Raw genomic sequence first — 57,671 nt, forward strand, 5'->3', positions numbered from 1 at the left:
TTTTTTATTGAATTTTCTAGAATTTAGTTTCTAGGTGATTTTCTTTTCTCAGATTTAGCACCTACTCTAGACATTGCACATCTAAATCCGATGTAATCAGTTGCCATATCCTGAGGGAAATATCTTCTTTGACCCGGATCCAACCAATAAGCTCTGTCTCTCCATGAACCACCTTTGTAAACTCTTACATTATCATCGATTAATGTTGTACGTTTACTTGAGTTATCATATTTCTTAACCATCTGACCTAAACTATCTGTTGTGATATTGTGTTTAGGTGAGTTGTACATCGTCTGATCTGCTTTTGATCCTGATTCAGAATCTCCGAAATCAAAATATTTAGAAGATTGCTTGTCTCCGTCTCTGTAGTTGATGTTATTACTTGTATCGAAGTTAGTTCTTAAGTAAGTTTCATTTTCATCAACAGGAACCTGAGCAATTTCTCCAGGTAAATTTGTTGCTACTTTTTTACCGTTACTTAATGTTTTGTATTGAATATTATCTTTAGTAATAATTTCAATTTTACCATCTTTCCCGATTTTGTTTTTAGCATATTGATTTCCTCTAAAGTAGTTGAAATCATTTGCTTCGTTATCGATAATAGGTCTGTAAACGTCAGCAACCCATTCGGCAACGTTTCCTGCCATATCATACAATCCAAAATCGTTAGGGGCGTAACTTTTTACAGAGTTTGTAATATCTGCACCATCATCAGACCAACCTGCAATTCCACCGTAATCACCGTTTCCTTGTTTGAAGTTAGCCAATTGATCTCCTTTGTTTTTACGTTTTGAAGAACGTGTGTAATCACCAGACCAAGGATATTTCTTTTGTCCTTTATAGATATTGTATTCTCTTTGTCCAACATCGGCAGCAGCAGCATATTCCCACTCCGCTTCGGTAGGAAGTCTGTATTCCGGCAAAATAAGCCCTGAAGAACGTTGTGCATATACATTTTTCTCTTCCTGAACAACACCGTCTTTACCTGCTTTAGGTTTTTTTCTTCCGCTAGGGTTTTTCTTCAATACAAGCTCTTCATTACCTCCGTAAGTTGTACTTGGAGAAGCAACATAACCTTCTGTATTAAATAAACTTTCAGCGCTAACATCCTGAGTTTTTGCTCCTCTTTTAAGGTAACCGTTTTTCTCTAAAACTGCTTCGTTCACACGATCAGTTCTCCATTTAGCAAATTCAACAGCCTGAATCCAATTTACACCTACTACCGGGTAGTTTGCGTAAGATGGGTGTCTTAAGTAGTTGTTTGTCATCGTTTCGTTGTATCCTAAACGATTTCTCCATACTAAAGTATCAGGAGATGCTCCTTCGTAAATATTCTTGTAATTTTCTTCTGTTGGTGGGAAAACTTTCTTTAACCATTCCAGGTACTCTAAGTACATACCGTTCGTAACTTCAGTTTCATCCATATAGAATGACTGAACGTGTTGTTGAGTTGGTGTGTTATTCCAATCGTGCATAACATCATCTTGTACTTTACCCATCGTAAATGTACCTCCCTCAACAAAAACTAAACCAGGACCAGCCTGTTGTTTTTTTCCTGCATTTCTGGCAGCAGTTCCATTCTGACTGTCTACGTCCCAACCAGTTGCCCTGGAGGCATGACTGGAACTCGATTTTTTGCTACAACTAGCCGTGCCTAACATCAATACCATTGACATCATTAATTGCAAGACTACAATTTTGTTTACTTTCATACTCATTCTTAGGTGATAAATTTAGGTGCTGCAATATAATAATTAACATTTAATTGGCAACATCTGTTCTAATAATTTTATTTCGCTGTTTTTTACCAGAAAATAACCTATTGTTACGAACGCAAAAATATACTTTTTATTATTTACTGTAACATGAAATACTATATTTTTACCTACTAAAATATTTTTAATTAAAAACCGTTTTATTCGCTAATGAAACAAGTCCTCATCTTATATCTTTTTCTCCTTCCATTTATCTCATTTTCCCAGATAAATGGTGACTTTACGTTAGATTGGCAAAACAAAAAGGAGATGAGTTTTGGCGACTCAAAATTAAAAATACCGTATTTTTCCGGAAACAGTTTTCGGTATGATACTACTAAAAAAAGCATAATATTACTGCTCAATCTGACCGAATCCGGTTATTCAAACTACAATTCGATTCAAATTTTCAATGTAGTTTACGAATCCGTTTCAACTGCCGATCTGGGTGACCTTTCGCTCGAGAATATCCCTGAAAAACCAAATGAGACTCTTAAAACAACTACCTCAAGAGACCTAAAGCAGGTATTTTTATCATTATCTCCTATTGTAAAAGAAGGAAACAGCTTCAAACGAATCCGTTCTTTTTCTTACAAAAAAACGACTGATAGCGCTGCAAAAAACAACAACACTTCTTCCTTTCAAAAAGCAAATACGATTTACAGTTCTGTATTAGCCACGGGAGACTGGTATCGTTTTTACATTGAAAAATCGGGCGTCTACAAAATCTCGAGATCTTTCCTTCAAAGCCTGGGATTTGACCCCGGAAAAACAGACCCGAGGAGAATCAAAATTTATGGAAATGGAGGAAAAATGCTTCCTCTTGCCAACAACACGTATTATCCGGAAGATCTGGCAGAAAATGCGATTCAGATCGTTGGCGAAACAGACGGCGTATTCAACAACGAAGATTATATTCTTTTTTATGGTGAAGGCGTTGAAAACTGGAGCACAGAAAGCCAGACTAACCTGAACTTGTACGACACCAAATCCTATTATTACATTACCACTACAGGTGGTGATGGAAAACGAATCGCTCCTCTAAACCAACCCACCGGCAACAGCACTTTAGAGCTCAATACTTTCGACGATTATCAATTTCATGAAATCGACAAAATAAACATTGCCCATCTGGGGCGTCAGTGGTGCGGAGAATCTTTTGACATTACTCAGGAACAGGAATTCAGCTTTAACTTTCCCAACATCGACACTTCAGTACCTGTAAAAATAGAACTCAAAGCAGCCTCAGCAGCCTATACTCCTACCTCGTTTACCATTTCTGCCAACGGACAAAATATAGGCAATCTTAATTTTCAAGCCTTGGCACTAAATTCTGATATCAAATATCACAATCAGGAATTACCATCCAACGCAGCCTTTACCGGAGCCGAAAATGTAAAAATAAAACTCACCTACAACAACAATGGAGTTCCGGGATCAAAAGGATATCTTGACTTCATAAATCTGACTGCCAAAAGAAAACTCCTGGGCATCGGTAAACAATTCAGATTTCAATACAATTTAGCAGGTTCAACTCCCGGAATAGCCAATTACACCATCGGAAATGCTGCGGCTATTTCTCAAATTTGGGACGTTACAGACCCCACTAACACCTTAAAAATAGAAAATAACAACCAGGCTAACTTAAGCTTTAAGGCATCATTGGGTGAAATCAGAACATACATCGCCCTTGACCCTGCCGATTATTACGCTCCTTTAAAAGAAAGCCAACCTAAAGTCGCGAACCAAAATTTAAAAGGAACACTTTTCAGGAATGCTCAAAACAGTTTTCAAGATATCGACTATATAATTGTGACGCCAAAAAACCTTGTTTCTCAAGCTGAAAAACTAGCCACTTTCCACCGGATAAATTCTAATTTAAATGTAAAGGTAATTCCGCTGGAAAACATCTATCAGGAATTCTCTTCAGGAAAGCAAGACGTGGCTGCCATTAGAAACTGCATTCGATACCTCTACAATAATGCCTCAGCTTCCGAGAAAAGACTCAAATATGTGAATCTGTTCGGAGACGCCTCATTTGATTACAAAGACCGAATTACAAACAACACCAACATTGTACCAGTATATCAGTCCGTCATCAGCAACTCTACCGGAGAAGCCTCATTTGCCTCAGATGATTTTTACGGACTTATGGATGCCAATGAAGGTGTTGTCGTTTTCCCTTTTGGAGGAATTGATATCGCAGTAGGCAGAATGTTAATTTCAGACAATGCTCAGGCAGCAGAAATGGTTAACAAAGTTTTAGAATACCACGACCAAAAATCATTTGGAAACTGGCGCAACAATATTGTCATGGTAAGCGATGACTCTGACCGAAGCTCAGACGCAAGCTTACAATCACGCCAGAATACCCTGGCCGATGCAATCTCTACCCAAAAACCATTTTTAAACGTAGAAAAGATTTTCCTCGACGCCTACACCCAGGAAGCTTCCGCAGGAGGATCGAGATACCCGAAGGCAAGAACCGATATATTTAATGCTTTTGAAAAAGGCGCTTTAGTCTTTAACTATCTTGGACATGGTGGCGAAGACGGTCTCGCAGCCGAAAGAATCTGGGAAAAATCAGACGGTCAAAACCTGAACAATCAATACAAATACCCCTTATTCATTACGATAACCTGCGAGTTTTCGAGATTTGATGACCCAACAAGACCAACCGCAGGAGAATATACTTTTTGGAATCCAAAAGGAGGCGCCATCTCCATGTTAACCACCATTCGCGCCATAGGACAATACAATGCAGAAAACTTCAATGACAACCTGAACAAAAACCTGTTTTCATACGGATCTAACCAATACACGAGCATCGCCGAAGCGCTTCGAATTTCTAAAAATGAAAATCCAAGCTCATCCAGTAATGTCATTTTTTACATTGGCGACCCTGCTTTGATGCTTGCCATTCCGAAACCAAAAATTAATTTAACCAAAATAAATGACATTGCGATTTCTCAGCCTATTCCAGATTTCAAATCTTTGTCAAAAATTAAAATCACAGGAGAAATAACAGACGAAAACAACACGCTGTTAAGCAATTACAATGGCGAACTGGCAACTGCCATCTTTGACAAGCTAATCACTACCAGCACCCTAAATAATGATGGATATAGCCCTGCAATGTCATTCAAAATACTGGGAGAAACTATTTTTAGAGGAAATGCTTCGGTAACCAACGGTCAGTTTGAATTCAGCTTTGTTGTACCCCGAGACATCCGTATTCCTGTTGATTATGGCCGAATCAGTTTTTACGCCAGAAAAAACCAAACACTTGAAAATCAATCAGGTTACAACACCAATATAAAAATTGGAGGAATAAATGAAAATGCTCCACAGGACAATATAAGTCCAAAAGTGAAGTTATATATGAACGATGAAACTTTTGTATCGGGAGGAATTACAAATGAATCGCCCTTTTTACTGGCGTTTCTTGAAGATGAAAATGGAATCAATACAGCAAGCGGAATCGGGCATGATATTACAGCAGTACTGGACGGCGATGTAAGCAATCCTTTTGTTCTAAATGATTATTATCAGACAAAACTTGACGATTACACCAATGGAAATTTACGTTTTCCGTTGCGAAATCTTGCTGCCGGAATGCACACGATAACATTTACAGCATGGGACGTTTACAACAATCCTGTAACTAGTGAAATACAATTTATAGTTGTTGGAAATGAATCGCTGACCCTAACACACGTTCTTAATTATCCTAACCCATTTTCAACCTATACGCAATTTTGGTTTTCACACAACAGACCTTATGAACCTCTGGATGTGCAAGTTCAGGTCATGACTATAACAGGAAAAGTAGTCTGGACAAAAAACCAAATCGTCACCACAGAAGGTTTCTTATCGAGAGATATAACCTGGGACGGGAAAGATGATTTTGGCGATCGAATCGGGAAAGGCGTATACATTTACAAACTCACTGTCAAATCTAATTTAACAAATAAAAAAGCAGAAAAATACGAAAAGCTTGTCATTTTATAATATTCTATATATTTGTATCACCAACACCATACCTAACATAAATGAAAAAAATATCGCTTCTATTAATTTGCCTTTTAATTATTCCGTACGCAAAAGCTCAAAACATTGAACGCCCTATTACTACAGGAGTACCTTTTTTACTAGTCGCAGCCGACGCAAGAGCTGCAGGTTTAGCCGATCAGGGGGTCGCTACATCAGCCGACGCTTATTCACAACAATGGAACCCTGCGAAATATGCTTTCTCAGTAGACAAGCAAGGATTCTCTATCAGCTACACCCCTTATTTGACAGACTTAGCCAATGATATTTCATTAGGCCAGGCAACCTATTACAACAAAATTAACGAACGAAGTGCCTTTGCAGGAAGCTTCCGTTATTTTGGCTTTGGGGATATTGAACTAAGAACAACCGGAGACCCAAATGAAGCCGCAAGAATCGTTTCTCCAAATGAGTTTGCCTTAGACGGTTCTTACTCTTTGAAATTAAGCGAGAAATTCTCAATGGCAGTAGCTGCAAGATACATTCGTTCTAATCTGAAAATTGCTTCTGAAGAAATCGATGCATCAGCTTCAAGCTCTTTTGCCATAGACGTTGCCGGATTCTACCAATCAGAAGAAATTGCTTATGCTGATTTTAACGGAAGATGGAGAGGTGGTTTTAACCTGCAAAATCTTGGACCAAAAATAAGCTACGATAACGACAATATCAGCTCCAACTTTTTACCTGCCAACCTTAGATTAGGAGGAGGTTTTGATTTCATCTTAGACGATTACAACAAACTAGGCCTTAGCGTTGAATTTACCAAACTTTTAGTTCCAACACCTCCGGGACCGGGAACTCCTGTAGATGCAAATGGTGACGGTGATTTTACAGATCCGGGAGACATTTCTCAGTCGCAAGCTGACGCAGCAAAATACAAAACCTACAAAGACATTGGCTGGGTATCCGGAATTTTTAAATCTTTCGGAGATGCTCCGGGTGGTTTCAGTGAAGAATTAAAAGAAATCACTTATAGTGTAGGTGCAGAATATATGTATCAGGATGCTTTTGCCATACGAGCAGGATATTTTCATGAAAGTCCTGTAAAAGGAGCCAGACAATTCTTCTCTTTAGGAGCAGGATTCAAATACAATGTAGTAAAAGTTGACGTTTCGTATTTATTTTCAACATCAAAAGTTAAAAATCCGTTAGAAAATACACTTCGTTTTTCTTTAACCTTTAACTTTGGCGACAAATACGAAGTATATTAAAACCAGAAAATAAAAAATTAATAACAATCCAAATTCCTGTTTCTTCAGGAATTTGGATTTTTTTTCCCTTAAACAGAAATGAAAGAAATAAGCATTACATCATCCTTCAACATTTATAACAACCTTGAAGAACTCCCAAAAGACATTCAGGAGTTAATGAGTCAGGCGGTCGAAGTTCGCAAAAAAGCCTATGCGCCCTATTCTCAATTTCGGGTTGGAGCTGCTTTACTTTTAGACAATGGAAAAATAGTGGTAGGATCTAATCAGGAAAATGCAGCATATCCTTCAGGATTATGTGCTGAACGCGTTGCCATTTATCATGCCGGAAGTGTATATCCGGAAGCCAAAATTCTAAAAATGGCTATTACAGCAGCTTCAGACACTAATCAGACTACAGCACCGATTCCACCTTGTGGATCTTGTCGTCAATCTATTGCAGAGTATGAGATCAGACAGGACACCCCTATTGAAATCTTTTTTATGGGAGAAATCGGCGAAGTTTACAAATCGGCATCTCTAAAAAATTTACTCCCGTTTATGTTTGATAAAAAGTTCTTGTAAAAAAAAGCCAAAAAGTAGCTTTTAAATTTTACTTCTTACTAGGAATGTCTTATTTTTGCATCCCGACCTTTCGGGCGCAAATTTGTGGGAGGAAACTATTTTGCGTTACAGGCAACAATTGATAACACAAACAAACTTTAGCAAAAGAAAGAATTCAGATGAAAGAAGTTACAAAAGAGGTATATTTAAAGTGGTACGAAGACATGCTACTTTGGAGGAAGTTTGAAGATAAACTTGCAGCATTATACATTCAACAAAAAGTTAGAGGTTTTCTACACCTATATAATGGTCAGGAAGCTGTATTAGCAGGAGCTTTACACGCTATGGACCTGACCAAAGACAAAATGATTACTGCTTACAGAAACCACGTACAGCCAATTGGTATGGGAGTTGATCCTAGAAACGTAATGGCAGAACTTTTAGGAAAAGCAACCGGTACCTCTAAAGGTATGGGAGGTTCTATGCACATTTTCTCTAAAGAACACCGTTTTTACGGAGGACACGGAATCGTAGGTGGACAAATTCCTGTTGGAGCTGGTTTAGCTTTTGCTGATAAATATTTCAACACTGGCGGAGTTACTATGACCTATTTTGGTGATGGAGCTGCGAGACAAGGTTCTTTACACGAAGCTTTCAACATGGCAATGTTATGGAAATTACCGGTTGTATTTATCGTTGAAAACAACGGTTATGCGATGGGAACTTCTGTTGAAAGAACAGCAAACCACACCGACATCTGGAAACTTGGTTTAGGATACGAAATGCCTTGCGGACCTGTTGACGGAATGAACCCGGTAAAAGTTGCCGAAGCAATGACAGAAGCAATCGACAGAGCACGTCGTGGTGACGGACCAACTTTCCTTGAAATGAAAACGTACCGTTACAGAGGACACTCTATGTCTGACGCACAATTGTACCGTTCTAAAGAAGAGGTAGAAGAATACAAAAAAATTGACCCTATTACTCAGGTTTTAGATGTAATTATGGATCAAAAATACGCTACAGAAGAAGAAATCGAAGTAATCGACCAAAGAGTAAAAGACCTGGTTGAAGAATGTGTGAAATTCGCTGAAGAATCTCCATATCCTGAATTACAACAATTGTACGATGTAGTATACGCACAAGAAGACTATCCATTCACACCTCATAAACTATAAATCAATGGCAACAATTATTACAATGCCTCGTTTGAGCGATACTATGACGGAAGGAACGGTAGCGACTTGGCTTAAAAAAGTAGGCGACAAAATTAGCGAAGGAGATATCTTAGCTGAGATTGAAACAGACAAAGCAACAATGGAATTTGAGTCTTTCAACGAAGGAACTCTTTTACATATCGGAATACCAGCGGGAGAAACTGCTCCTGTCGACTCTTTATTAGCCATCATTGGAAACGAAGGAGAAGATATTTCTGCTCTTTTAGCCGGTGGTGCTGCTCCTGCTGCAGAAGCACCAAAAGCGGAAGCTACCCCTGCTGCAGAAACTAAAACAGAAACTGCTACTCCTGCAAAAGCAGCCACTGAATTACCAAAAGGTGTTGTAGTGGTTACTATGCCACGTTTGAGCGACACAATGACTGAAGGAACAGTAGCTTCCTGGTTGAAAAAAGTAGGTGATGCTGTTGCTGAAGGAGATATCTTAGCAGAAATTGAAACAGACAAAGCTACTATGGAGTTTGAGTCTTTCAATGCTGGTACCTTATTATATATTGGAATTCAGGAAGGAAATACAGCTCCTGTTGACAGCTTATTAGCGATCATCGGACCTGCCGGAACTGATGTTTCAGGAATTTCCGCAAACTACACTGCCGGAGGTGCTGTAAGCGCTCCTGCAACTGAAGAAACTAAAGCTGCTCCTGCTGCTGAAAAAGCAACAGAAACGGTAGCCGAAACTTCAAACGGAGGAAGAATTCTAGCTTCGCCATTAGCGAAGAAAATTGCTTCTGACAAAGGAATTTCATTAAATCAGGTTAAAGGTTCGGGAGAAAACGGACGTATCGTGAAAAGCGATATCGAGAACTTTACTCCTGCTGCACAAACACCTGCTGCAGCTACTGCAACTACAACTTCTGCTGCTAAACCACAAGAAGCTGCACCTGCTGCACCAAAAGTATTTGTTCCTGCCGGAGAAGTTTTCACAGAAGAGATCAAAAACTCTCAAATGCGTAAAATTATCGCAAAACGTTTGGCAGAATCTTTATTTACAGCACCTCACTACAACTTAGTGATCGAAGTAAGCATGGACGAAGCTATGGGAGCAAGAGCAACAATCAATACGGTTCCGGATACAAAAGTATCTTTTAACGATATGGTAATTAAAGCTTGTGCTTTAGCCTTGAAAAAACATCCAAAAATTAACTCTCAGTGGAAAGAAGATGCAATCATCATCAACCACCACGTAAACATTGGTGTTGCTGTAGCAGTTGAAGACGGATTAGTAGTTCCTGTATTGAAATTTACAGACGCTATGAGTTTATCTCAAATTGGCGCAAGCGTAAGAGATCTTGCCGGAAGAGCGAAAAACAAAAAACTGGGACCACAGGAAATGGAAGGAAGTACTTTTACCGTTTCTAACCTTGGAATGTTTGGTATCACTGAATTCAATTCAATCATCAACCAGCCAAACTCTGCAATCCTTTCTGTAGGAGCAATTGTAGAAAAACCGGTAGTGAAAAATGGTCAGATTGTAGTTGGAAACACCATGATGCTTTCATTAGCATGTGACCACAGAACAATCGACGGCGCAACCGGAGCTCAGTTTTTACAAACATTAAAACAATACATCGAAAGCCCGGTGACCATGTTAGCATAATTTTTATGCCCATGTCCGCCTAAGCAAAGTCGAACATTTGTCTGAGTAAAATCGAAGACCTCGTCTAAGCAAATCCAAATGTCCGTCTGAGCGAAGTCGAATGTCCGTCTGAGCAAAGCCGAATGTCCGTCTGAGCGAAGTCGAAGACACCCTCATAATAAAATCCCGTCCCGAAGTTTTTCGGGACGGGATTTTTTGTTTAATTTTCATCCTCAAATCCAAAACATATAAAAATGAAGAAAATAACTCTTGTAGCTTTATTCTTAGCAGCTCTTGCCTGCCAGAAAAAAGAACAAACTGAAAAAAATACAGCCGTCATTGACGAACACAGCTATTCTAAGCCGGAATTAGCCGTCGTTAAACATCTTGATCTCGATATCAAAGTAGATTTTGACACACAAACCATTACCGGAAAAGCGTCGTGGCAAATTGACAACATTAGCAAAGGAAACGAAATCATCTTCGACGAAAACACCCTTAACATTACCAAAGTAACCTTAGGAGACGAAGAAAAAGAAACAAAATTCAAACTTGGTACCGACGTAGAATTTCACGGAAAACCACTTCACATTACCATCGAACCCAACACTACTAAAGTTAACATTTACTACAGCACTACCAAAGACGCAGTGGCACTACAATGGTTAACTCCGGAACAAACAGCAGACAAAAAGAAACCATTTCTTTTCTCTCAGGGCGAAAGTGTTTGGTCCCGTACCTGGATTCCATGCCAGGACTCACCGGGCATTCGTTTTACATACAATGCAAAAGTTACGGTTCCAAAAGATTTAATAGCCTTAATGAGCGCTGTTAATCCGCAAAAGAAAAATGACACCGGAATTTACACCTTCAAACAAGACAAAGCAATTCCTTCTTATCTAATGGCTATCGCTGTTGGAGATCTTGAATTTCAATCTATCGACAAAAGAACCGGAGTTTATGCAGAACCTTCTTTGCTGAAAAAAGCAGCATGGGAATTTGCCGAATTAGGCAACATGGTTGGCGCTGCCGAAAAACTATACGGACCATACCGTTGGGGACGTTACGACGTACTGGTTTTACCTCCAAGCTTTCCTTATGGCGGAATGGAAAACCCAAACTTAACTTTCCTTACTCCGGGCGTTATTGCCGGAGATCGCTCTCTAACAAGTCTTTTAGCACATGAATTAGGACATAGCTGGAGCGGAAATTTAGTAACCAACGCCACCTGGGATGATATTTGGTTAAACGAAGGATTTACGACTTATGTAGAACACAGAATTGGAGAAGCTATCTTTGGAAAGAAAGAATTTGAAATGCAAAACGTTATCACAAACAAAGAATTAGTCGATAATGTAGCTGAATACGGAGACACCAATCCGGATACGAGATTGAAAGTTAGTCTTACCGGAAGAAATCCGGACGATGGTATCAGCATGATTCCTTACGTAAAAGGGTATGCCTTTTTAAGAGTTATCGAGAATGCTGTTGGTCGTGAAAAATTCGATCCGTTTATTAAAAACTATTTCGACTCACATGCTTTCCAATCGATCACAACGGAAGACTTCGTAAAATACATTAACGAAAACCTTATTAAAGGCGACAAGGCTCTGGCAGATAAAATAAAACTGGACGAATGGATTTACAAACCGGGAATTCCGTCAAACATCCTTCCGGTAAGTTCTCCTGACTTTGATGCGATTGATAAAATCCAAAAAACATGGAGAGAAACAGGTGTGACAGGTCTAAGCAAAAAAATTACAACAACTGCCGAAAAACAGCATTTTATAGATCATCTTCCAGCTGACATTACAGTAAAAGAGATGGAAGCTATCGACAAAGAATTCAACTTTACAAAAGGCGGTAATTTCATCATCAAACGTCAGTGGTTTGTTCAGGCCATTGAACATCAATACAAAGCAGCCAATCCTGCTATTGAGCAATTTCTAATCGGAATAAGCCGAACCGGATCGGTAATGATGTTATACAAAGAAATGGTTAAAACTCCTGAAGGAAAAGTGTGGGCTAAACAGATTTTCGAAAAAGCAAAATCAGGTTACCATGCGACAACTATTCAGGCTGTTGAAGGCATTTTGAAATAGTATCCAGTATTCAGTTTGCAGTCTCAGTTTTCAGTCCCGGTTACTGAAAACTGAGACTGAGAGCTGTAAACTGCGACTAAATACTTACTTATTCTTCGCTTCAATCCACTTTGACATGTACATGGTACTTTTATAAGCATGATGCTGCAATAAACTGCCCATAAAATTATGCAGACGATGACTTGTAGAATCCATTAACAACGAATTTACCACAGACATAAATCCATCTGAGTATTTATCTTTCAAATAACACTCGTTGATAATTACAATTCCCTTTTTCTGAGCCTCGTACCAAAGATTCTCATCCTGATAAAGTCTAATTGCTTTCTTAGCAAATTCAGCTGCATCATCTTCTATAAAACCATTCCAGGGCAAATTAGCATGCATCGCTTCAGAACCAATTGCAGTAGTCACACTTGGCGTTCCGCATTGCATAGCTTCCAACAATTTCCCTTTTAAACCTGCTCCAAAACGAATTGGCGCCAGTACAACTCTTGCATTTTTCACGATTTCGACAGCATCCACTGCCCTTCCCATGATATAAAATCCATTCTTAGGCTGATGTATTTGCAATACTTTTTGCGACGGATAAGCGCCGTAAATTTCCAAAACAGCTGTAGGGAAATCTTTTTTGATCAAAGGCCAAATTACTTCTCTTAAGTACTGAACCGTATTCCAATTAGGCTCATGAAAGAAATTCCCAATAAAAACAAACTTACTCCTTTCTTCAAATGATGGCAATTTCAAAAGACCATCTTCAGACATCGAATCTGTCAAAAAAGGAAGATACAAAAGCAAATCGGTACTGATTCTGAACTTGTCTTTTAAAACATCCATTTCAAATGTCGAAATAATCAAAGACAAATCACATCTTAAAATACTGGCAATTTCTCGTTTTGCTACTTCTTCAGAAAAAAGATCTGTCACTTCAAACTTTCGGTTTTCTTTAAAAGCCTTTTGTCTGGCAGCGCGTAAACAATGCAAGTCTTCGGTATCGAGAATCCGAATCGCTTCAGGACAGTTTTCCGCCACTCTCCATCCAAATTGCTCTTCGATCATAAAACGATCAAAAAGGACAACTTGTGGATTTAGTTCCTTTACAAAATCATCAAAACTAGCCGAATTGAGCTCAATGCTTTTTTTTGCTACTCCAAACTCAGACAAATCCACCATAAAATCACTGTCTAATGCCGCACTAACAAATGTGATATCAAATTTATTTTGTTTAAAAATAGAAATTAACTGCATCATTCTTCCTCCGGCAGCAGACGAATTCGGTTCGGGCCAGACAGAACCGATAATTAAAAGTTTTTTCACTTGATTCATTTACATTCCATTCAAGCTACAAAATAATGCTTTTTTGAGCGTATTCACATGGAATTTCCTGTTTTTTGGTCATAAAAATGAGTAATTTTGCACAATACAAATTTCGGAATCAATTATGTTAGGATTAAAATTAGCCACAGACCCACGCTGGGTAAATATAGTAGAATCAAATATCGAAGAGATTTTGACGGATCATGCGTGGTGCGAGCAAAAAGCAGCTTCAAATGCCATCAGCTTAGTGACTTACAATTCTGAACTGGAAGAATTGGTTACCGAAATGCTTGTAATCGCCAGAGAAGAGCTCGAGCACTTACAAATGGTGCACGATATTATCAAAAAAAGAGGCTTGACATTGGGGCGTGAACGAAAAGATCACTATGTAAATGAGCTTTTTAAATTCATGAAAAAAGACGGAAGCCGCAGAGACGCTCTTTGCGACCGCCTATTGTTTTCGGCTATGATTGAAGCCAGAAGCTGTGAGCGTTTTAAAGTACTTTCTGAAAACATAAAAGACGAAGAACTGGCTAAATTCTATCGTGATTTAATGATTTCTGAAGCCGGACATTATACTACATTTTTAGGTTTTGCACGAAAATATACCGACAATATCGATATTGATAAACGCTGGAAAGAATGGATTGAATTTGAAGGTTCAATTATTACCAACTACGGAAAAAGCGAAACCGTACACGGATAATATTCTTTTAAACTCGATTTTCATTTTTTACCTATAAATACCACAACTTGTTATGTCTACAAATAAAATAAAGACCATTTTACTAAAAACGGCCAAATACCTTGGGATTACCTTTGTTGTCATTATAGGACTACTATTCCTTACTCCCATTATTTTTGAAGATCAAATCAAGGAACAAATTAAAAAAACCGCTAACGAAAAACTGAGCGCAGAATTAAATTACTCTGATGTTTCGGTTTCGTTTTTTCAACATTTCCCCTCGCTTACTTTAACCTTAAGCGATTTACACCTTAACGGATCGGCACCTTATACAAAAGAAAAATTCATCACTGCGAAAGAAGTTTCGTTTGGGATCAATGTAGCCAGTCTGGTTTTCAGCAAAGAGGTAAAAATCGATCAGATTTATTTATCAGATTCCTTTATTAATGTAAAAGTAAACGAAGAAGGAGAAGCCAATTACAATATTTACAAGTCAAATTCTCAGACCGAAACTCCTAAAGACAGTACCGAAACCGCTTTAAAACTGGAACGAATTGAAATTTTAAACAGTAAAATTGTTTACGATGACAAATCAACCAAAATCCATTTTGATGCATTCGGATTTGATTATTTAGGAAAAGGCGATCTAAACAAAGCTGTTTTTGATTTGTATTCGAAAGCGAAAATTGAAAAATTGAATATTGTTTATGAAAATGAACCTTATTTAATGAATAAAAAAGTGAACGCTGATTTGATTACAAAAGTCAACGTCAACTCCCTGTCCTTTTATTTCCAACAGAATAACCTTAAAATAAATGATCTTGTGGTCGACTTTATAGGGAAATTCGACTTCCTGAAAGACGGTTATAATATGGATTTTGTGATCAAATCAGACAACAGTGATTTACACGATGTTTTTACCGCCTTCCCTCCAAAATACATTACCTGGCTGTCGAAAACAGAATTAAAAGGAAATACCAACCTGCTTTTAACTTTAAAAGGAGACTATATTGCCGCACAGAACATTGCACCGGATCTTAATCTGGATGTGAAAATAGACAGCGGATTTGTCAATTATAACAAAAGCGCCTTTCCGGTTTCCAATTTAAATTTAGAGATCAAAACAAAAGTACCGTCTTTAAATCCGGATCTGCTAATTGTCGATGCCAAAAATCTGTCTTTAAACATCAAGCAGGATTATCTGAAATCAAAATTTTACGTAAAAGGCATAAAAACCCCGGATATTAACGCCGATTTTAAGGCCAAAATTGATCTTGGAAAATTAATGCAGGCACTTGGAATTCCGAATATCGTTTTAAAAGGAAATCTGGCTGGTGACGTAAAAGCTAACGGAAAATTTGACTTAAAAAACAAACTTCTTCCCGTTACCAACGGAACTATTGACTTGGTAAACGGTTACCTAAAAACACCTTATTACCCAAATCCGATCACAGACATCACCATCAAATCTAAGATTGAGAACCCTAAAGGGACTTTTGGTGATTTAAAAATAAACCTAAAACCTGCTCAGTTTACTTTTGAAGGAAAACCTGTTTTCGTAGAAGCCGATCTTAGCAATTTTAATGATTTGGCTTACAACATCAAAGCCAAAGGAGAACTGGACGTAAACAAAATCTACAAAGTTTTTTCTCAGCAAGGACTTGACCTGGACGGTTTCGTAAAAGCCGATTTGGTTTTAAAAGGAAAACAAAGCGATGCCGAGAAAGGAAATTACCGCAAGCTGTACAACAAAGGAACACTTGAACTTAGAAATATTGGAATAACTTCTGAATATCTTCCGAAGAAATTCATCATCAAAGAAGGTATTTTCAAAATCAATCAAGATAAAATGTCCTTCAATAACTTTTTGGCTGCCTACGGTCAATCTGATTTCAGGTTAAATGGTTACCTGCAGAACGTTTTCAACTATGCTACTACCAATACCGGTGTTTTAAAAGGCTCTTTTAAATCGACTTCAAGATATATCAATGTGGACGAATTTATGTCGAGTACCACAACAAATACTGCTGCTACAGCAACTACAACAGAGACCAAGCCTAAGGCTCAGCCAGCTCAAACCGGTGTAATTATTATTCCAACCAATTTGAATCTGCAGTTTACAGCCAACGCTCAAAAAGTAAATTTTGACAAATTGAATCTTTTAAATGCTGTTGGAAATCTAAGCATGAACAAAGGTAAACTGAACATGCAGAATACCGGTTTCAATCTAATTGGCTGTGATGTTAGCATGAATGCCAATTATCAGGCGATAACTCCTAAAAAAGCCAATTTCGACTATGCGATTAAAGCCTCTGACTTTGACATCAAAAAGGCCTACAACGAAATCGAAGTTTTTAGAAAAATGGCAAGCGCTGCCGAAAAAGCACAAGGAATTGTTTCTTTAGACTACCAATTAAAAGGACGTTTAAACAGCAATATGTCTCCGGTTTATCCATCGCTTGCAGGCGGAGGAACACTTTCGATAAAAGATGTAAAAGTTCGCGGATTGAAAATGTTTAGCGCGGTAAGCAAACAAACCAATACAGAGTCAATTAAAAATCCGGATCTTTCGAAGGTAGATATTAAAACCACCATCAAAAACAACATCATGACGGTAGAACGTTTTAAGTTTAAGTTTGCAGGCTTCCGACCAAGAATCGAAGGTACCACAAGTCTGGACGGAAAACTAAACCTGAAAATGCGTCTAGGCCTTCCTCCGTTAGGAATTTTTGGAATTCCGTTAACCATTACCGGAACTCAGGATAATCCAAAAATAAAAGTGGGAAGAAAATCTCAAAATTTAGAAGAAACAAAAGATACTGAAGAATAAAATCAGAAAACCTGTTCATTATGAGCAGGTTTTTTGTTTTAAATCAAATTATATTTATAGTTTTGAATAGCAATGCAACGCACTCATGAAACAATCTAAAAAAGGAGAGTTTTACGGCCAGACCAACAAAACGATTTCTCTTGAAGGAATAACGTTGACTGATACCGTATACACACACCCTACAGTTGACTGGCATTATCATGAGCATGCTTACTTTACTTTTATCCTGCAGGGCAATGTAATTGAAGGAAACAAAAAAGAGGTTTACAATTGCGCTCCTGGAAGCCTCTTGTTTCATAACTGGCAAGAACCACACTACAACATTAAACCGGAAGGCTTTACCAGAGGTTTTCATCTTGAAATTGAGAAAAAATGGTTTGACGACCTCTCCTTAAACAGCAACAACCTGCAAGGAAGCACAACTGTCCTGAACCCCGACATCAAACTTTTGATGTATAAAATTTTCAGGGCAACCAAAATTGACGATTTTCATTTTGACCTTTCCACACAAACTCTGTTAATTGAAATCTTATCCAAACTAAATGGTGATTTTGAATCCATCAAACATAAAAATCCGAAATGGGTTACAATGATTGATGAAATCCTTCACGATCAGCTTACCGAAACCATTACACTTGATTATTTATCTAAAACACTAGGCATCCACCCTATTCATCTTTCAAGAGATTTTTCAAAGTATTTTCATTGCAATCTGGGAGAGTACATACGAAAATTAAAAGTCGAAAAAGCACTCTCGCTCATCGCCCTTCAAAGCAAATCCTTAACCGAAATCGCATACGAATGCGGCTTCTCTGACCAGAGCCACCTAACCAGATCCTTTAGAGAAATAAACGGCCTGAATCCTTCCGAACACAAAAAAATACTGTTCCAAAAATAAGTCAGATGTTAATCCTGTACAATTTTTAGAATTTATTGCAGACTAACTTTGCCTTTCAATCTTACAATCAATCAAATGACAAAACACTTTCTCTTACTTGCCTTACTATTTTGCAATGGCATAATTTCGGCACAAAACAATGATCTGTTCAAACCCGATGAGATTACAACCGAACTGCATAAAAACAACATTGGTAAAGTTACTTTTATGAAGGGCAACATTCCTCTGGAGCAGTATAAAGAATCTGATATTCTGAAATCTTTTGAGCTAACCTACAAATCCGATTTGAATATCAGAGTTTTCATGAACAACTCTGTCATCAATTACCTGCACCAATTGAATCCTGAATTATCCGCAGATCAACTTCTAACAACCGGAAATCTTCAGTTTGCCTTTTACATCGACAATAAACTGCTCTACACCGAAAATCTTAACTACGGATGCCGTTTTGGATCAGCAGGCAGTAAAAACACTTCAACAACCTTTAGAGTTCCTTTAACCAGTACAAAAAAAGAAGATTGGTGGTCTATTTATTTGTGGGAAAGATTCAAACTTAATGGCGGAGAAAAAGCCCTAACCAACGGCAAGCACAAACTAAAAATAGAAATTCGTCCTTACCTTAAATCCGATAAAAATAATGAGATTAAAACTGGCGATTTAATTGCAAAAGGAGAAGTTCAGCTTATCTTAAAAGCTCCGAAACTAACCGCCAAACAAATCGAAGTTCAACCTATCCAACCTAACAGTGACTGGGAAGTTTCGAATTTTGCTTTTGATAAGAAGAAAATTAAAAAACTCAATGCTGCTATTGCCAGCTACAATTTGAAGGAAATCACAAGTATCGTTGTCGTCTACGATAAAAAACTACTGCTTGAAGAATATTTTAATGAATCTAACAGAAACACTTTGCACGACACCCGATCGGCAGGAAAATCTTTTGCATCAACCTTGGCCGGAATCGCCATAAACGATGGCTATCTTAAAAACGAAAATCAGACATTAGACCAATTCTATGATTTAAAGAGTTTTGCAAATTACAACTCCAAAAAAGACAACGTAAAAATAAAAGACTTACTCACCATGAGTGCTGCTTTTGAAGGATCCGATCAAAATAGCGATTCTCCCGGGAACGAAGAAAACATGTACCCTAGCGATAATTGGGTGAAATTTACTTTAGACTTACCTATGGACAAATCCAAAACCAATGGCGGTCAATGGGATTATTTTACAGCCGGAGTTGTTTTATTAGGCGACATCATTCACAAATCCGTTCCCGGAGGATTAGACAAATATGCCGATGAAAAACTTTTTAAGCCTTTAAACATCACCCACTATCAATGGCAATATACCCCTCAAAAAGTAGCAAATACTGCAGGAAGCCTTCAAATGACTTCTCTGGATTATGCAAAATATGCACAGTTGTATCAAAATAACGGTCTTTGGAAGGACAAACAAATCTTAACTGCCGATTGGGTTCAAAAAACCCTTACGCACCAAATTCAGATTCCGGAAAGACAAAGTGAATTCTATGGTTACTTATTTTGGAACAAAACTTTCACTTTTAAAAACACTCCTTACGAAACCTATTATTGCGCCGGTAATGGAGGGAATGAGTTTATGATTTTCAAAAATCTTCCGCTTGTAGTAATCATTACCTCAAAAGCCTACAACAAACCTTATGGGCACGCACAAGCTGACACCATTGTACAAGATTATATTTTACCAGCAATACTAGCAAACAAACAAAAGTAGTTGCTCTAAAAAACAGATCCAAGTCCGGCTGAGCAAGGGCTTCGACTTCGCTCAGCCGGACATCGTGATTCAATTACAGATCTTAGTTTTAAACTTAAATATCAAAACGTGAAACTTTAAACTTGAAACTTTGAACTTGAAACCTGAAACTTTAAACTTAACCTTTCATCATCCCACAAAAAAACCCGTTCACCAAAGATGAACGGGTTTTTGTAATAAGTAATCTAATGATTATGCTTCGAATGGAAGGATAGATACATAAGATTTGTTATCTTTTTTCTTTTGGAACTTAACAACTCCTGCTACTCTTGCGTGTAGTGTGTGATCTTTACTGATGTAAACATTTTCACCTGGATTGTGTTTTGAACCTCTTTGTCTAACGATGATGTTCCCAGCAATAGCAGCTTGACCACCAAAAATCTTAACGCCTAGACGTTTTGATTCTGATTCTCTACCATTCTTCGAACTACCGACACCTTTCTTGTGAGCCATGACGTATGAGTTTAAATATTGTTATTATTCTTTAGTAGCTTCTTTTTTTTGCTTTTGGAGCTGCTTTTTTTTGCTTTTGGAGCTTCTGCTTCAGCAGATACTTCTTCAGCTACAACCGCTTTTTTAGCTGCTGCTTTTTTAGTTCCACCAGCTGCAGTAATACCTTCAATTACAATTTGAGTAAGATATTGTCTGTGACCATTTCTCTTTTTGTATCCTTTTCTTCTTTTCTTTTTGAAAACGATAACTTTGTCTCCTTTTAAGTGTTGTAACACTTTAGCTTCTACTGAAGCACCTTCTATAGCTGGGGCGCCTAAAGTTACATTTCCGTTATCGTCTAATAAAAGAACTTTGTCAAAAGAAACTTTTGAACCTTCTTCGTTAGCCAAACGGTGAACATAAACCTTTAAGTCTTTGCTTACTTTAAATTGTTGCCCTGCTATCTCTACGATTGCATACATACCAAATTGATTTATTGATTTTTAAGGTTGCAAATATACAACTAATAATTTACTGTGCAATCCCTTATTCTAAAAATATTTATTTCTGCTTTATAACTGTTTTTCAAGACGTTTCTTCATTCCAAAAAAGCTATTTAGAAGTAAAATACTGTTAAAATTCAATCATTTCATCCCTATTTCCCTAAATGCTAATTAAAAAAAACTATTTTTGGTGTAACGATAATCAACTCTTGACTACCTATTTATTAGGTAAATATAAATTTATTAATCTTTATGAAAAATTCAATCATTATGTTAAGTGCGGCACTAATGCTCGGCGGAGTGGCTCATGCTCAAAAGGTAGCTTTTGAAGAATACAATTTAGACAACGGAATGCACGTAATTTTGCATAATGATCCTTCTGCTCCGGTTGTGATTACCTCGGTTATGTACCATGTAGGATCAAAAGACGAACGTCCGGACCGAACGGGTTTTGCACATTTCTTTGAACATTTATTATTTGAAGGAACTAAAAATATCAAACGCGGCGAATGGATGAAGATCGTTACGGCAAATGGAGGTGTAAACAACGCCAACACTACTGACGACAGAACCTATTACTACGAAGTTTTACCTTCAAACAACTTAGAACTTGGCTTATGGATGGAATCGGAAAGATTAATGCATCCGATTATCAATAAAATTGGAGTTGACACTCAAAATGAAGTAGTTAAAGAAGAAAAAAGACTGCGTTATGACAATCAGCCTTACGGAAACATCTTGCCGGTTGTAAAAGAAAACATGTTCAAAAAACATCCGTACCGCTGGACCACTATTGGTTCCATGAAGGATCTGGATGCTGCAACTCTTGAAGAATTTCAGGCTTTTAATAAAAAATTCTACACCCCAAACAATGCTGTTTTAGTGGTGGCAGGTGACTTTGACAAAGCCAAAACAAAAGAATGGATTCAGAAATATTTTGCTCCAATTCCAAAAGGAGAAGAATTAAAAAAACAAACTTACGTAGAAGAGCCAATCAATCAGACCATAAAAGCCACTTACGAAGATCCGAACATTCAGATTCCAATGGTAGTTGCTTCGTACAGAACACCATCTATGAAAACCAGAGATGCAAGAGTTTTGGATTTGATTTCTTCTTATTTAAGTGATGGAAAAAGCTCTAAATTGTACAAAAAAATTGTAGACGACAAAAAAATGGCGCTTCAGATTGGAGCAGTAGGATTTAGTCAGGAAGATTATGGAATGTACATATTATACGGCTTACCCATGGCTCCTAACACAACAGCCGACATCTTAAAAGAAATGGACGAAGAAATTGTAAAAATTCAAACGGACTTAATTTCTGAAAAAGATTATCAAAAATTACAAAACAAATTCGATAATAATTTTGTGAATGCCAATTCAACAGTAGAGGGAATCGCAGAAAATCTGGCTTCTTTCTATCTGCTTTACGGAGATGTTAATTTGATAAATACCGAGATCGACCTTTATCACTCTATCACCAGAGAAGAGATCAGAGAAGTAGCAAAAAAATACCTAAACCCTAACCAGCGTTTAATTTTAGACTATATCCCTTCAACTAAAGCTCAAAACTAAGTCATCGAATCATGAAAAAAATACATACATTTTTAATCTTTTTATTCCTAACTGGAATTATGCAAGCACAAGACCGTCCACAACCAAAACCAGGCAATTCTCCTGTAGTCAACATCAAAAAGCCACAAACTTTTGTTTTGGCGAACGGGATGAAAGTTTTGGTCGTTGAAAATCATAAATTACCAAGAGTAAGCTTTACTCTAACCCTTGATAACGCTCCTTTTGCAGAAGGAAACAAAAAAGGGGTTGACGAATTAACAAGCGCCTTAATTGGTAACGGAACTAAAAAAATAACGAAAGAAGCTTTTAACGAAGAAATCGACTTTTACGGAGCAAATATTAATTTTTCTTCATCAGGAGCTTCCGGAAGTTCACTTTCTAAATATTCTGGACGTGTTCTGGAGCTTTTAGCAGAAGGAGCTTTACAGCCAAACTTCACGCAATCAGAATTTGATAAAGAAAAAGCAAAATTAATCGAAGGACTTAAAGCCGACGAAAAAAGTGTTCCGGCAATTGCCAGCAGAGTTGTTGACGTTTTAGCGTTTGGAAAAAACCATCCATCCGGAGAATATCTTTCAGAGGCAACAGTAAAAAATGTGACTCTTGCTGATGTTCAGTCTAATTATGCGACCTATTTTGTTCCTGAAAATGCTTATTTGGTAATCATAGGTGATGTTAAATTTAAAGAAACGAAAGCTGCTGTAGAAAAACTTTTTAGCGGATGGAAAAAACAGGCTACGCCAAAAAACACCTATCCGGCTCCTGAAAATGCTGCTAAACTTCAAATTGATTTTGTTGACGTTCCAAATGCCGTTCAATCTGAAATCTCATTGGTGAATACGGTGAATTTGAGAATGAGCGATCCTGATTTCTTCCCTGCTGTGATTGCAAATCAAATTTTAGGTGGTGATTTCAACAGTTACCTGAACATGAATTTACGTGAAAAACACGGTTGGACGTATGGCGCAAGATCAAGTATCGACGGAGGAAAATATGTAACTAAATTCAAAGCTTCTTCTGCCGTTAGAAATACGGTTACGGATAGTGCAGTGGTAGAATTTGTAAAAGAAATCAAAAGAATCAGAACTGAAAAAGTTTCTGAAGATATTTTGAAAAATGTAAAAGCGGGATATATTGGACGTTTTGTAATGCAGGTTGAAAAACCACAAACTGTTGCACGATATGCTTTAAACATTGAAACAGAAAAACTTCCTGCCGATTTCTACGAAAAATACATTCAAACCATCAACAGTGTTACTGCCGATGATGTTTATCGTGTTGCCAACAAATATTTCATGCTGGACAATATGCGAATCGTAATTGCCGGAAAAGGATCTGATGTGCTAACAGGTTTAGAGAAACTTCAAATTCCGATTTTCTACTTCGATAAATACGGAAATCCTGTTGAAAAACCAGTAACTAAAAAAGAAGTTCCAGCCGGAATTACTGCCAAAACTGTTTTCGAAAACTACCTTAAAGCAATTGGTGGAGAAAAAGTAGTTGCTACTGTAAAAACACTTTCGATGACAGGATCTACTACTATTCCTCAAGCTCCTTCCCCATTGACTTTTACTTCTAAATTAGATTCAAAAGGAAAAATGATGGTATCTCTTGCGATGGGACCAATGAATTTAATGAAACAGGTTGTAAATGATAAAGGCGCTTATATCGAGCAACAAGGACAACGCAAAAACCTTGAAGGAAATGATCTTGCCGAAATGAAAGCCAGCGCTGCTCCGTTTGAAGAACTTCAACTTGTAAAAAGAACCGACTTAAAAGTAGAAAGTATCGAACCAATAAACGGTAAAGATGCCTACGCTATCAAAGACGGTAAAACAACTTATTTCTATGACGTTGCATCAGGATTGAAACTTGCCGAAGCAAAAGTTCGTGAACAAGGCGGAAAATCAGCAACGCAAATTACCAACTTCAACGATTATAAAGACGTAAAGGGAGTTAAAATTCCTTTCAATATCGTTCAGAATGTAGGTTTTGAATTAGATATCAAAATGTCTGACATTAAGATTAACGAAGGAGTTTCTGAAGCAGATTTCTTGTAAGATACTGAGATGCTAAGATACTAAGGTGCTGAGGCGCTAAGATTTTTTTGAGGCTTAGTCAGAGTTTAAAACTTTGACTAAGCCTTTTCTTTTTTTGCCAAACAGAGCGAAATCGAAGCTTTGTCAAACTGACCCAAAACAAAGCTTTGTCAGACCAAACGAAGTCAAAGCTTTGTCCGGCTGAGCGAAGTCGAAGCCCCCATTCCAATTGGTGCGCCCTTCGACTCCGCTTCCTTCGACTCCGCTCAGGGCGACAAAACAAAAAGAAGGCTGTCAGTTACGACAGCCTTTCTAATTTTAATCATTCAGTTTCCAGATATGGATTTAAAATTTCTGCTAATTCATTCAGCCAGTAAAAGCCATTTTCAAGGCTTGTTTTGTCTGTCTCAAATGTTTCACATTCTCTCATCATACTTAAGGCAAGAAGATAATTTACTTTTCGAATGGTCTTTGCCATAAATTCAGGATCTACTGACTTGTTGAAGAAATCAATCAACTTCAATTCTGTTTCTTTCGAAAGGGTGTTTGTACTCATAATCTTAACTTTTAGGGAAATATAAAACCCGCATAGCTAAGGTGTCCTACGCTGTTAAGAAAGCGTTACGGTCGTTTCCAATCCCGCCACCATACTACACGGGCAATTTTTTTTTCTAAATTCATAATCTTAACTATTAGGACCATAAAGATACCTAAAAATTTTAAATGAGTAAGAATTTTCAGTCAAAATTAAACAAAAAACATCGCGTGTCATTTCGACGAAGGAGAAATCACACCAGAACCCCATCCCAATTATCGTCAATCTTTGTCGAATTACGAGTGTGATTTCTCCTTCGTCGAAATGACAACTTCGCGATAAATCAATGTCAGGCTGAGCGAAGTCGAAGCCCCGTTCCAATTGGCACCCTTCGACTTCGCTCAGGATGACATTTGCATAAAATCACATCTAACCTTTTACAAACAACATTTCACAACCAAACTTACTTCTTAGCCGATAAATACACACCTATTAAAATTATAAAAGCACCAAAAAACTGAATTGGCGTAAGCATTTCATTATCCAAAAGCCCCCAGAAAAATGCCACAATCGGAATTAAATACGTTACCGAAGTTGCAAATACAGGTGATGAAATTTGGATTAATTTAAAAAACAAAACATTTGCAATTCCGGTTCCAAGAACCCCTAAAATCATAACAAACAAAATAGAATGCTGTGTAACTTCAAGGTTCATTCTTTGCGGAAAATCGGTCGTACTCAGAATAAGCAAAGCCGGAATAAGTAATACCGCAAAATTTCCTGTTGTAATGCTGAGCGAATTTAAATCGGATAAGTATTTTTTAATCAGATTGACATTTATTGCATAACTAAGCGTTGCGATAACCACCAGAATCACATAATAGTAATTTTGCCCCGGATGCGAAGATGCTCCGCTTAAAACCAGCAATAAACACCCCACCAAACCAATAAAAACACCTAATACCTGTCTTTTTTGAAATTGAATTCCGAAGATAAGTATTCCTAAAACCAAGGTGTTTAAAGGGGTAAGCGAGTTCATAATGGCTACGATTGAACTGTCAACTTCAGTTTCGGCAATGGCAAAAAGAAAAGCCGGTATAAAAGTTCCGAAGAAAGACGTTATGGCGACAAATTTCCACTGACGGCGGGAGATCTTCTTCAAACTTCTGAACCCGACAATCAATAAAAATAAAGCTGCAAAAATAATCCGGAACGAACCTACCTGAACTGCTGTGAGTCCAACCAAACCTCTTTTGATGAGGATAAAAGAACTTCCCCAGATTAGTGAAAGCACCAATAAATAGGCCCACTTTAATTGTTTTGCATCCATAAAACATATTTTAGTGCAAATTTGTAATAATTTTACGAATTGACCTCTTCCTTTTTACTAATTTTGCAAAGAACATTTTTTCGCAAATTAAAATCTTAAAAATATGAAATTTACAAGAATCATAGCTTCGATTGCTATTGCAGGTTTAGTACTGGTAAGCTGCAAAAAAGAAGAAGATAAAAACCTGGCTAACATAAAAAATATAGAATCAGCTCCAAAAGAACACAAAGCAATTGCTGCTGAAAATGTACAGACTTCAAGTTTTAAAATCGAAGGAATGACTTGCGCAATGGGATGTGCCAAAACAATCGAAAAAGAATTATCGAATCTTGACGGTGTAGAAAAAGCAACGGTTGATTTTGAGAAAAAAACAGCTACTGTTGTATTTGACAAAACGGTTCAAAACCAGGAAAATTTAACAAAGACAGTTCAGGCAACCGGAGATGGCAAAACCTATAAAGTTTTAGATATTAAATCGTAATTTGACGATGGTTCAGTTCTAAAAAGACTGACAAAAAAATAAATCTTTAAACAGTAGTAAACTCAGGCTTGCTACTGTTTTTTTTTTATAAATCATCTTTCAATACAGCCCTAAAAAACAATGGAACTTAAATTTAGCCACATAGACATTTTAGTTAACGACCTGCAATCGGCATGCGACTATTACGCGAAAATCCTTGGAGCAGAGATCTCAAAAAAATTCACCTGGGAGAGAGATGAATTACACGTTGTATATGCCGTTGTAAAAATTGGTCAGGAACGATTTATGCTGGTACAGCCTTTTTCCGGAAATCTAAAAAAATTATTGGAGACAAAAGGCGAAGGAACAATTTATCGCCACTGCTATTCCACTCCCGACATCGAAGCAGCTTTTGATGAATTGGTAAATTCAGGTGTGCAGCCGGAGGACGAGAACGGAAATGCACTGTCACGAGAAAGTCTTAATACTCCAAGTGGTGTTAGAATTATATGGCTTCCGAAACGTTTTGGAGAATTCTCGATTGAGATCCTTGAAGAAAAAGGGCTTCAACAATTTATGAATGATGCTTTTTCTGCTTCCTGAGTTTGTGGAAAATAAAATTCGGGATCCATATCGTGTAAATCTGCTTTTGCCCCTTCAGGGCAATACTTACCTTTAATTTATTTCATAGCGCGTTGCGCCATGCTATTGCTGAGGCTCTTTCAGAGCGATGGCCTTCAATATTTACGCTTAATACTTATCCCTAACAGGTTCTTTCGGATTGATGCAAATTTTAATTCTTTAAAAACCTTAAAAATAAAATGCCCCCAAATAGTATTTAACTTTTTGAGGGCAGTATAAAATTGAGTGTATCTTTTATTTCCACTTTAATGTTTCCATCAGTCTTTGCATATCATTTCTGATGTAACTCGCGGCCGGCATAACCGAATCAAAGTTAGGCTTCGCATAAAAATAAACCGACCCTGTTATAAAGTGTTTTGTACTGTCTGTAACGTAAAATTGTGAGTTTGTAGCGGCATTTCCGTCTACGCGGTAAAACATTCCGTAAACCTTTTTTTGAGGGTTTAAATAGGGCTGTTCTAAAATATCGTCTGCCTTAATAACATGCTCGTAGGTTAACTTTTGAGCATCTTTGAGCAATTTCACTATATCTCCCTGTACCGGCTTATAAGTGAGGTAAATCGTAGCTTTCATTTTTGGATAGGTAATTGCAAATCCGCAATTTTTCTCTCCTTTGATTACGGCCGCTTCATTCATTTCAAAAGTAAAAGGGCAATTGTTTTCAAAACCTACATATTTGGCTTCAGGATAGTCCAAACGAAGGAAACCGGCAGGTTTTGGCACTACATCATCTTTACAACTTAAAACAGTCAATGCCAGTAAAATTGTTGCTAGTGAAATGGTCTTTTTTAGCATTCTTAATCTATTGTTACTTTTATTTGTTTTACACGTTTCTTATCAACTGTTTCTATAGTAAAAACACAGTTTTCGAACGCTATTTTTTGATCTTTTTTAGGGAAATTACCCAAAATCTCTAAAATGAATCCGGCCAATGTCTCGGCTTCACCTTTATGCGATTCAAAGATTTCTTCATTAACCGCTACAATTCTGTAAAAATCCTTGAGATTAATTTTTCCTTCAAAAAGAAAATTCTTTTCATCTATCTGAGAGAAATTCAGATTCTCGTCGTCAAACTCATCACTAATATCCCCTACAATCTCCTCAATAACGTCTTCCAGAGAAACTAATCCTGACGTTCCGCCATATTCATCCACCACTATCGCCAAATGGCTTTTAAGGCTCTGAAAATCCTTTAATAAATTATCCAGCTTCTTGTTCTCCGGAACAAAAAATGCTTTTCTGATTAAAGAGGTCCAGTCAAATTCTTCCTTATCAATATGCGGTAACAAATCCTTGACAAACAAAACGCCTTCTATCTGGTCTATATTGTCACGATACACCGGAATTCTCGAAAAACCTTTTTCTATTATTTTAGGACAAATCCCGGAAAAAGGTTCTGACATTTCTAAAGCAAAAATATCAATTCTCGGGCTCATTACCTGCTTGGTATCAGTATTACCAAAAGACACGATCCCTTCCAGTATTTTTTGCTCTTCTGTTGACGTACCTTCTGAATCTGTTAATTCCAAGGCTTGTGAAAGTTGATTTACAGAGAAATTATTCTTCTGCTTCCCTAATTTATGATGCAAATATAGCGTAACACTTCGCATCGGCAAACTGATTGGCGTGAGTAATTTATCTAATACAGCCAATGGATAGGCGGTACGTTTAGCAAATTTTACATTGTTACGGCTGGCATAAACTTTAGGGAGTACTTCTCCGAACAACAAAATTAGCGAAGTAACCAGAATAATCTCGAGAATAAACTTAAGAGCCGGAGACTCTATGGCTTCAAAAATATTCTGGCCTATAAAAGAAAACAGAATAACTGTTGCGATATTAAAAAGATTATTGGCAACTAATAAGGTTGCGAGAAGTTTCTTAGGCCTGTCTAAAAGTCTGGAGATAATTTTTCCTTTTGAATGATTCTCCTGCAAAGTATCGTCGATATCTTTTTGAGACAAAGAGAAAAGTGCCACTTCGGCACCTGACACTATCGCTGATAAAAACAGCAAAATAAATATTCCGACAAAGCCAATTATCAAATTGATGTCTACTGTCGTATTAAGAAACAAACTGGGCTCCGGGTCCAAATTAAAAAGAATTAGTTATACATTCAAAAAGGCAGATCGTTTATAGGTAAGCCTTCATTTGCTGCGTCAAAGTTAGTGTTTTTTGGCGACTCACTGTCCTGATTAGGTTTATGATTTCCGGTTTCTTTTTTGGTATTCAAGAAAGTAAACTCAGTCACCTGAATTTCTGTAGTATATTTTGTAGTACCGTCTTCAGCTTGCCATTGACGTGATTTTATACGTCCTTCAATAAATATCTTGTCTCCTTTCGACAAATATTTTTCGCAAATTTCGGCCGCTTTATTGCGCACAACTAAATTGTGCCATTCGGTTGAAGTAATTTTTTCATTGGTCGTTTTATTGATATACACTTCGTTTGTAGCCAATTGAAAACGCCCGATGCAGTTTCCTCCCTCAAAATAATGCATTTTTACATCATCGCCTAGATGGCCGATTAACATCACTTTATTTAATGTTCCGTTCATAGTTTGTTAGTGGTATTTATCCCAAAGATACATTATTTTAGCAAATTATTTCCTGCTTTTCCAGAAAATTATGAATCACAATTGGAAAAGGAAAAACATTTAATTCACTGGCTTTCAAGCCATTTTCTATTAAACCCTCAATTTTAACCTTCCAAAACTGTATGTGCAGATGTTGGTGCGAAAGTTTATGAATAACAGTACTTTCTGCATAATCTTCTATACCTATAATTGTATACGATGTAAAAACAGTGTCTGTTACTGCTTTCGAAACTACATCAAAGTCTACGATTTTATCTGTTTCCAAAAGCGGAAACTCATACAGATTATGCCAGATTCCTTTTGCCGTTCTTTTCTGAAGTATGGTATTTCCTAAAGCGTCTTCTACAATGAGATAATTAAAGAAACGATTGGTCACCTTAACTTTCTTAGACTTAACCGGCAAAACGGCTACCTTTTTCTTCTGTAATGCTGCACAGCTATCATTAAAGTCACAAACCGCACAATCAGGACTTTTAGGCACACATTGCAAAGCTCCGAACTCCATTATCGCCTGATTAAAAATAGCAGGATTATCCTTTGGCATTAATTCGTAAGCCAGTTCTGTAAACTCTTTTTTAGTTGCAGGCGAAGCAATATCAGATTCAATATCAAAATAACGAGAAAGTACTCTGAATACATTTCCATCCACTACAGGAACAGTCTCATTATAAGAAAAGGAAGCAATTGCTGCAGCCGTGTATTCTCCAACACCCTTTAATTTTAAAAGTTCTTTATAGTTAGGAGGAAAAACACCGTTGAGCTCATTGGCAACATATTGAGCTGTTTTATGCAAATTTCGGGCACGTGAATAATAGCCTAATCCCTGCCAAAGTTTCAAAACCTGTTCTTCTGAAGCATTTGCCAAATCAAATACAGTAGGAAATTCCTTCGTAAAAGCAAAAAAGTAGGGTGTTCCTTGCGCAACTCGAGTCTGTTGCAACATAATTTCTGAGAGCCAAATATGGTATGGATTGGTCGTTTTACGCCATGGCAAATCACGTTTGTTTTGTAAATACCATTTTATCAACACGTTAGAAAAATTCATTGCAAAATACTTAGAATACAAAAGTAAATGTTTATGTAATTAAAATTTAACGATTTAGCTTGATTAATTATTTTTTTAATTCTTATATTTGCAAACTCAAAAAAATAGTACACCATTTATAAAATAAAATAGGAAAGAAAATGACGAAAGCAGATATCGTAGCGAAAATTTCGGAGAAACTAGGTCTTGAAAAAGGAGATGTTCAAGCAACAGTTGAAACTTTTATGGAAGAAGTTAAAACTTCACTAGAAACTGGAGACAATGTTTACCTAAGAGGTTTTGGAAGTTTTATTGTAAAAACAAGAGCTGAAAAAACTGGTAGAAACATTTCTAAAAACACTACTATCAAAATTCCAGCACACAATATTCCTGCGTTTAAACCTGCAAAAGTTTTTGTAGAAGGAGTAAAAACAAATAACGAAGCAAAGTAATACTATTAATTAATTATAAAATCGACACGATATGCCAAGTGGTAAAAAAAGAAAGAGACATAAGGTAGCTACTCACAAACGTAAAAAAAGAGCGAGAGCTAACCGTCACAAGAAGAAAAAGTAGTTTTAAACTACTTTTTTCTTTTTAAACGTTCATTGAAATTGAAAAAAGACGAAAGAGAAAAGAAAATAGAATATAGACGTAAAAATCTATCTTCTGTACTCTGTTCTCTATTAATCTTCTTTTCCCCGGGTTCAATACCTGTTAAAAATATTGTTTAATCCATCCTTACAATTAGGCCTTAAGCTATAAGCTTTAAGCTTTAAGCAATTTATTTTGCTTACTGCCTACTGCCTACTGCCTATTGCTAGAAAGTTCGGATAAAAATTTACAGTGTGAATAAAGAATTAATCATTAGATCTAGTTCTGAAGCCGTAGATTTTGCCTTATTAAAAGATGGAAAACTAATTGAATTACACAAAGAAGAAGAGAAAAGCAACTTTCAGGTTGGTGATATTTTTATTGCTAAAATCCGAAAACCAGTTGCCGGACTTAATGCTGCTTTTGTAAATGTAGGCTTCGAAAAAGACGCTTTTTTACATTATCATGACTTAGGTCCAAACTTAGCTTCCCAACTGAAATTCATAAAACTTGTAAGCGCAGGTAAAATAAAAGATTTCTCCCTAAAAACCTTTCAGTTTGAAAAAGAGATTGACAAAGATGGCATCATTACTGATATTTTAAGTGCCAATCAATCTGTTTTAGTTCAAGTTGTAAAAGAACCTATATCGACCAAAGGCCCAAGGATAAGCGCTGAGCTTTCACTGGCAGGAAGATTTATTGTTCTCGTTCCGTTTTCTGACCGTGTTTCTATTTCTCAAAAAATAGAAGACAAAAAGGAAAAGGATCGTCTAAAAAAACTTGTTCTATCGATCAAACCTAAAGGATTTGGTGTTATTGTTCGCACAGTAGCCGAAGGCAAAAACGTAGCCGAATTAGAAAAAGATTTGCAGAACCTGCTTGGCAGATGGACTGCAATGTGTAAAAAATTACCAACTGCTCATCATCCCTCAAAAGTATTAGGAGAACTCAACAGAGCTTCTTCAATATTAAGAGACGTTTTCAACGATACCTTTAGTGGTATTCAAATAGATGATGAAGAGTTGTACCATCAAACGAAGGAATATCTGCAAGAAATTGCCCCTTCAAAACAATCGATTGTTAAGTTTTATCAATCAAATGACACTCCAATTTTTGAGAAATACAATATAGAGAGACAAATCAAAACTTCTTTTGGAAGAACCGTCTCCATGAGTAAAGGTGCTTATCTTATTATCGAACATACTGAAGCTCTTCATGTTATAGACGTAAATAGCGGAAATCGTTCGAATAAAGCAACCAACCAGGAAGACACTGCCATGGAAGTGAATATGATTGCCGCCGCCGAAATTGCCAGACAACTTCGTTTGCGTGATATGGGCGGAATAATCGTAGTAGATTTTATCGATATGTCTAATCCAGAAAACAGGAAGGTTTTGTTCGACTTCTTGCGAGAAGAAATGAGCGACGATAAAGCAAAGCATAAAATCTTACCACCTAGTAAATTTGGTTTAGTTCAGATTACCAGACAACGCGTAAGACCAGAAGTTAATATTAAAACCAGAGAAGAAGATCCAAACAATGAACATGGCGAAATCGAAGCGCCAATTTTAATCATTGATAAAATCTCATCTGATTTAGATAGAATTCTAAAAACCCACAAAAAAGTTGTGCTTAATGTACATCCATTTGTGGCTGCATACCTCAGTAAAGGTTTTCCATCATTACGTTCAAAATGGTTTTTTGAACATAAGAAATGGGTGAAAATCATACCTCGTGACGCTTACACGTACTTAGAATACCATTTCTATGATAAAAAAGGAAATGTTATTTCAGAATAAAAAAACAAAAACCGCCTTTCGAAAGACTGGCGGTTTTTTTGTGCGCTTTTTTACGTATTCCCCAAAAAAAACATTTTGGATACGACAGTCAGCCTCAGCGGAGTCGAAGGCTTTCTCATTAAAGAAGGGCTTCGACTTCACTCAGCCGGACACGTATACGCAATAATCTTGTAAAAATTTAGTAACGCTTAGATTTTAGCCTACTTAATGTTTCTTGTGAAATATTAAGGTAAGTTGCTACTATTCGATTGGATAAACGCTGAATAATTTGGGGATTTATGCTCATTAGCTGTTTGTATCTTTCTGTTGCATCAAGAGTAAGGAAAGACATAAGTCTGTTGGTATTATTTACATATGCTTTTTCTAAATAATAACGATAGAACTTCTCCCAGGCCGGAATAACTTCCAATAGATAATAAAAATCGCTACTCGAAATGTATAGCAGTTCCGTTGACTCTAACGCCTGAATAAATTCTAAAGACGGCTCGTTTGAAATAAAGCTGCACAATGCTGTTGCAAAATTATTTTCGAACGCTAAATATCGTGTTGCTTCCTGACCATCTTCAGTAATAAAATAGATTCGCAAACAACCGGAACCAACAAAAAAACTTCGTTGGTTGGTTTGCCCATGAACCACTAATAGTTCATTCTTTTCTGCAGTTGAAGATTTAAAGCAAGAAAGAATTACAACCAGCTCTTCCTCGGTAACCGTTATAATACTTTTGATATAATTTGCGAGCTGCTCTTTCATTCCTTAATTTCTTCTAATTGTAAACCTAAAAACACACTACAGAATTAGGATCCTGCAGTTGTCTTTTCTGCTAGTTTTCTGGCATTTGGAATAATGATAAAGGCTGCAATATAGGCAACCGGCAGCATCACACTCCAAGCTTTCAGAAACTTTAAAAACCAATCTTCCCCAAATCCATAATTCCGCATTAGCCCTACAAATGCCATAATCAATGTCATTGGAATTACAACAAACAATGTGTTGATGTACTTAAAATACTTTTTGTTCATTTTAAAATTTATTTAATATTAATTGAACACAAAGATGTATAAACCCAAAAGTATAAAGTTTGATATAAATCAAAAAACACTTTTCAAACCAGAATTAGATTCTTTATAAAAATCTTATTCCCTCACAATCTCAATTTTCCGTCTGATTTCATTTCCGGAAGCATCTACTACTGTGATGTAATGCGTTCCCGAAGTTGGCGTAACCGGTAATTCGTGAAACGTTTTTGTGGTGGCTTTATAAACGTCATCTACGTACCAAAAAAGCTCTTTCTCTCTTTCGGAATAGGCTACTTTTAAAATCACGGGTTGAACCTTGCTATTAAAATCTTTGGTTAAATAAATTTTACCGTTGGTTTTGGGATAGATAAAATCCATTGTTGTGGTTTGTGTACCCTGACAACCTTCTTTAAACGGAGGCAAAGGCAAGTACTCAATATGCTGGCTCTTGTAATACCATGCCATAACCGGTGGTAAAACAAACCAGTTTTTTGTCACAATATTATCAATACTCTCACAACTGCTGTTTACCTGAAATTGTCCGGTTGTATCGAGATGAACCGTTTTGTGATACGGACAAACGCTAGTCGATTTCCCTTTTTTTGGAACCCATTGCTTTATTTTCGGACAGCCGTCTTTGGCCAAATAGCCGCTTAAACGACAAACCTCAACTTCTGCTAAATCTTTATAAGGCGTTTGAAACCATCTTTGTCTTGGCAGTAAATTAAAAACATCAAATAAAATCGGTGCCGCACTTGTAACTCCTGTTAAAGTAGGCCTGCCCTCACCTGTTGCATTCCCAACCCAGATTCCTACTACATATCTTGAATTTGTACCAATTGCCCAAGCATCGCGATTACCAAAACTGGTTCCGGTTTTCCACGCAATTTTAAGAGAGCTATCGTAAAACTTCCAGGCTTCGTCTCCTTCCGGCCTGTTGACCTCTTCCATGGCATTGTAAGCTGCCCAAATTGATCCGGCACCTAAGATGTTCTTCTGATCACTTTCTGAGCCAAAATCGGGTTCAAAATTGCTCTGGTAATTTAATTCCGTAAATTCATTCGTTCGGTATTGTGCCTGATTCTTAACATAATAATTTAATGTGGAAGACAGATTTGCATACGTTCGGCATAAATCCCACAAATTGCTTTCGGCCCCTCCTAAAATAAGGGACAATCCGTAATGATCGGGTGTTTTATTGATATCCTTCAATTTAAATTTTTGCAATTCCTCATAAAATTTATTCACGCCAAACTCCTGCAGCATTAAAACCGACGGGATATTGAGAGAGCGCGACAGAGCCCGATGTGCCGGAACCGCTCCGTCAAAAGTCAGATTGAAGTTTTGCGGAGTGTAACCTGCAATCTGCGTTGGAATATCGGCAACTAAAGTATTCGGCAATAATTCACCATCGTCCAGCATTCCGGCATATAAAAGAGGCTTCAAGATACTCCCCGTACTTCTGGGTGCATCAATAATGTCAACATCTTTTTGGTGATCTTTATCGGTTGGAGCATTTCCCACGTAACTGATTACATTTCGATTGGAAACATCAATGACCAGAATAGCCAGATTGTGCACTTCATTCTGCTTGTATTGATTGTAATAGTATCTGGCAATTTGATTGACTCTGTTTTGCAGCGCATAATCAATCGTAGTCTTTACCCTTGTTCCTTCCTGATCTTTAGCGGCTCTTTGCAATAAATGAGGGGCTATCTGAGGCAAATCATACGGTTTTTGAGGCAAAGGTTCTTCAATGGCAAGTTCATACGTTTGCTGATCAATTACGCCTTCTTTATGCAGTTTAAGAAGAAGTCGGTTTCGCTTGTTTAATAATTTGATTTGATTTTTTCCGGGATAGATTAGACTCGGCGCATTAGGTAAAACTGCCAGTGTAGCATTTTCTGCCCACGACAATTGATTGGACTGCACGCCAAAATAACGCCACGAAGCCATTTCGAGCCCGACAACATTTCCGCCAAACGGAGCATGGGCCGCATACAACTCGAGAATTTCATCTTTAGAATATCCCAATTCCAATCGCGTAGCGAGAATCATTTCGATCAATTTTTCAAAATAGGTTCTTCCTTTTCCTTTTCGGGACAATCGGATGACTTGCTGCGTCAGTGTGCTTCCGCCTCGAACTACTTTTCCAGCTTTTTGGTTTTGTTTGATGGCATTTACCATCGCAACCGGATTAAAACCGGGGTGTTTATAGAAATACTCGTCTTCAAAATAAACAATACATTTCTTGAATTTATCCGGTACACTGTCCTGCGCCGGAAAACGCCATTGCCCGTCAGGAGCAATTTTAGCTCCTAACAGTTCTCCTTCTTTACTTTCGATAACCGTTGAGTACGGCTCTTTAAACAATGTTCGGGGAATGGAGAAATAATAAATCAGCAAGAGCACAAATGCAATTGCTGATTTTATTTTATTCTTTTTAATCCAGTTTATAATGCGTTGTGAAAACGCGATAAGTTTATTTTTCAACGTAATATTTATTTAACCGCGAAGTCGCTACGTTATTCGCTAAGTCCGCAATGTTTTTTTTGCTCGCAGATTCCGCAGATTTGGCAGATTTTATTTTATCTGCCTGATCTGCTAAATCTGCCTGAAACTATATTTTACTACAAAATACGCAAAGTTTATTAGCCACAGATTGTACAGATTAACACCGATTTTTTTGCCACGAATTCTCGAATTAATTTATAATAATTTAGATTCGAGAATTGCTTTGTCTCTTCGCTATCGCACGAATCGTGGCGAAAAATCCATAACCAATAATTTATTTCACAACCTCAACCCAGAATCCTTTTGTTCTGGCCAGGAAGGTGTTATCGTACATCGCTTCGCATTGCAATCCCGGTAAATAATAATTCCCTAAATAGGATGCATTTAACAAAATTCTGAATACTTTGGTTTCTCTGGATTTCATTCCAAAATAGAAGTTGGTTCTGTCGTCGCGAATATCAATATAGTCTGCAATATTATTGGTTGCGTCACCGTAGTCTGTGAAACGGGTATTTACGATTTCAAATCCTGAAGGCAAGATTTGTGACAGTGCCACATTCTGAACGCTTTCATTTCTTTGGTTTCTAACCGTAACTTCTGCAACAAATTCAGTTCCCTGACTGATTTTCGAAACATTAATAACACTTCCTTTTCTGTTTTTGAAAACAATATTAGCAGAAACATCACTCTGAATCGCATTTTCCTGTCCGATTGGTAATATTCCGGTATTTAAAACTCTAACGTAAACTGTGTTATTTTTAAGATTCTTCAGGACAACACTATTGGCACCCGTCTGAACTGTTAAACTTCTGTCGGCAATTGTTTTTTGCGTATTTATAGTTTCGCCTTTTCCATTTTTGCTGAATTGAAGATTAATTCCTTTAGGTCCGTTGCTCGCAGCAAATTTAGACATGGCATACAGGCAATAAGCAGTTGTTTGTGTGCTCATCCATTGATTGGTCGACATTTCTTTAGCCAGTTTAGAAGCCATAGTGAATGCTTTTTGGTTTTGTCCTAAAAGCAGCATCGTTTCTAAAGCCATCGCTCTGTTTCTCTCGCTTGATCCATAATAGTAATAATTGTACTCGCTGGACTCGTTGTCAATACTGGTGCGTAATAATAAATTTTGTCCTGCTGATTTTTGTCCGGCTAAAACATAAGCAGCAGCCAGACGAAGCCTACTTTCGTTTGAAATGCCTTTTGTTTCGCGCAATCTGTTCATCGAAGACAAATCGGCATTGCCTGCCAGCGCCAGCGTATACAATCGGTAAGCCTGAGCAAGATCATTACCGTATTTAGGTTCAAAACGCCATTGTTTGGCTTCTCTTTGCTGATAAGAAATCCATTTTGATTTGAAGTTAATCGGTAAAACATACCCTTTTTTCTCTGCTTCAATCAGGAAATGTCCGGCATAAGAAGACCCCCAATCATCGGCAGTGGTACTTCCCTGCCAATACGTTAAACCACCTGATGGCAATTGAAAACTTCCTAACTTGCTAATTCCGGCCGTTATATTCTTTTGAATGATTCCTTTTCGGGTATTATCCAAATCAACAATATCGCTTAAAAACAACTGTGGAAAAACAGACGAAGTGGTTTGCTCGACACAGCCATGCGGATACTGAATGAGGTATTGCAGTCTTCCATTAAGATTGATGGTTGGCATTGAGGAAACTTCCAGTCTGGCTTTATTGCTTCCGGAAACTCCAAAAGTTTTCCAGGTAATGGTTTTGGTACTATTTGGAGGTAAAACAACATCCGTATACGTATTTGTAACCGGATTAGGATTGGTCATATCAATTTCTACATCATATACTGATTTCTCTTTTCCTGATGTCGCAATTACCTGCACTTTTCCAATTCCGGTAGCAGAACCTACTACCAGATTAAAGTAGGCCATTTTTTCGTCAGGTTGGGTAAAACTCAGACTTTGAGCAGCACTTCCCATTACTTTTAGTCCGCCGCTTGTTCTAAGCTGAATCGTTACCTTCTTAATATTCTTTTCGGTAGCAAAAACGGTTACCGGAATAGTTACTTTTTCTGAAGGCGATATTTTTCGAGGTAATGAAGCCAATACCATCAACGGACTTTTAACCGGTGTTGCTTTTTCGACACTTCCGTAGGCACTTGTATTGGCATCACCAGCAACGACCATCGTACGAACGGAACCTATGTATTTAGGCAATTTCAGCTGATGTGCTTTCGTTTGACCTTTTTCTAATTTGAATGGTCCGTAGTACAACACTACTGGTTTAAATCGGTTGGCTTTTTTGGCTTTACCGCCACCTAAATCCTGATCTCCACCAATACTGAAGATTTGATTTATTTTTCCTCCGTATGCTCCAATCACATCATCATAAATATCCCAGGTTTTAACTCCTAAGGCTTCACGAACATAAAAACTGTCCCAGGCATTTGGTGTTTTAAAACGAGTTAAATCTAAAAGTCCCTCATCTACAACTGCAATAGTGTACGTCATTTCTTTTCCGGTTTTCTCTCCCACTTTTACGGTAAAAGTCTGCTCCGGTTTTAAAACATCCGGCATGGAGAGGGTCGGCGCCAGAATGGTATTTTTATCCACCACTTCTATCGGAACGATTCCATACATACGAATAGGTGAATCGTTTTTAGTTGAAGCGTGTGGCTGCAAGAGTGTAATGTTAAAATACACGTTTGGCGCCATTGCTGCTGTAATCGGAATTTCTACTTTAGTTTCTCCCTGTTTTGTTTTGGCCCAAATGGTCTGCACCACTTTTGAACCGTTTTCGATCGAAATCAAAGCGCGACCTCCTTCACTGGAAGGAAAAGATATCTGTGCTTTTTCGCCTACAGCATAATTTTTCTTATCGGTAGAGAATACCAGCATATTGGCTGTAGATGCATCTCTGTTACGGGTTTTTCCGGACCAGATTGGCCAGTCAATATTTACGGTTAAAGCAGTTGCGTGTCCGTCTGTGTGATCGGCAACACGTATCAAATAGCGCCCCCATTCTTCATCGGTTAAAGAAAACTGAATGCTTCCCTTTCCGCTGGAATCTGTATTGATCACAAAAGATTTATAAGAAGTGGTCGCATCCGATGAGTTATAATTTGAAAGATTATCACTGGAAGCGTCCCACCACCAGCGCCAATCTACTTTATACACTTTTACCTCCAGATTTCTCACAGATTTTGGTCTTCCATTTTCATCGACAGTAACAATATCAAAACGGTTGTTTGTTCTGGTTTCCAACATTCCATATTTGTTAGGTTCCGGTGCTTTTATCCCAACATAAGTTTTGTAGGGTGAATAAGTCGTCGAAATAACATCCGTACTAAAATCACCTCCTTCTTCATATACTTTTGTGATAAAGGCGGCACGCAACATACCTGGAGCCTGCCCTTGTAGTTTTGGGTGGATATCAACCGATGCTTTTCCGTTCTCATTTAATTTTCCGGAGAAAATATTAATTTCTTCTGAACTAAACTGACGCACCAAATCGTCAAAATTAAACTTCTCATATCCTTTAAATGTAGTCGTCTGCTGCGAAAATTTTGCCTGCATTTCTACATTCAGATTTTTTGCAATGGCACCATGAAGCCAGGTCACTTCAAGTGTACTGGTATTTGGATAAGAGGATGATAGTGTTTTTCTGGAGAAATTATTTTTAATTTTTAAACGATTCGGTTTAATCGTTTCGATTTTAATGCTTTTGTAAAACTTGGCACCACCTACACTTATCATTGCTTCCCAATTTCCTGTTGGCGCGTCGGCACTAGTTGGAACGATAAAACTGTAATGATTCAGGTCGTTTGTTTTCTGAATTGTCTGATACGTTGTTTTACCATTCGGATCGTTTAATCTAAATTTAATCGGGTGTGATTTTGGAAGTTTATTTGACGCATCGTTTAAGATAAAGGACAAATACACGTTATCTCCCGGACGCCAAACACCACGCTCGCCATAGATAAATCCTTTTAAGCCTTTTTGCAAAGTTTCACCCGCAACATCAAAATTACTTACGGATAACGAATAACCGTCATCCAACTTCACATAAGTAGACTGATCTCCTAAAGTAACAATAGCAAAGTAAGCAAACTTATTGAGTTGAAACGCAGCAATTCCTTCGCTGCTTGTTGCAGCAGTTGCAATTTTTTGCTGTTGAAAGGTGTACAGATCCACTCTCGCATTTGAAACCGGCTCTGTGGTTACGATATTATTAACCGCAAAGAGGTACGATTTATTTTCACCTCTTTTGGCTATAACCCCTAAATCAGTTGCTAAGATATTTGTCGCAATTCTGGCATTATAGTAGTACGATCCTGTACAAGGATCCTGACTTTCTCTCCAGTCGTAATCGTCATAATAGTAATCGTCGTATGAATTGCTACTGTAGTTCACATCATTTTCATCTACTTCCTCCTCCTCTTCCTCCGAACTTTCTTCGGAGGTTTCACATTTATAAAGCGAATATTTCTTTTTGTAAACAAATTCCACACGGTAAATTGCCCCTGGTTCCGGCGTAATGATTTTAGATAAATCGAGAGCAAAGGTGTTCCACTTAGCCGGATTTATCAGTTTGCTTTCGACTAAATTCAGTGTGGTTTTGGCTATGGGTTGTGCCACTTTTTTGAGATTCTGACTTCCGTTCAGTTCATTATACTGCAAAAACTGAAGAATATTGTTCTTGTAAATTTTATACACCTTTACATCAACCGCACTTAGATTAACTGCTTCAAAATTCAATTTCAGGTTGTTTGAACTTGGCAGAATCGTTCCGTTTTTAACGAATCGAACGTTAGGTTTTATTTGGTCAAAATTGATTTTCTCGGTATAATTGGCGTCCATCTTTTTGCCGTACTGACTTTCAATTCCCTGAAAAACTTCGAGTAACAATTCTCCCGATAAAACTGGTTCCGGTTCCTGAGTCTCTTCCTCGTTCTGAACCACTACCACAGCACTGCTATCCGTAACAACTGCCGCAGAATCGACAACTACTGCTGACGAATCAACTGCCAACTCTGCACTTTCTTCTGCCACTACCGGAACTTCTTTTTTCTCCGGAGCTGTATTGCTAAAATATACTTTCAGGACATTCCCCTGAGTCGAAAATTTTAAATTGTTTGTATTCTGAATAGAGACCAATCCTTTAAAATCCTGCCCTTTTTCCAAAGGTTCCGAGAAATTAATTAAAAGGGACTGATTGTTCCCTTCCGGAATATCGACTTTTACAATTTTAAATTCATTCACACCTGTAATTGGATAATCCAGTTGCCCTTTCTGCTCAATATCAAAATCACTTCCGTCGTATGCGATTTCCAGATTCGAAGCTTCTAAAAACCGTTGAATACTATCAATTTTGAAACGGAATTCTTTAGCTGTTCCTGTTTGTTTTTCAAATTTAATTTTAACCTCTTTCCCGTTCTGATGAGCCGTAACTAACTTTTTAGCTGTTTCGACATCCATATTATCAGCCGTTTTTAATACGCAATTCAGATACTGGTAATCTTTACTATAAGATTGAATATCCTCCGTATTAATAGTAAAATCCTGTTTGATGGTTTTAACGGTAAAGTTGAACTTTGAAAGTTCCTTCTCTTTTTCCTTTGGAATAGTGATCAGCTTATCCAAGTTTAAAGTCACCTGATATTCTGTTCCTGCTTCCAGCTTTTTTTCCGGGATAAAAGCAATCGTATTGGTGGAGAGTGCTACTACTTTTCCGTGTACATTTGGCGAGATATCAAATAAATCGTCGTCTAATTCCTGATTCACTTTCCATTCTTTTTTATCAAAAGCCAAAACAACTCTAATATCAGATTCCGAAGAGACGATACCTCCCGTAAAACTAACAATGTACTCTTTGAATAATGAAAAATCGGAATTGAAATCGGCAGCTGATTTGCGGCCACAGGATTGAAAAATAAAAAACGTACAAAACACGAGAAATAGTCCTTTTACTTTCACTTTTATTTAGAATTACAGGTTTACGAATTTGGAAATTGACAGTGTACTTTAGCTTCTACCGCTATGTAAATAAACTAGTGGTGTGTCAATTATATTGCATAAATATAATGTATTTTTCTAAATCTTTTAAGAGGAAAATTCAGTAGATTGAATTATTTAACTTTTGTTGAAAATTCAAAAAAGGTTATTACAAAAACACTATATTTCGTATATCTTAATACATAAAAAATGTCTCGTAACTCTAACAATTATTCTACGGAAAATGAATTTATCATTAAAAACAAAAATATCATTGTATATCTGTTGGGGATAATTTCATTTTTGATTTTAATTGCTTTTGCAGACTATTATGTTTTTCCCTCTTCAAAAACTAATGATAAAATAACTCAATACTTTGTTCGAACTTCAGGAAAATCCAGACAAAAAGTTTCTTATCATTATTTTACACAAAAGGGATTTACTTTTTCTACTACAAAAGAATATATTGAAGAAAATAATATTGAAATTGAAACTTCCTTAATATTTAAATTTATAACAAAAATAAAATCCAAAACAAGAAATTACACCAATCTTCTTTCAAGCGGCTTAAGTATTAATGGGATTCAATTATACACTTGTCTTATTCTCCTTATTTCAATAGCGATAAGTACAAAAATACTACTTTCAAAAAAAGGCTTTTCAGAAAATACATTTTATAATATCATCTGCTTTAATTGCTTTATGATATTTATATGTGTCTATCTGGGAGGATATTTATTCTAATTATTTCCTTCTCTCTACAAAAAAGCGTTTCATCAAATCGGCAGCTTCATTGGCCATCACTCCGGAAACCACAGTTGTTTTTGGGTGTAATTGGGTACCCATGGTCATGAAACCCCGATGTTCATCGCGAGCACCAAAAACAATTTTTGAAATCTGACTCCAATACAAAGCCCCAGCACACATTTGGCAAGGTTCGAGGGTAACATATAACGTACAGTCTTTGAGGTATTTTCCACCTAAGAAATTGGCTGCAGCGGTTATCGCCTGCATTTCTGCATGAGCCGTAACGTCATTTAATAATTCGGTCAGATTATGGCTTCTTGCAATAATTTTATCGGCAACTACAATGATTGCTCCAACAGGAATTTCGCCTTTTTCAAAAGCCATTTCAGCTTCCTGCAAAGCTTTTTTCATAAAATATTCGTCGGTGAAGGGATTTATCATAAGTGCAAAAATAGTTTTTTTGAAATAATTTCCCCTGAGTTAAAGTCAAGAAAGCGTTAATCAAAACTTAGCTTTTTCCATAGAAGTTAGTTCAATAAAATTAATCGCCTCATCAATAGCGATTTTTTGAGGCAATTAACGTTATTAATTGCCTCATTTCTATAAAACTCCCCTATTTAAAGTTCGTGCTAAACATTCAAAAAACAATAATTAAATTTAAAACCGTAAATTTGCTTTTTACCTTACAATGAAAAGCAACTTACTCTCCAACATATACAATTCCGCTGATTTACGCTTATTAACTGAAGCGCAGCTTTCTCAGGTTGCACAGGAATTACGCGATTTTATTATTGATGTTGTTTCGGTTAAAGAAGGGCATTTAGGCTCCAGTCTGGGTGTAATCGAATTGACCATTGCACTGCATTATGTGTTTAATACTCCTGACGATTTATTGGTTTGGGATGTTGGACATCAGGCTTACGGACATAAAATCCTAACCGAAAGAAGGGAAATTTTTCATACGAACAGACAGCTTGAAGGTATTTCCGGTTTTCCAAAAAGAAGCGAAAGTATTTACGACACCTTTGGCGTAGGGCATTCCTCGACTTCTATTTCGGCGGCGCTTGGAATGGCCATTGCTTCAAAACTAAAAGGCGATTTCGACAAACAGCATATAGCCGTAATTGGTGATGCGTCGATTGCTTCAGGAATGGCTTTTGAAGGTTTAAATCATGCCGGGGTTACGGATGCTAATCTTTTGGTCATTCTAAACGACAACGCTATCGGGATTGACCCAAGCGTAGGGGCTTTGAAAAAATATTTAACAGCTGTTAAAAACGGGAAAAATCCGAAACAGAATAACATCATCAAGTCGTTAAACTTCGATTATTCGGGACCAATTGACGGTCACGATCTTCCTGCCTTAATCAAAGAACTTAATCGTTTAAAAAAGATAAAAGGGCCTAAATTTCTACATATTGTAACCACAAAAGGAAAAGGTTTACAGCAGGCAGAAGAAAATCAGGTAAAATATCATGCTCCGGGAAAATTTGATGCTTCAACCGGAGAACTTTATTCCAAATCAGAAGAAAATTTACCTCCTAAATATCAGGACGTTTTTGGTCTGACGATTTTAGATTTAGCCAAAAAGAACGAAAAAATCATCGGAATCACTCCGGCAATGCCATCCGGAAGTTCTCTTAAATTTATGATGGATGAAATTCCGGAACGCGCTTTTGATGTGGGAATAGCCGAACAGCATGCGGTAACACTTGCTGCGGGAATGGTCACGCAGGGAATGACGGTCTATTGCAATATTTATTCGACTTTTTTACAGCGTGCTTACGATCAGGTCATTCATGATGTTGCACTGCAAAACTTACCCGTTATCTTTTGTCTGGATCGTGCAGGCTTGGTAGGCGAAGACGGTGCGACACATCATGGTGTTTTTGACATTGCTTATTTGCGTGCGATTCCGAACCTGATTATTTATGCTCCCCTCAACGAAATTGCCTTGCAGAATATTTTATATACGGCACAATTGGGATTGAATCATCCCATCGCCATTCGATATCCAAGAGGCCGCGGCGTGATATCAAATTGGGAAGTAGAAAATTTCGGACATTATAAAAAAATTGAAATTGGCCCCGCAACCTGCTTAAAAAAAGGAACAAAAACAGCTGTTTTGTCTACCGGAACAATTGGAAATAATGTGATCGAAGCAATAAACGAATCTCACAATTCTGCAACCATTGCCCACTACGATTTCCCTTTCATTAAACCACTAGACACCAGTGTTTTAATTGATATTTTAGCAGGTTTTGAGAGGATAATTACGGTCGAAGACGGTACTGTAAACGGTGGTTTTGGAAGCGCCATTTTAGAGTTTGCAGCCTCACATAATTTCAAAAATACCATCGAAGTTTTGGGTATTCCGGACACGTTTATAGAGCATGGAACAGTTAATCAGTTACAACAATTGTGTAAAATTGACGTTAAAAGTTTAATAAATCTTTTTTCAAACGATACAAAATAATTATTTTGCGCTGTCAAAAAATAAAATCACAATGAAATTATTGCGTTCTACCCTTTTGCTTTTGCTGCTTTTGTGTACTTCAAATAACTTTGCTCAAATTATACAAACGACTTTGGATCCTGGCGAATTACCTGCTCCACCATCAAACTGGACCAAAAAAAATCAACTGGGCTTTGACATTTCCGAAATTGCTTTTGTGAACTGGAGTGCGGGGGGAACAAGCTCGATTTCCGGACTTTTTAAAGGTGAATTTAACCGAACTTATATTAGAGGAAATCACAAATGGGCCAATGAACTTATTATAAAATACGGTCTAAACCAGCAAGACGGTACCGAACTCCGAAAGACTGATGATGCTTTTCTATTCAATTCGACTTATGGCTTTAGAAAAGATACAATCTCAAATTGGTACTACTCGGCCAAATTCAATTTCAATACTCAATTTACTGATGGATACAATTACCCCAACAAGGATGTTGCGATCTCTAAACCTTTTGCACCTGCCTATGTCTTTCTGGGAGCAGGAGCTGAAAATTCTAATAAAAAGAAAAACCGAACCCTATATTTCTCTCCAATAACCTTAAAAACCACTTTGGTTCTGGATCAGGCTTTAGCAAATCAAGGATCTTTTGGTGTGCGAAAAGCGACTTACATAGTAGATCCAATGGATCCGAATTCTAAAATTTTAGTTGAAAACGGGCAGAAGGTAAAAGCTGAATTTGGTATTCTGCTTACCGGATACATGAAAACCGAGATTTACAAAAACATCTTCTACGAAAACCGATTGAGTTTGTATACCGATTATCTAAACAAATTTGGAAACGTTGACGTAGATTATGATACCCGTCTGGACCTTGTAGTAAATGCTTATGTAAAAGCAAATATTGGCGTACACCTGGTGTACGATGATGATATCAAAACCAAAAAAGACTTTTGGGATCCTGCTACCGGAGCGACTTCGCAAGTTAACAACGGACCAAGAGCCCAGCTAAGACAAGTCTTAGGCGTGGGTCTCGTATATGCTTTTCAATAAAATATTAAAACGTTGGAGTAATTCATTTTAACGCATAGAATCTATGTTTCTATCTGCTAAATTTTCTTGTCAATTACACTCTACAACTTAGTGTGTTATTTATTTTTTCTGCCATTTATGGTTTCAAACAACTCCAGTGCATTCCCGTCTGTTAGCAAAGAAACGTAATGACAGATATGCAACAAACGTTCGTATAAATTGGTTTTCTCTAAGTGATGTTTTTCAGGCAGCATTTTCAAAAGCAGTTTATCGTAGTTTGAAGCAGTTCCTTCGTATTTGTTGTTGAAAGCAGTTATAAATTTATCCAACAGGGTTTGAATAATCTGATAGCCTACAATTTCTTTTTCAACGACCTCACGGCTTTGGTAGATTTTATCAACACTTAGTTTGATAATATCATCCATTTGCGCTTTGTATTTACTCTTATCTGTTAAAGCAAAAGGAAATTTCCCGGCCAAAATAGCTTCTTCATTTTCAACAAAAACATTTACAGCATCATTTATCAATGTTCCGATAGCCAAGGCACGTAAATAACTAATTCGGTCTTCTTTTGTTGTTAAAGTCTTGTATTTGGCTACTCCTATGTTATCTTTCACCAGTTTGATTAAGTATTCTAAGGCATAATCTTCTGAGACCAATCCCAGATTTATACCGTCTTCAAAGTCAATAATGGTATAGCAGATATCATCGGCTGCTTCCACCAAATAGGCCAAAGGATGTCTTTCGAAACCAATATCGTCTCCTGTTTTATTGACAATCATGCCCATATCCTTAGCAACTTCTTCAAAAAAAGATTTGTCGCTCTGAAAGAAACCGTATTTTTTGTCAGCGATATTTTGGGTAGGCTTTTTAGGCAAACTTTCTTTCGGATATTTCATAAAAGCGCCAAGGGTAGCATAGGAAATTCGAAGTCCTCCCTCAATTCCCGGGCGACTTGCCGTAAGCACCGAAAACCCATTGGCATTTCCCTCGAAATCAATTAAATCCTGCCACTGTTTTGGCGTTAACTGGTCTTTGTATTTTAAACCGTTTCCGATCGAAAAATACTCTCCAATTGCTTTTTCTCCTGAATGTCCAAAGGGAGGGTTTCCTATATCATGCGCCAGAGAAGCCGCAGCTACTATAGCGCCAAAATCGTTCATATGATACCCGTGAACTTCTTTTAGATGAGGATATTTTTCGATGATTTTTTTTCCAACCAAACGCCCTAGTGAACGTCCAACTACCGAAACTTCTAAACTGTGTGTCAATCTGGTATGCACAAAATCGGTTTTCGAAAGCGGAATAACTTGCGTTTTATCCTGTAAAGAGCGAAATGCTGCCGAAAAGATTATTCTGTCATAATCAACTTCAAAACCCAAGCGGGTATCGTCCTGTTCTACACGTAATCTTTTGCTGGTATCGCCTTGGCGTTTGAGTGATAAAAGTTGTTCCCAGTTCATTTTCAAATTTAGGTTTCAGATTTTAGATTTTAGATTTTCCGATCTAAACGTCAAAAATACGTTTTATTTTAGGATTTAATAGAATAAAAGAGGCCACAGATTAATTTGATTTAAAAGATTAAATACTTTATTCGCCACGAATTCACGAATTAATCTAAACGAAATAATTAGGGGAATCTGTGGCAAAAAATCCAACAATCAATTTAAAAAAAATCTGTAAAATCTGTGGCAAAACCAAACCACCAGCATCAAAACTCCAGCGCAGTACTGTGTTTGATTTCTCCCATTACAAAAATACTGTTAGTATTACCGATGTTTTCAATCGTTGACAATTTGTTCATCACAAAATCCTGGTAACTGGCCATGTCCTGAACCAGAATCTTGAGCATAAAATCATAATCACCGGCGATATTATAACATTCTATAATTTCGGGAAGAGCTACAATATCTTTTACAAAATTGCTCCCTACATTTCTGGCATGTTCTTTTAAACGCACATTACAAAAAACAGTCATTCCGCGATTCATTTTTTTCTTGTCCAGCAACGCTACATATTTAGTGATATATCCGTCACGTTCCAGTCTTTTTATACGCTCATAAACGGGAGTCACGGTTAAAAATAATTTACTCGCCAGGTCTTTTGTATTGATGTTAGAGTTTTCCTGCAGGTATTTCAGGATCAACAAATCGGTTTTATCTAAGTCTTCCATAGTTTTTTTTACGGCTAAAGTTATTCTTACAATAAATAATCAGTAATATAATCTTTAAAACATCCTTTTTAAAACACATTTTACTGAAATAATCTTCAAATATAAGTTATAAAAACCAATACAATACATTTGTACCGTAAAAAATACTGAATCAAAAATGAAAACAAACAACTTAGGATACCCAAGAATTGGTAGCAACAGAGAACTAAAAAAAGCCAGTGAGTTGTACTGGGCAGGGAAAATTTCTGCAGATGAATTAATCGAAACCGGAAAAGACATTCGTCGAAAAAACTGGCAGTTACAAGCTGAAGCCGGAGTAGATTTGATTCCGTCTAATGATTTTTCGTTTTATGATCAGGTTTTGGATCTAACTCTTACGGTTGGTGCAATTCCGGAACGTTACCACGAGCTGGCAAAAACAAACACTTCAATCGATTTGTATTTTGCTATGGCAAGAGGTGCACAAAAAGACGGTCAGGATGTTGTAGCTATGGAAATGACCAAATGGTTCGATACCAACTACCATTATATTGTTCCTGAGTTCACAAAAAATCAAAAATTTGAATTGTTTTCGGAGAAGATTATCAATGAATTTAAGGAAGCAAATGCCTTGCAGATTGCTACAAAACCTGTACTAATCGGACCTGTTTCTTATTTGCTTTTAGGAAAAGAAAAAGAAGAAGGTTTTCACCGCATTGATCTTATCGACAAACTGCTTCCTGTGTATTTTGAGATTTTCGAAAAACTACAAGAAGAGGGTGCTGAGTATATTCAGCTCGACGAACCTTTCCTGGCGTTAAACTTAACAGATAAGGAAAGAAGTACCTTCACAAAAGTATACAACGAAATCCACCAAAATTTCCCTAAAATTAAAATCGTTTTGGCGAACTATTTTGATTGTTTTGGAGAAAATCTGGCCACAGCTTTAGCTCTTCCGGTGGATACTTTTCATTTGGATTTAGTGCGCTGCCCTTCTCAATTAGATGACATTTTAGAATCAGGTCAATTGGCTCCTACCGCGAATCTTTCCTTAGGTGTGATTGACGGAAGAAACATCTGGAAAAATGATTTCAGAAATTCTCTGGAACTAATCAAAAAAGCTACTGCTGCTTTGGGAGAAAACAGAATTCTGGTTGCCCCATCCTGCTCGTTAATTCACAGTCCGTGTGATTTAGATTTAGAAACCAATGATGCAACACTGACTCCTGAAATCAAACAATGGCTTGCTTTTGCCAAACAAAAAATCAATGAAGTCGTTTTGTTGAAACAATTCGCTTCTAATGAAATTGACGTTAAAAACTCTATTGATTATGAACAAAATGTGATTGCCAACAACAACCGTAAAACATCTGCATTAATTCATAATGACGAAGTGAAAACTCGTGTTGCCGGAATTACAGCTTCGGATGACCAACGTAAAAGCACTTTTGCTGTTCGAAGAAAAAGTCAGATTGAAGCTTTAAACCTGCCTTTATTCCCGACCACCACCATTGGATCTTTTCCTCAAACTGCTGAAGTGAGAAGCTGGAGAGCGAAATTTAAAAAAGGAGAATTAACAACAGAACAATACAACGATTTAATCGAAAAAGAAACTGAAGCTACGATTCGTTTTCAGGAAGAAACAGGAATTGACGTTCTGGTTCACGGAGAATTCGAGCGTAATGACATGGTGGAATACTTTGGAGAACAATTGTCCGGTTTTACTTTTACAAAAAATGGCTGGGTACAGAGTTACGGAAGCCGTTGCGTGAAACCTCCCGTTATTTACGGCGATGTTTCAAGACCAAACCCTATGACGGTAAAATGGTCGCAATACGCACAATCTCTGACGCCAAAATGGGTAAAAGGAATGCTTACCGGACCGGTTACTATTTTGCAATGGTCTTTTGTACGTAACGATCAGCCTCGTTCTGTGACCTGTACGCAGATTGCTTTAGCCATTCGTGATGAAGTTGTTGATCTGGAAAAAGCCGGAATCAAAATCATTCAGATTGATGAGCCTGCCATTCGCGAAGGTCTTCCTTTACGAAAAGAGGAATGGGCCAATTACCTGGATTGGGCTGTAAAAGCATTCCGTATTTCTGCAAGTGGTGTTAACGACGATACGCAAATTCACACCCACATGTGTTACAGCGAATTCAACGATATTATCCAAAATATTGCCGATATGGATGCCGACGTGATCACGATTGAATGCTCGCGCTCGCAAATGGAACTTTTAGATGCTTTTGCCAACTTTAAATATCCAAACGAAATTGGACCGGGAGTTTACGACATTCACTCTCCACGTGTCCCTTCAAGTACCGAAATGGTTCATTTGTTAGAAAAAGCAGCTGCGGTTATTCCTGCGGATCAATTGTGGGTAAATCCTGATTGCGGCTTAAAAACCCGTCATTGGGACGAAACCAAAAAGGCTTTGATCGAGATGGTTAACGCAGCCCAGGAAATGAGAGCAGCAGTTGAAAACACCGCTACTTTTTAATTTTATTTGAATATATTTTGTTTTTTTAGTGCCAACTGGCGAAGCCGAAACTCTTGTAGTTTTGATTTTTTTCGACTTCGCTATTGTTGGCATTTTTTTTTAGCAGCAGAAGATTTTTTCTCAAAAGACCTTCAGTCCCGCTATCCGTTATATCTTTTATGGCGAACCCCGCCACAAAAGGATATCACTTCTATCGGGGCTAAACAACAAACTTTAATTTTCATAAGATAGTCCGTAAACAAAAAAAGCACCCGCCGTGGCGGATGCTTTTCTGAAATTGAATACTATTTAAGATTAGAAGTTTTTAGAAACTCCAATGTTAAATGTTCTACCAAAATTAAAATTGAAGTTTTTAACTTCTGGTCCATTGTTATCATAGTTTAAAGTGTTGTACCCTAAACCACCAATGTTAAAGTTTAAACCAAAACCTTTTTTCATGTCGATGAAAAGAGCTGGTGTAATACCAATGTACATACCGTCAGCTTTAGCAGTTGAAGTCATTGGTCCAGTGTACGTTTTGTCTTTTGCACTTTGAAAACCTGTTCCTAATTCAGCGAAGAAAGCGAAAGTTTGGTTTAATGGCATAGTGTAACGTAAAAATGCACCTAATTTAGTAGTGTTGTTTTTCACTTCATTTACTCCTTGCTCAGTTTTGCTAGAACCAAAAGAAGCCTCACCCCCTACAGTCCAGTTGTCGTGAAATTGGTAACCTACTTTTGGAGAAAAATCAAATTCATTCGTTTTAACCTCATTGTTTCCTAAAGTTCTGGTTTGAGAAGTGTAACCAATACCACCACCAACTAAGATTGTTCCTTTTTGTGCGTTTGCAAAGCTAACCATAGCTAATGCAAGAACCACCAACATTTTTTTCATTATAAATTATTTTAAATTTGATATCCCTTTAACAAGAACGATGCCGTAACGACTGGCTTTTATATTTTTTTTATGATTTCTTTAAAAGATAAAAATGTAGTAATCGAGCGTATTTCTGTTTACTTTTGTAGCAAATAAAAAGTCATGTCGATAGCAGTAAACAACATATCAAAAAGTTACGGAACCCAAAAAGCGCTAAATGAAATTTCATTCTCTATTGAAAAAGGAGAAATCGTCGGATTTTTGGGTCCAAACGGCGCAGGAAAATCTACATTAATGAAAATTTTGACGACCTATTTACTGGCAGATAATGGCTCAGCCCTTGTAAACGGTCATGATGTCATGACGGACGCAAAGGGAGTTCAACGTTCTATTGGCTATTTACCGGAACATAATCCGTTGTATCTGGATTTGTATGTTCGTGAATATTTGGCTTTTAATGCCGATGTTTATCAGGTTCCGAAATCAAGAATTGAAGAAGTCATACAACTGACAGGGCTGTCAGGTGAAAGTCATAAAAAAATAGGACAGCTCTCTAAAGGATACCGCCAGCGTGTGGGACTTGCCAATGCTTTATTGCACAATCCGGAGGTTTTAATTCTGGACGAACCCACTACCGGACTGGATCCTAACCAGTTAATGGAAATTCGAAATGTGATCAAAAATGTAGGGAAAGATAAAACCGTTTTTCTGTCTACTCATATCATGCAGGAAGTCGAAGCCATCTGCGATCGTGTCATTATTATTGACAAAGGACAAATTGTTGCCGACAAAAAATTAGACCATCTGGTATCTGAAAATGCAGAGCAAGTGATCGAAGTAGAATTTGATTATCAGGTAGAAGAACAGCTTTTGGCTAAACTTAAAAATATTACGGCCTACAAGAACACACACGATATGACTTGGGAACTAACTTTTGTTTCTGAAAAAGACATGCGTCCGGCTATTTTTGATTTTGCCAATGAAAATGGTTTAAAAACATTACAACTGAACCAGAAAAATAAAAATCTCGAAGCCGTTTTCAGAGAAATTACAAAGTAGGGATTCCAACCTTACTTCATTTTAAAATAAAAACCAATTTGTTCTATTATAGAATAAGTTGGTTTTTCTGCTTTTATTCCTCTCCTCATTTTCCATTTTCTTAAACTCTGTGAAGTCTTGTTTTCACAGGCATTTTCTTCAAATTTTCAATATTTTCCCAGGTTTTATACTTTTCCCTCAAAACAGTAACCCTTCAATATCAATGCTTTACATTATTTGTCGTAAATTTTAACTATATTTATTTAGACTTATTATAAATAGTGTTATATTTGACAACTGAAACTTCAAATAATCACTCATGTTTTCAATACTCCTTCCTATAAAAGCCTCGATATATAAGCTCTCAAACCGATTGACACTTCTTCAAAATACACTTTCTGATAAACTCGAACAGCTCGTTCTGCAATAGCATACAGCTTCTGTACCTAAAATCAAAAATTACTTTACCCCCATCATTCCAAAATACCATGAAGAATATTATAACATCTATTGTACTTGCCTTTTCAGTCTACGGATATTCGCAGACAGAAAAAGGAAGAGACAGCATTGTCGAAACTTCGATTAATGCTTTAGATGAAATTGTAATCACAAAAAAGAAGGTTTTATATACTCAGAAATCAGATCGACTGGTTTTTAATGTAGAAAACAGCATTGTTTCTGAAGGCGGCACTGCTTTAGATGTTTTATCCCGTGCTCCGGGCGTTGTCGTTTCTCAGGACGGCGAATTATCGATCCGTCGACAACAAGGTGTCGGAGTGATGATTAATGGCAAGTTAACACAGCTTTCACAAAAGGAACTCGCGAATTATTTAAAGTCAACTACCTCATCCAATATCAAACAAATTGAAGTGATTACGAATCCTTCTTCTAAATATGATGCGACCGGTAAAGCCGGAATTATTAATATTATTTTAAAGAAACCTAATGCAGGCGGACTTAAAGGAACGGTATTCACCAATTACGGAAGAGCCCGTAAGAACAGAACCAATTCCGGTGTTAACTTAAGTTACAACAAAGATAAATTTGGCGTTTACGGAAACTACAGTTACACCTTTAGAGGTGAGGAAGAACGTAAAGAATTCGATCAGATTCAATATACTGACAACACACGTCAAACTATTTCGACAAAAAACCATCAGACCTCGGTTACAGACGAACCGCTGACTTCTAATAATTTTAAAATTGGAACTACCTATGAAGTTTCTCCTAAAACGAATTTAGAAGTTTATGTTGATGCCAAACTGGGGCGTTACGAGAACATCGCTAACGGTAGAAATACATTGCTAAACACTTCAAATCAGGTACAATTTGATGCTTTGACCTTCAACGACAGTAAAGAAAAGTGGAATGATTATACGTATGGCTTTTCTGGAGTTCATAAATTTAATACCGAGGGCAAAAACATGTCTTTTGATTTGGAATATGAAACGTCAAAATTCAGATCGAATCAGTTTCAGAGTGCAAAAAATACAGATCCTGCTATTGCTACTAACATTAATGACCGCAGGGGTTTTATTCCGTCGCAATTGAGTGTTTTTACAGGAAAAATTGATTTTGTCAATCCGTTAAAGGAAAAGCAGTCTATCGAATGGGGTGCTAAAGCCAGCGTTAAAAACAATGACAATCCATCGGTTTACGAGTATTACGACAATAATCAATGGATCGTTGATCCTAACTCCACCAATCATTTTGAGTACAAAGAACAAATTTATGCTGCCTATGCCAATTACAAATACCAACTGGAAAATTTAAATATTCAGGGAGGGTTAAGAACGGAATATACTGCGATTGAGATACTACAAAAAACCTTAAATGAAACTCATAAAGACGATTATTTAAAATGGTTTCCAAGTGTTTCTTTGAAATATGAGCTAAGCAACGACCATTCTTTGCACGCCTCCTACAGTAAAAGAATCAACAGACCGAGTCAGTTTGATTTGAATCCGTTTCGTTTTTACGATGATTCTTTTAATTACTCACAGGGAAATCCAAATTTGGTTCCGGAGATTACTCATTCGACAGAAATTGGATACGCCTGGAAAAGTGCTTTTATGGCTTCGTTGTATTTCAGTAAAACCAAAGATGTTTTTACAGAGGTTTACGATTACAATCCCGCCAACAACACTACCGTAACTTCCCAAATTAACGTGAGCAAATCCTTTAATTATGGTGCAAATATCACCAACACAGCCGAAATTTACAAATGGTGGTCGGTGAATACGCTATTCAACATTTTCGAAAATAAGTTCATGGGAAATGTAGTGAATACGGATAAAATTGATCCTATTGTTACTTTAAATCTAAGTGTACAGAACTCCTTTACGATCAGCGAGAGCCTAAAAGCTGAAGCTAACGCACAATATCAATCCAGATCGAATCTTGGTATTTATGAAAGAGATGCTTTTTTTGATTTTAGTATTGGAATCTCGAAACAGGTACTGGCAAAGAAAGGAAGTATCAAATTTAATATTACGGACATTTTTAATACCAATAATTTTCACATCAATTCAGTCATAGCTCAAACGAGCATCAATAAAAGATATGATCTGGACAACCGTATTGCTACTATAGCGTTTACGTACAGAATTTAATATTTGGATCTTTAGTTTCCTTGTTTTTGTTTTTTTTTGAATGAAAGAGCCTGTTTGTAGTTAGCAGGCTCTTTTTGTTTTTGGGGTTAACCGCAAAGCAAGTATAGTATTTTTGCTCGCAGAGACGCAAAGGTTAATTTACTGGTGCTTAACATCTTGCTGAGATTATTTATCCTGCAGTATACTGCCACAAGTAAAAAAGTCTTGAGGTTGCGGGATCAACCGCAAAGCTGACATAGTGTTTTTTTGCTCGTAAAGACGCAGAGACGCAAAGTTTAATTTTCTGGCACTTAACATCTTGTTGAGATTATTTATCCTGTAGCACACTGCCACAAGTAAAAAGACCTTGAAAATGATATTGAAAACTTCGTCAGACTGAGCGAAGTCGAAGCCCCCCCAAAAAAAAGTGGTCCTGCATACAAAAAATCGACTTCGCTTTGCCTGACGTGTCAGACTGAGCGAAGCCGAAGTCCCACAAAGCAAGAAAAAAGTCTTTTGAGGAATTTTACTTCGTACAAAAGACTTTAAGGAAACTAACTAATACAAAACTGCTAAAATCAAATCAACACTAAGCTTTTGATTTTTGCTTTTTCTTTCTGCCCCACCAGATGTAAAATCCGGTAATTGGCAAACTGGCGCAGATTAAACTGCCGATGAAATAAATTATTTTGGTCGACAATCCTCCTATTGCACCAATATGAAGGCTGTAATTGGATCGCATCAACCAATCTGAAAAACGTTCATTACCAATGTATTTTTCTGATTTTGGAAGTAATTCAAGCGTTTTGGAGTCAAAATACAGATCTCTCCAAATGCCTTTGTACATGTCCGTACAGGCGTAAAAATCTTCTTTCGGATCATCGGGAAAATGAATGATAACCGCTTCTTTGTTTTCTTTGGCAATTTCTGTCCGAACCTTTTTCCAAATAAAATCGACAGCAGTCAGTTTGTCTAATTGCTCTTTGGACAAGGGCTCTTTTTTAACCGAAACTGTCTGCTCTTTTGCCTCTGCCCATCCTCCACTAATCCAGTAAGTACTTTCCCTTAGCCAATGAAAACTCATTAACAATCCGGTAAAAGAAATCAACAATGCCAAAATGAGCACATAAAAACCCATTACATTGTGCAAATCATAATTGAGGCGTTTGAACTTAGCCTCCCACTTTATTTTAAAACTGCTGTTAACGGTTGTTTTGTTCCACTTTTTCGGAAACCACAATAGTAGTCCGCTAATCAATAAAAAGAAGAAAATAAAGGTTGCCCAG

40 protein-coding genes (1 of these 40 running past the window's edge) are annotated in these 57,671 nt (G+C 37.2%); 21 read left to right on the forward strand and 19 right to left on the reverse strand.

The annotated features are described in order from the left end of the window. Window positions 1-23: 23 nt before the first annotated feature. Window positions 24-1,712 (reverse strand): gliding motility lipoprotein GldJ, encoded by a 1,689-nt coding sequence (gene gldJ, locus C245_RS0113995; protein WP_017497229.1) that lies wholly within the window; start codon window positions 1,710-1,712, stop codon window positions 24-26. 213 nt (window positions 1,713-1,925) lie between these two features. Between gldJ and porU the strand changes: the two genes are divergently transcribed. From porU to C245_RS0114025, 6 genes are all read left to right on the forward strand, one after another. Then, a complete protein-coding gene (gene porU, locus C245_RS0114000; protein ID WP_026110062.1) occupies window positions 1,926-5,765 on the forward strand; it encodes a type IX secretion system sortase PorU in 3,840 nt (1,279 codons plus the stop codon). Between the two features lie 41 nt (window positions 5,766-5,806). Next, on the forward strand, window positions 5,807-7,015 hold the full coding sequence (porV, locus tag C245_RS0114005; RefSeq protein ID WP_017497231.1) for a type IX secretion system outer membrane channel protein PorV: 1,209 nt from the start codon (window positions 5,807-5,809) through the stop codon (window positions 7,013-7,015). Between the two features lie 78 nt (window positions 7,016-7,093). Next, the gene (gene cdd, locus C245_RS0114010; protein ID WP_017497232.1) at window positions 7,094-7,576 is read left to right on the forward strand and encodes a cytidine deaminase; all 483 of its coding nucleotides are present in this window, start codon (window positions 7,094-7,096) and stop codon (window positions 7,574-7,576) included. Window positions 7,577-7,734: 158 nt separating this feature from the next. Then, on the forward strand, window positions 7,735-8,733 hold the full coding sequence (pdhA, locus tag C245_RS0114015) for a pyruvate dehydrogenase (acetyl-transferring) E1 component subunit alpha (RefSeq protein WP_017497233.1): 999 nt from the start codon (window positions 7,735-7,737) through the stop codon (window positions 8,731-8,733). 4 nt (window positions 8,734-8,737) lie between these two features. Continuing rightward, window positions 8,738-10,387: a pyruvate dehydrogenase complex dihydrolipoamide acetyltransferase gene (locus C245_RS0114020; RefSeq protein WP_017497234.1), complete on the forward strand. Its 1,650-nt coding sequence runs from the start codon at window positions 8,738-8,740 to the stop codon at window positions 10,385-10,387. 233 nt (window positions 10,388-10,620) lie between these two features. Beyond that, window positions 10,621-12,468, forward strand: a complete 1,848-nt coding sequence (locus C245_RS0114025; RefSeq protein WP_017497235.1) for a hydrolase/aminopeptidase — start codon at window positions 10,621-10,623, stop codon at window positions 12,466-12,468. 84 nt (window positions 12,469-12,552) lie between these two features. Here C245_RS0114025 and C245_RS0114030 read toward each other — a convergent pair whose 3' ends face one another. Then, window positions 12,553-13,794: a glycosyltransferase gene (locus C245_RS0114030; RefSeq protein WP_017497236.1), complete on the reverse strand. Its 1,242-nt coding sequence runs from the start codon at window positions 13,792-13,794 to the stop codon at window positions 12,553-12,555. A gap of 115 nt (window positions 13,795-13,909) precedes the next feature. Here C245_RS0114030 and C245_RS0114035 point away from each other — a divergent pair, with 115 nt between their 5' ends. The 4 genes from C245_RS0114035 (at window position 13,910) to C245_RS0114050 (ending at window position 19,950) form a co-directional block, all read left to right on the forward strand. Next, entirely contained in the window at window positions 13,910-14,491 is a 582-nt protein-coding gene (locus C245_RS0114035; RefSeq protein WP_017497237.1) for a tRNA-(ms[2]io[6]A)-hydroxylase, read from the forward strand. Window positions 14,492-14,543: 52 nt separating this feature from the next. Beyond that, entirely contained in the window at window positions 14,544-17,300 is a 2,757-nt protein-coding gene (locus C245_RS0114040; protein WP_017497238.1) for an AsmA-like C-terminal region-containing protein, read from the forward strand. An 85-nt stretch (window positions 17,301-17,385) separates the two neighbouring features. Then, complete coding sequence (locus C245_RS0114045) at window positions 17,386-18,198, forward strand: AraC family transcriptional regulator (RefSeq protein ID WP_017497239.1); 813 nt, start codon at window positions 17,386-17,388, stop codon at window positions 18,196-18,198. A gap of 75 nt (window positions 18,199-18,273) precedes the next feature. Beyond that, window positions 18,274-19,950 carry a serine hydrolase gene (locus tag C245_RS0114050; RefSeq protein ID WP_017497240.1) on the forward strand — a complete coding sequence of 559 codons (1,677 nt, stop codon included), beginning with the start codon at window positions 18,274-18,276 and terminating at the stop codon, window positions 19,948-19,950. Window positions 19,951-20,181: 231 nt separating this feature from the next. Here C245_RS0114050 and rpmA read toward each other — a convergent pair whose 3' ends face one another. Next, window positions 20,182-20,442 carry a 50S ribosomal protein L27 gene (rpmA, locus tag C245_RS0114055; protein ID WP_017497241.1) on the reverse strand — a complete coding sequence of 87 codons (261 nt, stop codon included), beginning with the start codon at window positions 20,440-20,442 and terminating at the stop codon, window positions 20,182-20,184. 11 nt (window positions 20,443-20,453) lie between these two features. Beyond that, the gene (gene rplU / locus C245_RS0114060) at window positions 20,454-20,903 is read right to left on the reverse strand and encodes a 50S ribosomal protein L21 (RefSeq protein WP_017497242.1); all 450 of its coding nucleotides are present in this window, start codon (window positions 20,901-20,903) and stop codon (window positions 20,454-20,456) included. A 273-nt stretch (window positions 20,904-21,176) separates the two neighbouring features. On the opposite strand from rplU, the gene C245_RS0114065 reads away from it, so the two are divergent. Together C245_RS0114065 and C245_RS0114070 are read left to right on the forward strand one after the other, a co-directional pair. Then, a complete protein-coding gene (locus C245_RS0114065) occupies window positions 21,177-22,499 on the forward strand; it encodes a pitrilysin family protein (RefSeq protein WP_017497243.1) in 1,323 nt (440 codons plus the stop codon). An 11-nt stretch (window positions 22,500-22,510) separates the two neighbouring features. Next, window positions 22,511-24,559 (forward strand): pitrilysin family protein, encoded by a 2,049-nt coding sequence (locus C245_RS0114070; protein WP_026110063.1) that lies wholly within the window; start codon window positions 22,511-22,513, stop codon window positions 24,557-24,559. Between the two features lie 301 nt (window positions 24,560-24,860). On the opposite strand, the gene C245_RS0114075 is transcribed toward C245_RS0114070, so the two are convergent. Both C245_RS0114075 and C245_RS0114080 read right to left on the reverse strand, forming a co-directional pair. Continuing rightward, a complete protein-coding gene (locus C245_RS0114075) occupies window positions 24,861-25,094 on the reverse strand; it encodes a hypothetical protein (protein WP_017497245.1) in 234 nt (77 codons plus the stop codon). Window positions 25,095-25,536: 442 nt separating this feature from the next. Continuing rightward, complete coding sequence (locus C245_RS0114080; protein WP_017497246.1) at window positions 25,537-26,403, reverse strand: DMT family transporter; 867 nt, start codon at window positions 26,401-26,403, stop codon at window positions 25,537-25,539. 103 nt (window positions 26,404-26,506) lie between these two features. Between C245_RS0114080 and C245_RS0114085 the strand changes: the two genes are divergently transcribed. Both C245_RS0114085 and C245_RS0114090 read left to right on the forward strand, forming a co-directional pair. Next, window positions 26,507-26,884, forward strand: coding sequence for a heavy-metal-associated domain-containing protein (locus C245_RS0114085; RefSeq protein ID WP_017497247.1), 378 nt, complete (start codon window positions 26,507-26,509; stop codon window positions 26,882-26,884). 120 nt (window positions 26,885-27,004) lie between these two features. After that, window positions 27,005-27,466, forward strand: coding sequence for a VOC family protein (locus C245_RS0114090; protein ID WP_017497248.1), 462 nt, complete (start codon window positions 27,005-27,007; stop codon window positions 27,464-27,466). 273 nt (window positions 27,467-27,739) lie between these two features. On the opposite strand, the gene gldD is transcribed toward C245_RS0114090, so the two are convergent. The 4 genes from gldD to mutY are packed head-to-tail and all read right to left on the reverse strand — an operon-like array spanning window position 27,740 to window position 31,146. After that, window positions 27,740-28,300 carry a gliding motility lipoprotein GldD gene (gene gldD / locus C245_RS0114095; RefSeq protein ID WP_017497249.1) on the reverse strand — a complete coding sequence of 187 codons (561 nt, stop codon included), beginning with the start codon at window positions 28,298-28,300 and terminating at the stop codon, window positions 27,740-27,742. A gap of 2 nt (window positions 28,301-28,302) precedes the next feature. Beyond that, window positions 28,303-29,598 carry a gliding motility-associated protein GldE gene (locus C245_RS0114100; RefSeq protein ID WP_017497250.1) on the reverse strand — a complete coding sequence of 432 codons (1,296 nt, stop codon included), beginning with the start codon at window positions 29,596-29,598 and terminating at the stop codon, window positions 28,303-28,305. A gap of 23 nt (window positions 29,599-29,621) precedes the next feature. Further along, on the reverse strand, window positions 29,622-30,062 hold the full coding sequence (locus tag C245_RS0114105) for a single-stranded DNA-binding protein (RefSeq protein ID WP_017497251.1): 441 nt from the start codon (window positions 30,060-30,062) through the stop codon (window positions 29,622-29,624). A 37-nt stretch (window positions 30,063-30,099) separates the two neighbouring features. Then, the gene (gene mutY, locus C245_RS0114110; protein ID WP_017497252.1) at window positions 30,100-31,146 is read right to left on the reverse strand and encodes an A/G-specific adenine glycosylase; all 1,047 of its coding nucleotides are present in this window, start codon (window positions 31,144-31,146) and stop codon (window positions 30,100-30,102) included. 140 nt (window positions 31,147-31,286) lie between these two features. Between mutY and C245_RS0114115 the strand changes: the two genes are divergently transcribed. Both C245_RS0114115 and C245_RS0114120 read left to right on the forward strand, forming a co-directional pair. Next, complete coding sequence (locus tag C245_RS0114115; RefSeq protein WP_007805026.1) at window positions 31,287-31,577, forward strand: HU family DNA-binding protein; 291 nt, start codon at window positions 31,287-31,289, stop codon at window positions 31,575-31,577. Between the two features lie 396 nt (window positions 31,578-31,973). Further along, a complete protein-coding gene (locus C245_RS0114120; RefSeq protein ID WP_017497253.1) occupies window positions 31,974-33,518 on the forward strand; it encodes a ribonuclease E/G in 1,545 nt (514 codons plus the stop codon). A gap of 178 nt (window positions 33,519-33,696) precedes the next feature. On the opposite strand, the gene C245_RS0114130 is transcribed toward C245_RS0114120, so the two are convergent. From C245_RS0114130 to C245_RS0114155, 5 genes are all read right to left on the reverse strand, one after another. Further along, a complete protein-coding gene (locus C245_RS0114130) occupies window positions 33,697-34,269 on the reverse strand; it encodes a Crp/Fnr family transcriptional regulator (protein WP_017497255.1) in 573 nt (190 codons plus the stop codon). A gap of 44 nt (window positions 34,270-34,313) precedes the next feature. Beyond that, window positions 34,314-34,538: a DUF2798 domain-containing protein gene (locus tag C245_RS0114135; protein ID WP_017497256.1), complete on the reverse strand. Its 225-nt coding sequence runs from the start codon at window positions 34,536-34,538 to the stop codon at window positions 34,314-34,316. 114 nt (window positions 34,539-34,652) lie between these two features. Then, on the reverse strand, window positions 34,653-37,028 hold the full coding sequence (gene pbpC, locus C245_RS0114140) for a penicillin-binding protein 1C (protein ID WP_017497257.1): 2,376 nt from the start codon (window positions 37,026-37,028) through the stop codon (window positions 34,653-34,655). Between the two features lie 295 nt (window positions 37,029-37,323). After that, entirely contained in the window at window positions 37,324-42,993 is a 5,670-nt protein-coding gene (locus tag C245_RS0114145) for an alpha-2-macroglobulin (RefSeq protein WP_017497258.1), read from the reverse strand. A 762-nt stretch (window positions 42,994-43,755) separates the two neighbouring features. After that, a complete protein-coding gene (locus C245_RS0114155) occupies window positions 43,756-44,199 on the reverse strand; it encodes a nucleoside deaminase (protein WP_017497260.1) in 444 nt (147 codons plus the stop codon). A gap of 247 nt (window positions 44,200-44,446) precedes the next feature. Between C245_RS0114155 and C245_RS0114160 the strand changes: the two genes are divergently transcribed. Continuing rightward, entirely contained in the window at window positions 44,447-46,234 is a 1,788-nt protein-coding gene (locus tag C245_RS0114160; protein ID WP_017497261.1) for a 1-deoxy-D-xylulose-5-phosphate synthase, read from the forward strand. Window positions 46,235-46,265: 31 nt separating this feature from the next. After that, the gene (locus C245_RS0114165) at window positions 46,266-47,267 is read left to right on the forward strand and encodes a DUF3078 domain-containing protein (protein ID WP_017497262.1); all 1,002 of its coding nucleotides are present in this window, start codon (window positions 46,266-46,268) and stop codon (window positions 47,265-47,267) included. 95 nt (window positions 47,268-47,362) lie between these two features. On the opposite strand, the gene C245_RS0114170 is transcribed toward C245_RS0114165, so the two are convergent. After that, complete coding sequence (locus C245_RS0114170) at window positions 47,363-48,709, reverse strand: deoxyguanosinetriphosphate triphosphohydrolase (protein ID WP_017497263.1); 1,347 nt, start codon at window positions 48,707-48,709, stop codon at window positions 47,363-47,365. 248 nt (window positions 48,710-48,957) lie between these two features. Next, on the reverse strand, window positions 48,958-49,419 hold the full coding sequence (locus C245_RS0114175) for an Lrp/AsnC family transcriptional regulator (protein WP_017497264.1): 462 nt from the start codon (window positions 49,417-49,419) through the stop codon (window positions 48,958-48,960). 157 nt (window positions 49,420-49,576) lie between these two features. Here C245_RS0114175 and metE point away from each other — a divergent pair, with 157 nt between their 5' ends. Then, complete coding sequence (gene metE / locus C245_RS0114180; protein WP_017497265.1) at window positions 49,577-51,901, forward strand: 5-methyltetrahydropteroyltriglutamate--homocysteine S-methyltransferase; 2,325 nt, start codon at window positions 49,577-49,579, stop codon at window positions 51,899-51,901. Between the two features lie 294 nt (window positions 51,902-52,195). On the opposite strand, the gene C245_RS0114190 is transcribed toward metE, so the two are convergent. Beyond that, a complete protein-coding gene (locus C245_RS0114190) occupies window positions 52,196-52,774 on the reverse strand; it encodes an outer membrane beta-barrel protein (RefSeq protein WP_017497267.1) in 579 nt (192 codons plus the stop codon). Between the two features lie 144 nt (window positions 52,775-52,918). Here C245_RS0114190 and gldA point away from each other — a divergent pair, with 144 nt between their 5' ends. Both gldA and C245_RS0114200 read left to right on the forward strand, forming a co-directional pair. After that, complete coding sequence (gldA, locus tag C245_RS0114195; RefSeq protein WP_017497268.1) at window positions 52,919-53,815, forward strand: gliding motility-associated ABC transporter ATP-binding subunit GldA; 897 nt, start codon at window positions 52,919-52,921, stop codon at window positions 53,813-53,815. A 467-nt stretch (window positions 53,816-54,282) separates the two neighbouring features. Beyond that, window positions 54,283-56,406, forward strand: coding sequence for an outer membrane beta-barrel family protein (locus C245_RS0114200; protein ID WP_017497269.1), 2,124 nt, complete (start codon window positions 54,283-54,285; stop codon window positions 56,404-56,406). Between the two features lie 568 nt (window positions 56,407-56,974). On the opposite strand, the gene C245_RS0114205 is transcribed toward C245_RS0114200, so the two are convergent. Beyond that, window positions 56,975-57,671, reverse strand: partial view of a PepSY domain-containing protein gene (locus C245_RS0114205; RefSeq protein ID WP_017497270.1) — the 3' portion only. 461 nt of this gene lie beyond the right edge of the window; 697 of the gene's 1,158 nt are visible here — the last part of the coding sequence; its start codon lies off the right edge, out of view; it ends in the stop codon at window positions 56,975-56,977.

This window comes from Flavobacterium sp. WG21, from assembly GCF_000335775.1.
GTDB lineage: Bacteria > Bacteroidota > Bacteroidia > Flavobacteriales > Flavobacteriaceae > Flavobacterium > Flavobacterium tructae.

Excerpts from the sequence above, each read along its gene's own strand:
- metE (WP_017497265.1), top strand. The coding sequence starts at position 49,577 with ATGAAAACAAACAACTTAGGATACCCAAGAATTGGTAGCAACAGAGAA.
- C245_RS0114030 (WP_017497236.1), bottom strand. The coding sequence starts at position 13,794 with ATGAATCAAGTGAAAAAACTTTTAATTATCGGTTCTGTCTGGCCCGAA.
- mutY (WP_017497252.1), bottom strand. The coding sequence starts at position 31,146 with ATGAATTTTTCTAACGTGTTGATAAAATGGTATTTACAAAACAAACGT.
- porV (WP_017497231.1), top strand. The coding sequence starts at position 5,807 with ATGAAAAAAATATCGCTTCTATTAATTTGCCTTTTAATTATTCCGTAC.
- C245_RS0114080 (WP_017497246.1), bottom strand. The coding sequence starts at position 26,403 with ATGGATGCAAAACAATTAAAGTGGGCCTATTTATTGGTGCTTTCACTA.
- C245_RS0114155 (WP_017497260.1), bottom strand. The coding sequence starts at position 44,199 with ATGATAAATCCCTTCACCGACGAATATTTTATGAAAAAAGCTTTGCAG.
- C245_RS0114170 (WP_017497263.1), bottom strand. The coding sequence starts at position 48,709 with ATGAACTGGGAACAACTTTTATCACTCAAACGCCAAGGCGATACCAGC.
- rpmA (WP_017497241.1), bottom strand. The coding sequence starts at position 20,442 with ATGGCTCACAAGAAAGGTGTCGGTAGTTCGAAGAATGGTAGAGAATCA.
- gldA (WP_017497268.1), top strand. The coding sequence starts at position 52,919 with ATGTCGATAGCAGTAAACAACATATCAAAAAGTTACGGAACCCAAAAA.
- C245_RS0114050 (WP_017497240.1), top strand. The coding sequence starts at position 18,274 with ATGACAAAACACTTTCTCTTACTTGCCTTACTATTTTGCAATGGCATA.
- C245_RS0114190 (WP_017497267.1), bottom strand. The coding sequence starts at position 52,774 with ATGAAAAAAATGTTGGTGGTTCTTGCATTAGCTATGGTTAGCTTTGCA.
- C245_RS0114115 (WP_007805026.1), top strand. The coding sequence starts at position 31,287 with ATGACGAAAGCAGATATCGTAGCGAAAATTTCGGAGAAACTAGGTCTT.
- C245_RS0114040 (WP_017497238.1), top strand. The coding sequence starts at position 14,544 with ATGTCTACAAATAAAATAAAGACCATTTTACTAAAAACGGCCAAATAC.
- cdd (WP_017497232.1), top strand. The coding sequence starts at position 7,094 with ATGAAAGAAATAAGCATTACATCATCCTTCAACATTTATAACAACCTT.
- C245_RS0114025 (WP_017497235.1), top strand. The coding sequence starts at position 10,621 with ATGAAGAAAATAACTCTTGTAGCTTTATTCTTAGCAGCTCTTGCCTGC.
- C245_RS0114065 (WP_017497243.1), top strand. The coding sequence starts at position 21,177 with ATGAAAAATTCAATCATTATGTTAAGTGCGGCACTAATGCTCGGCGGA.
- C245_RS0114160 (WP_017497261.1), top strand. The coding sequence starts at position 44,447 with ATGAAAAGCAACTTACTCTCCAACATATACAATTCCGCTGATTTACGC.
- C245_RS0114020 (WP_017497234.1), top strand. The coding sequence starts at position 8,738 with ATGGCAACAATTATTACAATGCCTCGTTTGAGCGATACTATGACGGAA.
- C245_RS0114045 (WP_017497239.1), top strand. The coding sequence starts at position 17,386 with ATGAAACAATCTAAAAAAGGAGAGTTTTACGGCCAGACCAACAAAACG.
- pdhA (WP_017497233.1), top strand. The coding sequence starts at position 7,735 with ATGAAAGAAGTTACAAAAGAGGTATATTTAAAGTGGTACGAAGACATG.
- porU (WP_026110062.1), top strand. The coding sequence starts at position 1,926 with ATGAAACAAGTCCTCATCTTATATCTTTTTCTCCTTCCATTTATCTCA.
- C245_RS0114175 (WP_017497264.1), bottom strand. The coding sequence starts at position 49,419 with ATGGAAGACTTAGATAAAACCGATTTGTTGATCCTGAAATACCTGCAG.
- gldD (WP_017497249.1), bottom strand. The coding sequence starts at position 28,300 with ATGCTAAAAAAGACCATTTCACTAGCAACAATTTTACTGGCATTGACT.
- C245_RS0114090 (WP_017497248.1), top strand. The coding sequence starts at position 27,005 with ATGGAACTTAAATTTAGCCACATAGACATTTTAGTTAACGACCTGCAA.
- gldJ (WP_017497229.1), bottom strand. The coding sequence starts at position 1,712 with ATGAAAGTAAACAAAATTGTAGTCTTGCAATTAATGATGTCAATGGTA.
- C245_RS0114130 (WP_017497255.1), bottom strand. The coding sequence starts at position 34,269 with ATGAAAGAGCAGCTCGCAAATTATATCAAAAGTATTATAACGGTTACC.
- C245_RS0114105 (WP_017497251.1), bottom strand. The coding sequence starts at position 30,062 with ATGAACGGAACATTAAATAAAGTGATGTTAATCGGCCATCTAGGCGAT.
- C245_RS0114075 (WP_017497245.1), bottom strand. The coding sequence starts at position 25,094 with ATGAGTACAAACACCCTTTCGAAAGAAACAGAATTGAAGTTGATTGAT.
- C245_RS0114035 (WP_017497237.1), top strand. The coding sequence starts at position 13,910 with ATGTTAGGATTAAAATTAGCCACAGACCCACGCTGGGTAAATATAGTA.
- C245_RS0114200 (WP_017497269.1), top strand. The coding sequence starts at position 54,283 with ATGAAGAATATTATAACATCTATTGTACTTGCCTTTTCAGTCTACGGA.
- C245_RS0114135 (WP_017497256.1), bottom strand. The coding sequence starts at position 34,538 with ATGAACAAAAAGTATTTTAAGTACATCAACACATTGTTTGTTGTAATT.
- C245_RS0114085 (WP_017497247.1), top strand. The coding sequence starts at position 26,507 with ATGAAATTTACAAGAATCATAGCTTCGATTGCTATTGCAGGTTTAGTA.
- C245_RS0114165 (WP_017497262.1), top strand. The coding sequence starts at position 46,266 with ATGAAATTATTGCGTTCTACCCTTTTGCTTTTGCTGCTTTTGTGTACT.
- rplU (WP_017497242.1), bottom strand. The coding sequence starts at position 20,903 with ATGTATGCAATCGTAGAGATAGCAGGGCAACAATTTAAAGTAAGCAAA.
- C245_RS0114070 (WP_026110063.1), top strand. The coding sequence starts at position 22,511 with ATGAAAAAAATACATACATTTTTAATCTTTTTATTCCTAACTGGAATT.